The following is a 56018-nucleotide window of genomic DNA, read 5'->3' as shown; positions in this document are numbered from 1 at the left end:
AATTTTAGGAGATAGCCTTGGCTTACATCCCCTTACCGTTATTTTTTTACTCCTTTGCGGTTATAATTTAGGGGGAGTTTTGGGCATGATTTTGGCAGTACCGGTTGCTGCAGTTGTTCGCAATTTATATTTCCTCTTTCGCTGGCGGGGGAATAGCCTTGAAGTTGACAGTAAAAATTTTGGTAAAGTATAATTAGATAAAGTTAAAACCGTTTGAATGGGGGATATTTTGTGTTAGCGCGCGAAATCCGGGAAAAGTTCTTGAAATTTTTCGAAAGCAAAGGTCATAAGATTTTGCCCAGTGCTTCCCTTATTCCTGCTAATGACCCAAGTCTTTTGTGGACGGCAGCAGGGATGGTGCCTTTTAAGCCTTATTTTACCGGAGCGGCGGTACCGGAGGTAAGAAGGGTAACCACTTGCCAGAAATGTCTCAGGACTCCCGACATTGAGTCGGTAGGACGGACTGCCCGCCACCATACGTTTTTTGAAATGCTCGGTAACTTTTCCTTTGGGGATTATTTTAAGAAAGAAGCGATTACCTGGGCCTGGGAATTTGTTACCGAACATTTAGGCATCTCCAAAGATAAATTGTACATAACGATTTATTTAGACGACGATGAAGCTTTCGACATCTGGCACAATGTGGTGGGGGTTCCGGCGGAGCGGATTACCCGCCTTGGGAAAGACACCAACTTCTGGGAGATTGGGGTAGGACCCTGCGGTCCCTGTTCGGAAATTTATGTTGACTTGGGTCCGGAAAGGGGCTGTGGCAGCCCTGACTGCAGTGTGGCGTGTGACTGCGGACGCTTTTTGGAAATCTGGAACTTGGTGTTTATCCAGTTTTTCCGGGATGAACAGGGGAATTATACTCCTTTAGAGCAAAAAGGTATTGACACCGGGATGGGCTTGGAAAGGGTGGCTTCGGTTCTCCAGGGGGTACCTTCCAACTTTGATACCGATATTTTCCGGGAAATAATGGATTATGCCGCTCAAATCCTTGGAGTCAAATACGGTTATGAGGAAAAGGTAGATGTGGCTTTAAAGGTGATTGCCGACCATACCCGGGCAATTACCTTTGCCATTACCGATGGAGCCCTTCCTTCCAATGAAGGCCGGGGATATGTGATTAGACGCTTGCTTCGCCGGGCGCTGCGCTTTGGCCGGCTTTTAGACCGGGAGGAGCCGTTTTTACACCTCGTAGCTGCCAAAGTAATAGAGCAGATGGGCGATGTGTACCCCGAGTTAAAAGAAAAAGCCGAGCATACTTTAAAAATCATCAAACTTGAAGAAGAAAAATTCCGGGAAACCCTGAATCAGGGGCTAACAATGTTAGCAGAGCTGATGGAACGCCTTGTTCAGGAAGGGAAAAAGGAAATACCCGGATCATTGGCTTTTAAACTTTACGATACTTACGGCTTTCCCATTGAGTTAACCCGGGAGATCGCCGAGGAAAAAGGTTTTACGGTTGATGAGGAAGGCTTTAAACAGCATATGGAAGAACAACGCCGGCGGGCCCGGGAAGCACGGGAAGATGTGGATTATTTATCTACCAGGGATGCATTCTTAAAACAATTGAAAGAAGAGGTAGGAGAGGTAACTTTTGTCGGCTATGAGAAGCTTTCGGAAGCGACAGAGATAATTGCTATTATAAAAAATGGTGAAAAGGTGGAAAGCCTATCAGCGGGAGAGGAAGGAGAGATTATCACCCGGGTAACTCCCTTTTACCCCGAAGGGGGTGGACAGGTAGCCGATAAAGGCGAAATTTTAGGTGACGGTTTTAAACTATCGGTTTTGGATGTGGAAAAACCTTTAAGTGACTTTATCCTGCACAAGGTTAAAGTTGTTGAGGGCAGTGTAAAATTGGGAGATAAAGCCACTTTGATAGTGGATGAAACCACCCGTATGAGTACTGCCCGCAACCACACCGCCACCCACCTGCTCCACAAAGCCTTAAAAATGGTTTTGGGGGAACACGTAAATCAGGCGGGTTCGCTGGTTACTCCGGAGCGGTTGCGCTTTGACTTTACTCATTTTGAGGGAGTTAGTGATGAAGACCTCCGGAAAATTGAAAATATTGTTAATGAAGTAATTTTACAAAATCTTTTAGTGCAAATTGATTACACCACCTTAGATGAAGCGCGCAAAGCAGGAGTAATTGCCCTCTTTGATGAAAAATACGGCGACCTCGTTCGGGTTGTTAGGGTCGGTGAATTTTCCGCTGAACTTTGTGGCGGAACCCATGTGCCTTCCACTGGAGTAATTGGTTTCTTTAAAATCCTGGGTGAAAGCAGTATCGGTGCCGGGATACGGCGCATAGAAGCGCTGACTGGCCTTGGAGCTTTAGAATACGTAAGAAGCCTGGAAGATACCCTGCAAAAGGCCACGGAACCATATAAATGCACTTTTGTCGAATTACCGGAGAAAATAAGTACTACTTTAAAAACCCTGAAAGAAAAAGACCGGGAAATTGAAGCTCTTAGGCAAAAAATTGCGTCCATTGAAGTTAAAAGTTTACTTAACTCCGTGCGGGAAATAAAGGGAGTTAAGGTTCTTTCTGCCTTAATTGATGGGGCCGATATGGAGGGACTTAGAAAAGCTTACGATGTGGTGAAGGCTTCCCTGGCCAATTACGTTGTTTTATTAGCGGGGGTTAAGGATGGAAAAGTGAATTTCCTGGCGGGCGTGGATAAAAACCTCACCGATAAATATCACGCCGGTGAACTGGTGAAAGAAGCGGCAAAGATTACCGGAGGCGGCGGTGGTGGAAGACCGGATATGGCCCAGGCGGGTGGAAAGAATCCGGAAAAAGTTCAGGAAGCTTTACAGGTAATAGACGACTACGTTCAGTCCAAATAACTTTAGCGGTATAAACCCCTCTTTTTTGGGGAAAATTCCCCTAAAGGGGGGCTTTTCTTATGAAAATACGCTGTCAATCCGACTGCTGGCACCGGATAGGCGGTTACTGTAGTCGGGAGAAAGTCTGGCTGAAACAGGAAGGGCTTAGGGTAGTGTGCCGGGATTATGACAGGAAAATGCCCGAAAAAGACACTACCACCATCTTTTATTACCATTATAACGATAACCTCTGGACTTAAAGAAAATTTTTCTTGCTTACAGGAAATGTCTCTAAAGATGCCGAATAATATATATAAGATTTGGCGCATAAAAGGGGGTGCTTACCGTGGGTGAAGATATGGAAAAAACCATGCGCTTTGGTTTTGATAAAGAGAAAAATACCAAACATAAAGCCCTTTTACTTACCATTTATGAAGCGTTGCAGGAAAAAGGCTATAATCCGATAAATCAACTGGTTGGATACCTTTTATCAGGAGATCCGGCGTACATTACCAGCCATAAAAACGCCCGGAATTTAATCCGTAAAATTGAACGGGATGAATTACTGGAAGAGCTTTTAAAAGTGTACTTGGAAAGGGAATAAAAGTTGGAAAGAAGGGTTCTTGGAAGAACGGGAATAGAGGTTTCACGGCTTTGCTTTGGAGCTCTAACCATTGGACCGTTGCAAAGAAATTTGCCCTTAAAGGAAGGAGCACGGCTTATACGCCTTGCTATAGAAAACGGGGTAAATTTTATCGATACCGCAGAGCTTTATCAAACCTACCCGTATATTAGAAGGGCATTAAAAGGTTTGCCCCCGGACCGGGTGGTAATTGCCACAAAATCGTATGCGGCAACAGCCCAGGCTATGGAGAAAAGCCTTAAAGAAGCTTTAACTTCCCTGGGGCGGGATTATATAGATATCTTTCTTTTACACGAACAGGAATCGTATTTTACCTTAAAAGGGCATGAGGAGGCCCTTTTTTATCTCCAAAAGGCCAAGGAAAAAGGCTATGTTCGGGCAGCAGGTATTTCTACCCATTTTATTGCCGGGGTAAGGGCGGGAATGATGCATCCTGCTGTGGAAGTGATTCATCCCCTGATAAATTACCGCGGCATAGGTATTGCCGATGGCACGGCTGAGGAAATGCTTGCTGCCATTTCTGAAGCTTATCTCATGGGTAAAGGGCTTTATGGTATGAAGCCTTTAGGTGGCGGGCATTTGGGCGGCGATTTTAAAAAAGCTTTTGACTTCGTTCTGGGGATAAAAGAACTTTCCGCAATTGCCGTGGGGATGAAATCGGAAATTGAGGTAATTGCTAATATAAACTACTTTCAAAAAAGTGAAATTGATGGTAATATAGAAGAGAGCTTAAAAAAGATTGCCAAAAAGCTTCATATTGAAAGCTGGTGCCAGGGCTGTGGACGGTGTGTTAAAGTCTGTTCCCGGAAAGCTTTAACGCTGGGATCGACCGGTAAAGTGCTGGTAAATCAGGAGAAATGCCTCTTTTGCGGTTACTGCGGGGCTCACTGTCCGCATTTTGCCATCAAAGTAATTTAACCCGGCGGGTGAATAAATGAAAGTCTTAGGACTTGATGTTGGAGATAAAAAAATTGGGGTTGCGTTATCCGATGAACTCGGCCTTACGGCTCAAGGATTAACGGTTATTAACCGGACAAGCTTGAAAAAAGATTTGGAGGAAATAAAAAAAATCATTGAACTACATAACATTACCGAAGTTGTTATTGGTTACCCGCGCAATATGAACGGGACTGCAGGACCCCGGGCTGAGCTGGTTGAGCGGTTTGCCCGGGAGCTTTACAAATTTACAGGGATTAAACCCGTTTTTTGGGATGAACGTTTATCTACCGTGGAAGCGGAAAAGCTATTAATAAGCGGAGATATCAGCCGCCGGAAACGAAAAAAGGTGATTGATAAGCTGGCGGCAACGCTCATCCTGTCGGGTTATCTAAATTATAAAAGTAAAAATTAGAAAGAGGTGGAATTTATGGAAGTGGGCGAAGTAATTACCCTCGTTGATGAGGAAGAAAATGAATTTGAATTTGCCGTTATTGACCTTCTTGAAGTTGAGGGCAAGAAGTACGCAATCTTGGTTCCGGCAGTGGAAGAAGACGAAGATGAATTAGAAGATGAAGAAGAAGCGGTAATTCTCCGTTTAGAAGTGGATGAGGATGGCAACGAAATTTTGGTAGACCTGGAAGATGAAGAATGGGAAATGGTTGCCGATGCCTGGACCGAAAAAATGGAAGATGAAGGTTCGGATGAGTAAAAAGAAAGCTTTTAAAGCTTTCTTTTTTTGTGTTTAAAAAGGAAAAAACGAAAAAAAGTAGTATAATAATGTAGTATTATATAGTAAACTTTGCATGGATTAGGTGGGGGAAAGATGAAAAAGACCTACATTGTTTTAATTGCAACAATTGCCCTGGTGGTTATGCTTTTAGCTGGCATGGTGGGTTTTTCTTACTATACCTATATAAAGCCTTACCGGGGGAAAATCGCCTACGGCGTGACCGTGGAAGGTAAGCCGGTAGGGGGGATGACTTTTAAAGAATTTAAAAGTTACTTGGAGGAATTAAATAACGAACTTCAAAATCAACCGGTAGTGTTAACCCTTGGGAATAAAACCTGGACTTATAAAAAAGGCGACCTTGGTATATCGTTAAATACCGCCGAAATGTACCAAAAAGCTTATAAATTAGGGCGTCAAGGTTCGTTATTAAAGCAAATTAGGGAAAGACGGCAATTAAACGAAGAAGCAGTTGATATTAAATATCTTATTCAACTTGATGAAGAAAAGCTTTCTGCCAAACTTGACCAAATTAACAAAGAAATCTATGTCGAACCCAAAAACGCGGAGTTTCGCCTTTTGCCCAGTGAAACTTTTACCATAATTCCCCATAAAACAGGTATTGCGCTGGATAGTGACCAGGCTGTAAAAGATGTGCGGGCAAATTTACTGGAAAATCCTCTAAAAGTAGGTTTAAAGTTAAAAGAAGTATTGCCGGATAAAACCACCGAAGACATTAAAAAGATGCGTTTAACCGGTCTTTTAGCAAGTTTTACCACGAGCTTTGATGTCAGGAAAGTTAACCGATCTTATAATATTGGAGTAGCTGCCGGTAAGTTAAACGGAATTTTAATAGCTCCGGGGGAAGTGTTTTCTTTTAATAAAACGGTGGGCCCGAGGAGTGCCAAAGAAGGATATAAAAATGCCCCGGTGATTATACGGGACCAGTTGGTAGAAGCGTTGGGTGGTGGGGTTTGTCAGGTATCCACTACTCTTTATAATGCGGTTTTGCTGGCCGATTTAACAATTGTTGAGCGGCATAACCATTCCCTGCCGGTGGCTTATGTGCCGCCGGGTCGGGATGCGACGGTAACCGACGGGGGAAAAGACTTTAAATTTAAAAATAACCTGCCCTGTTACCTGTATATTAAATCTTACGTTAACGGCAATCGGATTACCTTTAAAATCTTTGGGGATGCCAGCTTAAAAAAACACGTGGTGATTAAAAGCTGGGTTACGAAAACTATTCCTTATAAGACAATTATCGTAAAAGACTCAAGCCTTCCCGAAGGGAAAAAGGTTGTTAAACAGGAAGGAGCCCCTGGCAAGTATGCCAAAGCCCAGCGAATAGTCTACCAAAACGGCCGGGTAGTAAAAGTGGAAAACTTGAGGGATAGTTACTATAAACCAATGAATGAAATTATCCTGGTAGGAACCAGGAAAGTTCCAAACTCTTCTGCAAAAGAAAGTTCGGTAACGGAAAATGTTTATTAATATTTAGAGGAGAGGATTGGATGATTTTAGTTACCGGTGGAGCTGGTTATATTGGTTCTCACATAGTTCGGCAGTTATGCCTGAAAAAAGAAAAAGTTTTGGTGGTGGATAATCTTTCCAAAGGGCATAAAAAAGCTGTAGATACAGGGGCAAAGCTTATTGTGGGCGATTTCGGGGATGAAAACCTCCTGAAGGAGATTTTCAAGAAATATGATATCCAAGCGGTTATTCACCTGGCGGCGCAAAGTTTAGTGGGGGAATCAATGGTTCAGCCGGAAAAATATTTTGAGGAAAATATCGGTAAAACTTTAAGTATGTTAAAAGTAATGCTTAAAGCTAATGTCAAAAAAATAGTATTTTCCAGTACGGCAGCGGTTTACGGGGAACCGGAAACCTGGCCGATTACCGAAGATTTCCCTCACAAGCCGACCAATGTTTACGGTTATTCCAAACTGGTAATTGAGCAGTGCCTTGAGTGGTATCGCCAAATTCATGGTTTTAATTACGTATCCTTACGGTATTTCAATGCTGCCGGGGCAGATCCCGCCGGGGATATTGGGGAAGACCACAACCCGGAAACCCACTTAATTCCCCTGATTTTCAAAGTAATTTTAGGTGAACAGGACGAGTTGACGGTTTTTGGGACCGATTATCCCACGCCGGATGGTACTTGCATCCGGGATTATATTCACGTAAACGACCTTGCCGAGGCCCATATTCTGGCTTTAAATAAACTCAACAAAGACGAAAGTGGCGTTTATAATCTCGGCAACCAGAAAGGTTTTTCCGTAAAAGAAATAATAAATGTCGCAGAAGAAGTTACCGGGGTAAAAGTTAAAGTTCGTTACGGCCAGCGTCGTCCCGGAGATCCGGCGGTTCTGGTGGCTTCTTCGGAAAAAATTCAGAAAGAACTCAATTTTTCTCCCCAATTTGGTGATATTAAAACCATCGTTCTAACTGCCTGGAAGTGGCACAAAAACAATCCCCGGGGGTATGACCGGTAAATGTCCAGGAAAATAGTGTTAAAAGCCACCCTTTTAATAATGGCTTTAACTTTAACCAGCAGGATTTTAGGTTTTGCCCGGGAAATGGCCATTGCTTCCGTGTTCGGGGCAAGTAAGCTTGTGGATGCTTATCTTGCAGCGCAAATTATCCCGACGTTTTTTGCCAGTTTCATAGGTGGCGGGCTAATGGTGGTAGTTGTACCGGTAATTAACGAATTTCTGGCGCAAAAAAAACATACAGAAGCAACACATGTTACCAACTCTATCCTGACGCTGTCTTTTTTGGCTCTGGGAATTATTACGGTTATAGGAATTTTTACTGCTCCTTTTTTAATAAAATTTGTTGGCTATGGATTTCAGGGGGACACTCTAAAACTTGCCCGGACCCTCTCCATCTGGCTTTTTCCTCTGGCAATTTTAATGAGTTTAACCCAAATTTTAACCGGAGTATTAAATGCTTATCAGCACTTTTTTACACCGGCCTTGGGACCGGTATTAAACAATGTGATTTTGATAGCCGCAGTTATGCTGCTTGGAAAAAGCCAGGGGATTACCGCTCTGGTAGGGGGAACGTTAGCCGGCTGGACTATTTATCTGTTAATTATGCTTCCGGCATTTAAGAAAACAGGCTTTTATTTCAGGCCGGTTTTAGATATCCACCATCCGGCAGTAATAAGGGCCTGGGAAATGTTTTTGCCGGTAATCATCGGTACTACCTTTGCCCAAATTAACTTACTGGTAGACCGGATGCTGGCGTCCTCCCTTGCTGAAGGCAGCATTTCTGCTTTAAACTATGCGGCAAAACTCTATCAGCTGCCACTGGGTTTGATTTCCCTGGCAGTATCAAGTGCCATTTTTCCAAGTCTTTCCTCGTTGGCGGCTCAGGGGGAAAAATCGAAGCTTTTAGAACTCACCCGCTTTGGCTTAAGGCTAAGCACGGTAATTTCCCTGCCGGCTCAGGTGGGACTAATGGTTTTAGCAACACCCATTGTGGCAGTGCTTTTTGAACGGGGGGCTTTTGATGCCCGGGCAACCGAGTTAACGGCTGGCGCCCTTTTCTTTTATAGCTTAGCAATCGTATTTTACGTAATCAATGCGGTGTTAACCAGGCTTTTTTATGCCCAGAATGACACCCTTACCCCTTTAAAAGTGGGAGCTTTAGCGGTTCTGGGGAATATCGGGGTGAATCTTATTTTAGTCCGTTTTCTTGCCCACCGGGGGCTTGCTTTGGGGACAAGCTTTGCGGCAATTTTAAGTAATGTTCTCTTCTTTTATTTTGCCCAAAAAAAATTTGGCAATTTGTTTGACCGGGAAATGCAAAGCTTCTTTCTTAAATCATTAATTGCCTCTCTTTTAATGGGAATAGGTGCTTACAAAATATACTACTGGTTGTTATTTGAAGGGCGGACCGTTGCTTTATTTACCGCTATTTTGTTTGGAATAACCCTGTATTTTACTTTGCTTGTGGTTTTTGGGGTGGAAGAGGTAAAATATATTAAGAAGCTTTTTTTGAAATTTAAGGCAAAGCTTTCTTTATAAACTTAAATTCTTTTTTTAATTGCTGATTGTAAAAAGAAATGATATTTCGCTGGTTTTCCAAAATTTTTACGTAGCTTACACTTGCTCTGGGAATGCAAATTCCCCTTATTAAGCGGTTTTCGTGCTCGGTGGCAAAATTTAACGTAAGGTTATAAATTTCTGTTCCAAAATTCAGGAGATGAGTTTTTAAGGTAGAGTTTTGGGTTAAGAGAAAATCTTTGAGATCTTCTTCATACTGCAAAATCATGGTAAAGATAAGCCGTAATTCCTGGGCTGCTTTTTCGCTGTAGAGAATTCCTTCGCTAATTTTTTCAAAAACGCCTAAAAATAGGTTCTGGTGGTAGAGAATAAACTCAGGACTTACCTGGTATTTTTGCAGGATTCGGGTAAAAGCTTTGGTATCGGGTAGTAAATCCAAACGATTTTTCCAGAAAGCCGAAAAGGTTTTTTGCAAAAACTCCTGGCTATTTTCCACGTAAATAGCTAACATAACAATCCCTCCTTTTTTTGATAGTATAGGTTTCGGGAAAAAGTTTTGAAAGCATAAATTTGTGAGTGGCAAAAAATTCCGGGTAAATTGTTGAGAAAAGAGTGGTAAAGGATGAAAAAACTTCTTTATAGCATAATAGCTTTAATAACAGCGGTTTTGGCAGTTTTTTTTGGCTTTTGGTACTGGTGGCAGGAAAACATGGCCCCTGTAAATCCTGACGACCATAAACTTGTGGTGGTTAATGTAAAAAAAGGTATGTCACCGGAGACAATTGCCCAAATTTTAAAGGAAAAAGAGTTAATTAAAAGTGAAACGGCTTTTCTTCTTTACCTTCGCTATCACAGGCTGAATTTAAAATTACAGGCGGGAACCTATGCGTTAACGAAAAGCATGACTACGCCGGAAATTGTTAAAACGGTAGTGGAAGGTAAAAGTTTAACTTTTAAAATTACCGTTCCTGAAGGTTACAACGTGGCCAAAATAGCAAAATTAATGGCAAGTTTTGGTTTTAATGAAAAAAAGGTTTTAGCTTTGGCTAAAAATCCTCCTTATGATTATCCTTATTTGAAAGAAATACCGGAAAATGTCCAGTATAAACTTGAAGGGTATCTTTTTCCTGCAACTTACGAAATTTCCTATACCGATACTGAAGAAAAAATTATCGGTAAGATGTTAAAAAAATTTAACAGTATTGTTGAAGCGGAAAACCTTATCAAAGAAGCCCAAAAACGGGGATTTACTTTGCATCAACTGCTAACTTTAGCGTCTCTTATCGAGCTCGAAGCCAAAAGGGCAGCAGAAAGGCCGTTGATTTCCGGGGTAATTTACAATCGTTTGCAAAAAGGGATGCTCTTGGAGCTTTGCCCCACGGTGGAATATGCGCTGGGACGCCATAAGCTACGGCTTTCAGCAGAGGATTTAAAAATAGAATCGCCCTACAATACCTATAAATACCGGGGATTACCCCCCGGGCCCATTGCTAATCCCGGACTTTCTTCCATTAAAGCGGCGTTAAATCCCGTAAAACACGACTATCTTTTTTATGTAGCCCGACCGGATGGTTATCATGCTTTTGCCAAAACTTATGAGGAGCATTTGCAAAACGTGAAAAAATATCTGCCTTAAGGGGTCATACCGTGAACTACGAAATTTTAGCTCCGGCAGGAAATTTGGAAAAACTTATCTTTGCCTTTGTCTATGGCGCCGATGCGGCTTATTTAGCCGGACCCAAATACGGGCTTCGGGCCCGAGCCGGCAATTTTTCCTGGGAAGAATTAAAAAAAGCCCGGGAAATAGCCCGGGAATTTGACCGTAAAATTTACATTACCATTAACATTTATGCTCATAATCAAGATCTTAAAGAACTACCCGCTTATCTGGAATTTTTAAACGAAATAAAACCAGATGGGGTAATTGTGGCCGATCCGGGGGTTTTTCGTCTGGTAAAAAGGTATCTTCCGGAGATACCTATCCACATCAGCACCCAGGCCAATACGACAAATATCGAAGCTGTAAAATTCTGGGAAGAGCTGGGGGCCAAAAGAGTAGTTTTAGCGCGGGAGCTAACTTTGGAGGAGATTGCCGAAATTCGTCAAAATACGGCAATGGAACTGGAGATGTTTGTTCATGGTGCCATGTGCATTTCCTACTCCGGAAGGTGTCTTTTAAGCAGTTACCTTACCGGACGGGATGCCAACCGGGGGGATTGTGCCCAGGTTTGCCGCTGGCCTTTTCATCTCTATGAAGAAAAAGCTCCCGGGCAATTTTTTCCCATTGAAGAAGACGAGCGGGGAAGCTATATCTTTAACTCTTATGACCTTTCTTTAATCGAGGACCTGCCGAAATTGGTGGAGATTGGGATAAATAGCTTTAAGATCGAAGGACGGATGAAATCGGTTCACTATGTAGCCACCACGGCGCGAATTTATAAAGAAGCTTTAACCCTGGCTTTAGAGGGAAAAACTCTATCAATGGAAAAGCAGGACGAACTTTTAAAAATAAGCCACCGGCCTTACAATAAAGGCTTTTTGTACGGAAAACCGCAGCAGGGAAGGGTGGATAATAAAAACTATACCCTGGAATACGAATTTGTGGGCATCGTTTGGGGCTTTCAAGATGGCTTAAATTATGCGGAACAACGGGGGAAAATTGATAAGGGAGATTATATAGAAATCTTTACTCCCGACGGCCTCACGGTAAGAGGAATAGCGCAAAAACTTTATGATGAAGAACAAAGGGAAATACCTTCAACTCCCCATCCGCAGATGCGCTTTTATTTTGCCGGATTTCCGCCGCTACCGAAATACAGTTTAATTCGCAAAATCCCCAGGGGGGTTAAAAATGAGTGAAAAGGAAACGGTGATCGTTGAGGTAAACCCGAGCGAAATTGTTTATTTAGACTTTCTTTTAGAAGGGTTTAACGGCCTTGGCATTGGGCATACCCTTGATCCGAAAATTGCCCGGGTTGCTATTTACGCTACTTCCTCCATGAAAGCGGAACTTATCTCAACCTTAAAAAAATTGCCTATTAAGGTAACCCTTATCGGTGAAGAATAAAGCCGGTAAGGGTTTTTACGTAAATAGCGAAATTTTCGCTAAAAATCGTTGACTATTTTAGTATAAGTAATATAAGATAATAGTATAATCAAAAAATGTAAAAAGAGGTGTGGGGAATGACGGTCAAGGGCAATAAAATACGCGAACTCAGGGAAGAGCGCGGGCTTACCTTGAATGAACTTTCCAAAAAAGCAGGTCTTTCAATTTCCTACTTGAGCGAAATTGAGAGGGGTTCCAAAAAGCCGTCCTTAAAAACCATTGACAAAATTGCCAAAGCTTTAAACGTTAATAAAGCACAAATTTTAGAAACCGAACAATTGGAAGTAAGCCTTACTTTAGGCGAGCGAATTCGCCTGATTAGGGAAGAAAAAAAGCTTACTATCAGTGAACTTGCCCAGCGGGTTGGAATATCGGTTTCTTACTTAAGTGAAATAGAAAGGGATACGGTTAACCCTTCCGTTGCCACCTTACGCCGAATTGCGGAAGAGTTGGGAGTATCGGTAGCCGATTTAATGGGCAAGGAACATTCTCTTGGTTACAAGTTAAAAAAGTTAAGGGAAGATATGGGCCTTACCCAGGCGGAATTAGCCAGTCAGGCGGGGGTTTCTCCGGGATTAATTGGGCAGATAGAACAGGGGAAAGTTCAACCTTCGCTAAAAACTATCGAGAAATTAGCGGAAGTTTTGGGAACAACCCCGTGTTACTTTATTTTAGAACAATCCTCTCCGGAGCAAATGTTAAATTTAATGAGTCCGGAATTACGGGAGCTTTTGCTAAATCCCAACGTTCAATCGCTATTGAGCAGTATTTGTACCTTGAATGAAAAGGAACTTCAGTTTATTTTAAACTTTATCCAGCTGTTTAAAAAATCAGGGGTAATGGAAGAATAATTTTACACATATATTATTGACAGCGAAAAAAATTTATACTATAATCGTAAAGTGTCGGAGGGAGGTTAAAAATGCCAAGGTACGACTTCCGTTGTGAAGAGTGTGGTGAGAGATTTACCGCCTGGGCTTCCATAAACGAACGGGATAAAGTAGTTTGCCCAAAATGTGAAAGTAACCGCGTCAAACAGCTTTTAACGGGATTTGGAATCATAGGTGGAAGCCAAAGTAGTAGTTCTTTGAGTGCGGGAAGTTCGGGCTGTACTTCTTTTGGCTGAGGAATATAAGCGGTTTAGCCCGGGAGGCTAAAAATTATGGATAAAAAAGCGAAATTAAAAGAATTGGAAAAACGTTACCAGGATCTTTTGGCCCGCTGGCCCGCTCATTCGGTAAAACCGGAGATGATTATCGAAAAAGAAGAATTAGAAGACGAAATAGCTGAATTAAAAAAGGCTATTGCCGAAGAGCAGGCTAGTCATGTTTTTGATCCAAAAAATCGGCATAAGCTAAAAGACGAAAAAAGGAAAATGCTTTTGCCACCGGATGAAACGGTAGCAAAACTTCCGGTAAATCCGGGGGATATAATTTTGGACTACGGTGCGGGAATAGGTTATTTCACCATACCCCTTGCTAAAAGAACCGGGAGCTCGGGGATGGTTTATGCCGTTGATATTTCCCCCGAAATTTTAAAAGACCTGGAAGAGGAAGTGTTAAGAGCGGGACTATCCAATGTTAAAGCTGCTTTAGTTCCCGGAGATGGAAGTTTACCGGAAGAGTTTCCGGAGTTTGATGTAATTTTTTTAGCTATGGTACTGCACGAGCTTGCGGAAAAAGAAGCGGTTTTATCCGCATTGACTAAAAAAATAAAAAAACAAGGTAAGCTAATAATTATTGACTGGGAAAAGAAAGAAACCGAATTTGGCCCTCCGGTAGCCCACAGAGTTTCTGTGGAGGAAGGAGTTTCTTATCTTGAAAAAGCTGGCTTAAAGCTACTGCAGAAGATGAACGTAAGTGCAGCTCACTGGGGTATAATAGGGATAAAAGAATAAAAGGAGGAGATCGTTATGGTTTTAAAGTTTACCGATGCCAATTTTGAAGATGAAGTGATAAATTCCGATATGCCGGTAGTGGTGGATTTTTGGGCGGAGTGGTGTGGTCCGTGCCGGATGATTGCCCCCATCATCGAAAGACTGGCGATTGATTATCTCGGTCAGGTTAAAGTTGGCAAGCTAAATGTTGATGAAAACCGGGAAACGGCTATTGCGCTTGGAATCATGAGCATTCCTACGGTAATGATTTTTAAAGATGGAAAGGTGCTTGATACCATTATCGGTTATCAGCCGGAAAATGTCTTTCGCGAGAAAATAGAAAAAGCGTTAAAAAAGTAGGTTAACAGCTTAATTGAGAAAAGGGAGAGTCCTAAGGTGTTTGCCAAAAAACAAGCGGTTATAATTTACGAGCGGTGCAAAAACTGTGAAGTCTGCGAACCCCAAAGGAATTGTCCGGCTTACGCTATAGTTAAGGAAGATGATGAGTACTATATCGCCCCTTCCTGTCAGGGTTGTGGATACTGCCGCAAGTTTTGTCCGTATAACGCAATTGAGCTTACCAATTAGGTGATTGCCTTGTTAGAAAAGATTATAGCTCGTTACGAAAAGGAATCGGGTGAAGGACTTTCCTGCGGCAATAATATAGCGATGGGAAGTTTAAAACCGGGCATGATAGTACTGGACCTGGGATGCGGCAATGGGGGAGAAACAATTAGAGCTGCCCAAATCGTTGCTCCGGGAATTGCCGTTGGCCTTGATATTACCGAAAAACTTTTAGAAAAGGGGCAAAAAAAAGCCCGGGAACAGGGAGTTAAAAACGTTGTTTTTATCAAAGGTGAAATAGAAAACTTACCTTTTGTTGGGGAAAGCTTTGATGTGGTGATTTCCAACTGTGCTTTAAATCATGCCCGGGATAAGTTAAAAGTCTACCGGGAAATTTACCGGGTTTTAAAGGAAGACGGCTATTTTGTTGTATCCGACCCGGTTAGTCTGGTGGAACTTCCACCGGAAATAAAAAACAACGAGGAACTCTGGGCCCAGTGTTTTGCCGGAGCAGAAGAAGAGTCGAAGTACTTACGCTACATTATCGACGCCGGGTTTACTCTGGAGATTTTAAAAAGAAGAGAATACGAAAAAAACGGCTATCCTTTTGCCAGTCTTACCATTAAAGGTACCAAGAAAAGGAGGTGAAATCATGAAAGCTATTACCAGAAAACAAACTGCAAAGTGTGATTACAACCTTGGTTGCGCTCAGTGCTGCTCCAAGACCTCCAAGGTGGTTGCAGGCTGCCACGACTAATTTTCACCCGGAAAAGAGGAGAGAATATGTACTTTAGTAAATATAACTTGATTTTACCCTTTGAAGATAGTTACTTGCTTTTAAATCCTCTTTCCGGAGCGGTGGATTTGCTGGAAGAAAGCGATTACCAAATCTTAGAGGAGCTAAGAAAAAGCTCCTCTAAAAATTTTGACTGGCAATTTACCGCTTACCTCCGGGAAAGAGGTTATCTATATGAGGATAAAGAGGAAGAAGAGAAAAAATTAACCGAAACCTTTAAAGAATTTTTGGAGATAAACAATACCTCCCCTACCCAGATTTTTTTTGTACCAACTTACAACTGTAATTTAGCGTGCAGTTACTGTTTTCAGCAGGGGATTAAAGATAAAAAAGATTTACCAACCAAAGAGGTTTTGGATGCCTTTTTTAATTACGTAAAGCAAAATTTTAAAAACGAGCCGGAAAAGCCGTTTTTAACTTTATTTGGCGGTGAACCGTTAATTGCTTCGGAATACCAAAAAGAAGTTATAGCTTATTTTCTCTATCAAGCGAAAATTAACGGGTATGAAGTTTCAATAGTTACCAACGGTTATGCCCTTAAGGAGTACATGCCAATTTTAATAAAGGGCGTAATTAAAGAAGTGCAAATTACCGTTGACGGGCCACCGGAAGTTCACGATCAGCGGCGGGTTACCAAAGGTGGCGGTAAAACCTTTGACCGGATTTTTGAGGGGATGCTTCTTTTAAAAGAAGCAGGGATTCCTATAAATCTGCGGGCTGTAGTGGATAAAAGCAATCTTATAACCCTGGTTGAACTGGCTAAGCTTCTTGATGAAAACGGCTTTTTGGATTTACCCAAAAGTAAGTTTAAAACCCAGATAGGAAGAAATTACGAGCTGTTCGAATGCCAGGACCAGAGTCAAAACTTGTATGACCGCCTATCTCTCTGGGCAGAATATGCCAGGCTTTCTAAACAATATCCGATTTTGCAAAAATTCCACTTGCCGGAATTTAAAGGAGTAAAGTATTTGGTGGACAACGGGGAGATGCCCTTTCCCACTTACGATAACTGCCCGGCATTTAAAAAGGAGTGGGCTTTTGACTATCAGGGAAAGATTTACGGTTGCACCGCCAATGTAGGCCGGGAAGAGTTCATGGTAGGAACCTTTTATCCGGAAGTTCGCCTTGATGAAGAAAAAATCAAACCCTGGCAAGAGCGATCAATTTTGACTATCCCAAAATGCCGGGAATGCGAAGTGGCCCTTTTGTGTGGGGGCGGTTGTGGTACCGTTGCTTACAACCGGGAAAAAACCGTTTTAGCCCCGGACTGCCGGCCAATTCGCGAGCTCTGGGAAATCGGAGTAAATTACTACAGCAAAGAAATTAAAGCTTTAGGAGAGAACTAAATATGGCGTATACCGAAGGCTGTTTGATTTGCGGTGCCGAGATTACCTACCAGGAGGAACCGGAGGAGAAAACCTGCACCATCTGCGGAAAAAAAGAATTAAGTCAGGCCGGGTGCAGTCAAGGACATTTTGTTTGCAGTGACTGCCACCGGGGGGAACATTTAAAGACTATCATAAATTTTTGTCAAAACACCGATTGGCAAAACCCGGTGGATATCTTTGATTATCTTACCCAGGTGCCGGGTTTTCCCCTGCATGGTCCAGAACACCATGCTTTAACTGCAGCAAGTTTAATTGCCGCTTATCAGAATATTACCGGGCAAAAAAATCCCAAAGCCATTCGGGATGCGGTGGTGCGGGCTAAACAGTTAGTCGGCGGTAGTTGTGGGCTCTGGGGGGCCTGCAGTGCAGCTCTGGGTGCAGGAATTGCCTTTTCGATAATTTTTGGTAATACTCCGTTGTCCCGGGAAAGATGGGGGGATGCTAACCGGGCTACCGGTAAAATCCTGGAAAAAATCGGCGCTATCGGTGGCCCAAGATGCTGCAAAAGGACTTCTTATTTAAGCTTAATAAACGGAGCTAAAATCTTAGAACAGCTTACGGGAATAAGGTTTCCGCTAACCGCACCTAAATGTATGTTTAGCCGTCGTAATAAAGAGTGCTTAAAGGAAAAATGCCCCTTTTACCCCGGATGATTGATAAATTTTCGGGAAAAATAAGAAAAAATCGTATAAGGGGGTAATTAAATGACCGAGTTAATTTTAACACCGGAAGAAAGAGAAGTTTTATTAAAAGCTATTGACCATTGTTTAGATACGTGTAAATCCGGGGGAGCAGCAAGTGGATGTCCGGACTGCGAAACCCTGGAAAAAATAAAGCAAAAGCTTTAAAAATTTTAACTCAAGGGGGAGAGGAAAATGAGCGAAAAAGTTATATATTTAAGTCAAGAACAGTTTGACGAAGTGGTTTTAAAAAGTGATGTTCCGGTAATTGTGGATTTTTATTCCGAAGATTGTCCGCCCTGCGAGGCCTTAGCGCCGGCTTATGAAAAGCTTGCTCACCAGTACGGGGATAAGTTTAAGTTTGTTAAAATTTACCGGCAACAAAACCGACCTTTGGCTGAAAAGCTGGGAGTGAAGGGTAGCCCCACTGTCCTGTTTTATGTTAACGGCCAGGAAGTGGGTGAGCGGCTTACCGGGTATATCTCCAAGCGTCAGCTAAGGGAAGCCATGGAAAAAGCCTTTGGCCAGAAACTTTTGCCGGAAGTTCCGGAAACGGTTAAATATGATGTTATTGTTCTTGGGGGAGGTCCGGCCGGTTTAAGTGCTGCCCTGTATACTGCCCGGGCCAAGTTAAGAACCATTGTGGTGGATGAAAGTGTTCCCGGAGGCCAGGCGGCTACCACATACCATATTGCCAACTATCCCGGAACTTCCGGAACGGTCAGAGGTAAGGAACTTACTCAAAATATGCTGAATCAAGCCTTGTCTTTTGGTGCAGAGGTTGATGATTTAAAAGAAGTACTGAAAGTAGAATTAACCGGTGATGTTAAGAGAGTAGTGACTGAAGATAAAATTTATGAAGCTCCGGCCATCATTTTAGCCACCGGAGCGGAACCGAGAAAACTTCCGGCGGAAGGGGAAGACCTTTTCCGGGGCCGCGGCGTTCACTACTGTGCTACCTGTGACGGGGCTATGTACCAGGGCATGAAGGTGGTTGTGGTTGGCGGTGGCAACTCGGCGGTAGAAGAAGCGGTATTTTTGACCCGTTTTGCCACCGAAGTTACAATTATTCATCAGTTTGACCACTTCCAGGCTTCCAAAGTTGCCCAGGAAGAAGCTTTTGCCAATCCCAAAATAAAAGTTATCTGGGATTCGGAAGTACGTAAGGTTGTTGGGGATAAACATGTAACCGGCGTGGTGATTGAAAATCTGAAAACCAAAGAACTTTCTACCGTGCCTACCGATGGGGTGTTTGTTTACATCGGAACTCAACCTAAAACCAATTTGTTTGCCGGACAGGTAGAGATGAACGAATGGGGTTATATTATTACCGATGAAGAAATGCGGACCAATATACCGGGAGTTTTTGCGGCAGGAGATTTACGGCAGAAGTCAGTACGGCAGGCGGTAACCGCTGCGGCGGATGGGGTAATTGCGGCGGTGAATGTGGAGAGATATCTTGCCAGTAAAAAGTAAATTTAGTATTATTGAAAAGGGGCACCCCCGCGGGTGCCCCTTAAAATAATTTAAAATAATTTATAGGTATAACAAGATTGAATACCCCCCGTTAAACTTAGATATGTTATAAGTTATAAAGAGACTTAAAGAAAGGGAGATGCGGAGATGAATATAACATTTACCGAGGAAGCTAAAAAATACCTGGAAGGAAAAGATGACACCATTAGAATTGAGTTTATGGCCTACGGAGGTGGGTGATGCCCGGTACAGCAACTACCCACCGTGTTTGTGGGAAAACCGCAGGATGAAAGATTTTTTAATCTTTATGAAGTAGAAGGAATTAAGGTTTATGTGCCGAAAAATACAATAGCGGTTAAAGATCCGGTTAAAATCTACCTTGAAGGCAAGTGGATGTTTCAACGCTTAGAGGTTGATGGCCTTGATCTTGCTTAATATTTTTTAGGGGGGTATTATCTTGCCTTTAAAAACGATTGTCATCTTGACAGCAGTAATTTTACTGGTGTTGAGTGGTTTTCCAACCCTGGGAGAAGTAAACCAAGACGTTTTAAATGATGTAATTCATAGTTTTTGGGCTCCGGACTTTTGTGGTATGAACCTTGCTGACTGCCCTGCTGATTCCGCTGAAGAAATGCGGAATCAAATCAAAGAAATGCTGGAACAGGGAAAAACCAAACAGGAAATTATAAATTACTACACAAACCTTTACGGTACCAAAATTTTAGCGGAGCCCCCCAAAACGGGTGTATTTGCGGCAGTTTGGATTATGCCTGCAATTGCAATAGTTGCCGGCGGTGTATTAGTTTACACCGTGGTCAGAAAACGCCGGAAGGAAGAAAAGGTGGAGGAGAAAAAAGAGCTGCCGGTGGACGATGACCTTAGTATGGAAGTGGAAAAGGAGCTGAAGAAATATTTATAAGTGGCTAACAATTGGCATTTCTCCAGTTGCTTTAAAGATTGGCTCGCTGGAAATTCGCTGGTACGGAGTTCTGATGGCGATAAGTGTTTTAATTGGTACTTATCTTGCTTTAAAAGAAGCCAAGCGGAAAAATATCCATGAGGATCACATTTACAACTTGGTTTTACTCGGAGCTCCAATAGGGTGGATTGGGGCCCGGATCTGGTACGTCCTCTGGAACTGGGATTATTACAGCAAGTATCCGGCCGAGATTCCGGCTATCTGGCATGGCGGGCTTGCCTTTCACGGTGGTATTTTAGCGGCAATCCTGGTGGGGGTTGTTTACGCCCGGATAAAAAAGCATTCTTTTTGGCAACTGGCGGACCTTTTTGCTCCCAGCATAATTTTAGGGCAGGCAATTGGCCGCTGGGGGAATTATTTTAACCAGGAAGCTTATGGCTATCCTACCGATCTTCCCTGGGCTATGTATATTGACGGTGCCTGGCGCCATCCCACCTTTTTATACGAATCCATCTGGGATCTGGGGGTGTTTTTATATCTCTGGCTAACCCGTAAAAAACAAAGATATAGTGGCGAAATCTTTTTGAAATATCTTCTCTGGTATTCGGTAGGAAGGTTTATTGTGGAAGGTTTTCGGATGGATAGCTTCTGGGTTGGCCCCTTTCGCTTAGAACAGCTTTTAAGCGCAGGTTTAATCTTCTTTAGCCTTATCATGATGAAGGTGTTGGGGAGAAATGAGGGAGAGAATTAGCAGTATTCTTTCGGTTATTACTGCGGTTTTGGGGTGCATTACCTGAGTGGGACCGGTAATATTGGCCTCCCTGGGTCTGGGAGGAGCGTCTTTTTCGTTTTTTGCGCCGTTGGCCCCTTACCGGAGTTTCTTTTTGGTTATTACCTTTGTTTTCTTAGGTTACGCCTTTTATGAAACATATTTTAAAGGCAAAAGTTCAAAATTAAACAAAATAGTCCTCTGGTCGGCAACCGTTCTGGTTGTGATAGTATTAACTTATACTTATCGCTATACCTTACTAAATTTATTCACCTTTTAAGGGGAGGGGTTTTGTTGCCAAAGAGCAAATATGTATTTTGGACAATAATAGTTTTGCTATTATTTGCTTTGACGGGATGCTTAAAAGCAGGTTATAAGGATTTAGAGCCCGGTGAAGCCAAAAAACTGATTGATGAAAATCCAATGCTTTTTATTATGGATGTTAGAGAACCTTATGAATACGCCGAAGTGCGTATCCCCGGTTCCCATAATATTCCTATGGGAGAAGTGGAACAGCAGTTACCAAACATTGATAAGGAACAAGAGATTTTGGTGGTTTGTGAAACCGGAAGCCGTTCGGCAAGTATTGCCCAGATGCTGGTGAGTAAAGGTTACAAGCATGTTTACAATTTAAAAGGGGGCATTGCTAACTGGCCCTATGAATTGGAAAAGTAAAAAACACACCCGCGCCAAAAAAGGTGCGAGTGTGTTTTTTTGTCAGTTAGAGCGTGTTTACCGCTTTTAAAATTCTTTCTTCATCCAAACCGATAATAACTTCTTTATCGTTAATAATCAATGTAGGTACCGTGGTATAGCCGGTAGTTTTAAACATCCGCTCAAAGGCATCAAGGTCTTTTGTAATATCGTAATCGGTAAAATTTAACCCTTTTGCCTGCAGGAAATTTCGCACTGCGCGGCAATACGGACAGGTAGGGGTACTGAATAACTCAATTTTTGCCATGTCTATGACCTCCTTTACTCATAGTATAACTTGCAGAAGGGAAAAATGATACCGAAAAAAATTTTACCACAGGGCTATTGACAGAAGTGAGATGGTTTTTTAAAATAGTAAATGTAAATAGTAATTATTATTAATAATAAATCGATGGAGGGATGGTTAATGGATTTACAGCTTATTAATGAAAACCAAATCGGGGTTGCAAAAGACTCTGAGGTTTTAGCGGCGGTTGAAGGTGAGTTTAAAGGTGAAACCTATGAAGTAGGAGTATATCTGGCAATGGCCCGGCAGGCGGAAAGGGAAGGACTGCCGGAAGTAGCGCGGGTTCTCGAAAAAATTGCCTTGGAAGAAGCCTGGCATGCTGCCCGTTTTGCCGAACTTGCCGGCAAAATTTCTTCCAGTACCAAAGAAAATATCGAAAAAATGCTGAAAGGTGAAATGGAAGCCAATAAAGGTAAAAAAGAAGCAGCTAAAAAAGCCAAAGAATTAGGTTTGGATGAAGTACATGATGCATTGGACGAATCTTCCCGGGATGAAGCAAGACATGCCCGGGCATTGAAAGGCTTACTGGATAGGTACTTTAAATAAAAAAGGTCCGGGTAACCCCGGGCTTTTTTCTTTCTTGACAATTTCAGGAAGTGTTAATATAAACTTAGTTATAGATAAAAAATTACTTCCGTGGATGGGGGACTGCAGTGTTTGGAAGTTATTTTGGGAAAATTATCTTAAGCTTTTTTTCCTTTTTTTTCTTAACGGTTATTTTACACGGGGGATTTAGAGGGTATCTGAAAAGCCTTTTTGTTTCCCTGAAACGCTTATTAACTACCAGGGAGTATTTATTATATTTCCTGGGGATTCTTCTTCTCTTGCTTTTGGATGTGCTGGAATTAAAAGGGGAGAGTGGTTTTCCTTCTTCTTACCTTTATTCGTACTTTATTGCCAAAATTGAAGCTCCCTTGATTATTAAGTTACAGAGCTTTCAGCCCGCCTGGTTAGTATTTTTGTTGAGCTATGTCTACGTTTTTCTTTTTCCGGTTTTGTTTGTAGCTATCCTTTATTACGGTTTAATAAAAGATAACAAAACGATAATTGCCGGACTTTTTTATATTTATCTTATCAACTATTTAGTGGCGATGCCTTTTTATGTTAACCTGCCGGTATATGAAGCCTGGTCGATTCACCCGGGAATTAAACTTTTAATAGAGAAATACTACCCCCAATTTAATGTGGAGTACCGCTCCTTTTCCGGAATTAATAACAATTTTCCCAGTCTCCACACTGCCCTTTCGGTTAGCTTTTTCTATTTAGCTTTTAAACTTCGAGATAAAAGGCTTACGGGTGTACTGGGGGTTTCCACGGGCTTGATAGTGATTTCCACCATTTACCTGGGAATTCACTGGATAATTGACATTATCGCAGGCATCTTTTTGGGAGTTGGGGTGGTTTATTTTTACACCTACCAAATAGAAGAGCGGGAAATTATGGTAAATTTTTACAAAAAATTAGCTTTTGCTTTTTTAGCAATAGTCTTTTTTCTTGGCGGACTGATTAATGGGGCACCCCATGCGGAAAAATATTATGCTTACTTGAAACAGCAGGTGAGTTACATGGAGCTTCAGGAAAAAGCAGCAACCAAGCTGAAAAGTTTGTATGATGTTTTTAAAAATGAGTTCAAGGAATTTACCGACCGGCTATAATTAAGCCGGAATTTTCTTTTAAAGGCAGGAATTTAAAAAAAAATAGCGAAAGCATATAGTATTTTAAGAAAAGTCAAAATATTAAAATATTATTGAAAGCAGGGTGAGGAGATGGAACTACTAAAACAGTACTGGAAAAAAGAAAAAAGGGCCCTTGCCCGGATAATTTCTTTGGTGGAAAATAACGGGCCGGAAAAAGAAGAAGTTTTAGCTGAAATTTATCCCCATACCGGTAGAGCGCAGATCATTGGGATTACCGGGGCTCCGGGGGCGGGAAAAAGTTCGTTAACCGATAGTTTAATCGAACTTCTGCGGCGGGAAGGGAAAACGGTAGCGGTGGTAGCGGTAGATCCTTCAAGCCCGTTTACCGGCGGAGCTCTTTTAGGGGATAGAATTCGCATGCAAAACCATGCGCTGGATGAAGGGGTATTTATTCGCAGTCTGGGAAGTAGAGGAAGCCTTGGTGGAATTTCAGCAGCCACCAAAGATGTTGTGAAAGTTTTGGACGCCTTTGGTTTTGATTATATAATTGTGGAAACTGTTGGCGTGGGTCAGGGCGAACTGGATGTTATGCATGTGGCGGACACCGTTTTGGTGGTTTTAACTCCTGCTGCCGGCGATAGTATTCAAACCATAAAGGCGGGTATTATGGAGATTGCCGATATTTTTGTGGTTAATAAAGCGGACTTACCCGGTGCCGGGAAAATGGTAACGGATGTAAATGCTATGTTAGACTTAAAAGGTGAGCAACTGGTCTGGCGTCCTCCGGTAATTAAAACGTCTACCACTACCGGCGAAGGTCTGGAAGAGCTTTTAAAACTTATAAAAAAACACTTTGCCTTTTTGGCGGAAAGCTCTGAGTTGGAAAAGCGGCGCCAGGAACGACGGGAGCGGGAAATTATCGAAATAGCCATGAACACCCTTTACCAGAAACTTAAGGTTTTATTAGCGGAAGAAGATATTAAACTTTTAATTGACAGGGTAAACCGCAAGGAAATTCCGCCGCAGGCGGCTTCTGAAGAGCTCTTAAAACGGCTGGGGGTAAGAAGGTAATGCTCCATCTTTATTATGGGCCGGGAAAAGGAAAAAGTACCGCGGCACTGGGAATGCTTTTAAGGGCTTACGGCCATGGATTTAAGGTAGCTTACTTTGGTTTTCTAAAAGGAGAAGGGTTTTACGGGGAATTTGAAGCGCTGAAAAAACTGGACATTGAAAAATATTGCCTTGGGAAAAGCTGCCCTTATGCCTCGTTAATTAAAACGGGAATAAAATCCTGTCCGGTAATGGATAACTGTAACCTTTGCCACGTAAACCTTAAAAATCCGGACCAGGAAGATAAAAAGCTTTTTCGGGAAGGATTTTTCTGGGCCAAAGCTCAAATTAATGCTTCTTCCTACCGGTTGGTTGTGATGGATGAATTAGCATTAGCGGCAAAGATTGATTTAATTGCTGAAGAGAGTTTAACATCTTTTCTTAAAGAGATAAAAAGAAAAGAAAATCTTGAAATGATAATTACCGGACGGGAAGCGCCGCTTTACCTTAAGTCTTATGCCGACTATATTACTTATTTTGCAGAAGAGAAGCATCCTTTTACTGAGCTTGGTCTTACTTCCCGAAAGGGGGTTGAGTTTTAACGGGAAAATCAACCGTTTAACCCCTAAAAATTGCAGTTCACGGTAAGTTTATTGGAATCAGCGACGTTTTGGATTATAACTAAAAGTAGTAATACTTTTAGAGGAGGGGTTTTTTATGCCAAACATGGTAGACTATGAAAAAACTTACCGTGAATTTCGGCACCAGGTGCCCGAGTATTTCAATTTTGCCCGGGATACTTTTGATGTCTGGGCTCAAGATCCAAATAAACTTGCTATGCTCTGGGTCGACGATTTGGGCAATGAACGACGTTTTACATTTAAACAATTTTCAGAATTATCAAAACAGACAGCCAATTTCTTTAATTCACTCGGGGTTAAGCAGGGGGACCGAATTTTAGTTATTTTGCCGCGATTACCGGAATGGTGGGTAATTTACCTGGCGGCAATTCGGGCTGGAATAGTTTTTATTCCGGGGACTACTCAGCTGACCTCGAAGGATATTAAATACCGGGTGGAAACAGCGGAAACGGTTATGTTAATTACCGATGAGGATAATGCTCCCAAGGTGGAAGAAATTAAAGGAGAGTTACCGGTATTAAAACATCTCGTAATCGTGGGCAAGAGAGACGGCTGGCTTTCCTTTAACGAGGAGATTGCTAAATTTAGTCCGGAGTATGAAACTGTAAACACAAGAAGCGATGACCCGGCGATTATCTTTTTCACATCGGGAACTACCGGCTATCCCAAAATGGCTGTGCACACTCATGCCAGTTACCCGATAGGCCATTATACTACCGGAAAGTACTGGCTGGATTTAACTCCCGATGACCTGCACTGGAATATATCAGACACCGGATGGGCAAAAGCGGCCTGGTCCAGCTTCTTTGGACCGTGGATTTGCGGTGCAGCAATTTTTGTCCACCATTCGGTAGGTAAATTTGACGCTAAAAAAACTTTGGAACTTTTAGCGAAATATCCTATAACGACTTTCTGTGGTCCTCCTACCGCCTACAGGGTTTTTGTTCTGGAAGATTTAAAACAGTATAAGTTCCCTCATTTACGCCATTGCGTTGCTGCTGGCGAACCTTTAAACCCCGAGGTAATCAAAGTGTGGAAGGAAGCAACGGGGCTAACCATCCGGGATGGTTACGGACAAACGGAAACCTGCATCTTAGTGGCGAACTTCCCCTGCTTTGAGGTAAAACCTGGCTCAATGGGGAAACCGGCGCCCGGTTATTATGTTTCTATAATTGACGATGAAGGGAACGAACTGCCGCCCGGTAAGGAAGGTAATATTGCCATTAAAGTTAAACCGGAGCGGCCGGTGGGACTGTTTAAAGAGTACTGGAAAAATCCCGATAAAACCGCCGAGGTGTTCCGGGGCGATTGGTATTTAACCGGCGACCGGGCTATTAAAGATGAGGATGGTTACTTCTGGTTTGTGGGCCGGGCCGATGATGTTATCCTGGCTGCCGGCTACCGGATAGGACCGTTTGAGGTGGAAAGTGCTTTGGTAGAGCATCCGGCGGTGGCCGAGGCGGCGGTTGTGGCAAGCCCCGATGAAATACGGGGAGAAATTGTCAAGGCGTTTGTGGTACTGGCTCCGGGATATTCTCCGTCGGAGGAACTGGTTAAAGAACTGCAGGAGCATGTGAAGAAAGTTACCGCCCCTTACAAGTATCCGCGGGAGATTGAATTTATCGATGCATTACCCAAAACCGTTTCCGGTAAGATCCGGCGGGTGGAGTTGAGGGAAAGGGAGTGGGCCAAAAAGCTCGGTAAAAAGAAATAATTTTCCGTAGAAAAGGGAGGGAGATTTATGGATGATTTAAAAAAAGCTTATGAAGAGTGGCAGAAGAAGTACCAGGAAAAATGCCCCGATAAAGATGAAGATTTTGTTACCATTTCCGGTGAACCGATAAAAAGCCTTTATACACCACTGGATTTGGAGGGGCACAATTACCTGGAAAAATTAGGATTCCCCGGGGAATATCCCTTTACCCGGGGAATCCACTACAACATGTACCGGGGGAAGGTCTGGACTTTCCGTCAGTTTTCCGGCTTTGCCACTGCCAAGGAAACCAATGAACGGTACAAAATGCTTTTGGCCAAAGGGCAGACCGGTTTATCGGTAGCTTTTGATATGCCCACTATTATGGGTTATGACTCGGATCACCCGCGGGCCGAAGGAGAAGTGGGACGCTGCGGCGTAGCGATTGACTCCCTGGCAGATATGGAGGAGCTTTTTGACGGTATTCCCCTTGACAAGGTGAGCACCTCGATGACCATCAATGGTCCGGCAGCGGTTCTCTGGGCAATGTATATTGCCTGTGCCGAAAAACAGGGGGTACCTTCGGAAAAGCTTTCCGGCACCATCCAAAACGATATTTTAAAAGAGTATATAGCGCAGAAATCCTGGATTTTCCCGCCGGAGCCGTCCATGCGGATTATCACCGATATCTTTGCTTACGGTGCCAAGCACGTGCCCAGGTGGAACACGATCAGCATTTCCGGTTACCATATTCGAGAAGCGGGAGCCACGGCAGTTCAGGAATTAGCTTTTACCTTGGCCGATGGTTTTGCTTATGTGGAGGCGGGAATTAAAGCCGGCCTTGATGTAGATGAGTTTGCTCCGAGACTTTCCTTCTTCTTTAATTCGCACATGGATTTCTTTGAAGAAATAGCTAAGTTTAGAGCGGCCCGGCGCATCTGGGCCCGACGGATGAAAGAAAAGTATGGAGCTAAGAATCCGCGGTCCTGGTTGTTAAGATTTCACACCCAGACGGCGGGATGCAGCTTAACCGCCCAGCAGCCGGAAAATAATATCGTTCGTACTGCCTTTGAAGCTTTGGCGGCGGTTTTGGGAGGTACCCAGTCCCTCCATACCAACTCCATGGATGAAGTTTTAGCTCTGCCTACGGAAAAAGCGGTAACCATTGCTTTAAGAACGCAGCAAATAATTGCCCACGAAACCGGTGTCATTAACACCATTGATCCCCTGGGCGGTTCGTATTATGTGGAAGCGTTAACCGATAAAATGGAAGAGGAAGCGGAAAAATACTTCAAGAAAATTGAAGAACTGGGAGGAGTTATTGAAGCCATCAACAAAGGTTTCTTCCAGCAGGAAATTGCCGATGCGGCTTATCGTTACCAGCAGGCGGTGGAGCGGAAAAAACGGATTATCGTGGGAGTCAATGAATACGTAGAAGAAGATGAAAAGATCGACATTCCGATCTTGAAAATTGATCCCGAGGTGGAAGAGCGGCAAAAACGGAAGTTAAAATCCTTAAGGGCTACCCGGGATAATGAAAAAGTGGAAATTGCCCTGCGGGAATTAAAAGATGCGGCGCGGGGAACGGATAATTTAATGCCGTATATTTTAAATGCGGTTCGGGTTTATGCCACCGAAGGGGAAATTATTCAAAGCTTAAAAGAAGTATTTGGGGAATACAAAGAAAAGCCGATTTTCTAAGGGAGGGGAGAAAATGGCACGGAAAATAAGAGTACTGGTAGCTAAACCCGGACTGGATGGTCACGATCGCGGCGCCAAAGTGGTGGCCCGGGCGCTTCGGGATGCGGGTATGGAGGTCATCTATACCGGATTGCACCAGACCCCCGAACAAATCGTCCAGGCAGCCATTCAGGAAGATGTTGATGTGGTGGGTATCAGCATTTTATCCGGTGCCCATATGACCGTTTTTCCCAAAGTAAAAAAACTTTTGGAGGAAAAGGGAGCGGGAGATATCATCGTCATGGGGGGCGGAATAATACCGGACGATGATAAAAAGGAACTGATAGAAAAAGGGTACGCTGCCGAGCTCTTTACCCCGGGAACCCCTTTAGAGGAGATTATTGAATGGGTGCGGAAAAATGTAAAACCGAAAGAATATTAAAGAGTAAATTAAAAGCCCCCGGTTTTAGCCGGGGGTTTTTTTAGATTACTGCTGTTTTTACCTTGTTTTCTTTTAAACTTTGAAAGCCAATTTTCAGGGCTTTTTCGTTTACGGCAAGCACTTCCGGTTTATTTTTAAAAATATAGTTTAAATTAAGAAGAGCGGTTTCCAAGGAAATCAGGTTGGTTACGGCTAAAACTGCACCTAACATCACCATATTGGAAGCCCGGGATTCGCCGATTTTAAGAGCAAGTTCGTTGGCTGGTATTTTATGGATATGGATATCACTTTTTATTGTCGGGATGGAGGCGATAAGAGAGCTATTAATAAAAAGATGTCCACCTTTTTTTACCGTATCTTTAAACTTTAATAACGAAGGGGAGTTCATTGCCACCAGTACATCGGGCTCGGTAACTATCGGTGAGGCAATGAACCCTTTTTCTATCACTACACTGCAGTTGGCAGTACCCCCTCGCATTTCCGGGCCATAAGAAGGGATAAACGAACTATTAAAACCTTCTTTAATGGCAGCATGGGCTAACAGCATGCCCATGGCCATAATGCCCTGACCTCCAAAGCCTGCAAAGATAAACTCCATTTTACCATTCCCCTTCCGGTTTTTTAAATTCCCCCGGAGGATAATACCGGGTCATCGTTTCTTTGACATATTTTAAAGCGTTTACCGGACTTAAGCCCCAGTTGGTCGGACAGGTGGAGAGGATTTCAACCATGGAAAAGCCCAGCCCTTTTTCTTGCACGGTAAAGGCGGTTTTAATCGCTTTTTTAGCTTTTATAACCTGACCGGGGTCAGAGAGCGCTACCCGGGCGATATAAGCTACCCCATCTAAAGTGGCCAGCATTTCCGAGACTTTGAGGGGAAAGCCGTTATCTTTGGTGCGCCCTTCGGGGGTGGTAGTGGTTTTTTGGCCCATTAAAGTAGTGGGGGCCATTTGCCCACCGGTCATGCCGTAAATGGAGTTATTAATAAAGATTACCGTTATATTTTCTCCCCTTCCGGCGGCGTGAACGATTTCTCCCATGCCAATAGAAGCCAGGTCACCGTCTCCCTGATAAGTAAAGACAATTCTATCCGGCAGTGCCCTTTTAATTCCGGTAGCTACCGCCGGGGCTCGCCCGTGGGCAGCTTGCTGCATGTCAAGGTTAAAGTAGTCGTAGGCTAAAACCGAGCAGCCTACGGAGGCAACGCCAATGGTCTTTTCCGCCAATCCAAGTTCGTCAATGACTTCCGCTACTAAACGGTGGGCGATACCGTGGGTACAGCCCGGGCAATAATGAAAGGGTACCTTGGTTAAGCTTTCCGGCCGGGCTAAAATTTCTGCCATTATTCCTGCCCCCCTTCAAGGATTTCTAAGGTTCTTTGAAAAATTTTCTGGGGTGAGGGGACAATACCGCCGGCGGTGCCGTAAAAATAAACCGGTTTTTGGCCCTTTACTGCCCGTTCGACATCTTCGACCATTTGCCCCATACTCATTTCCACTACCATAAATCCTTTACTCTGGTTAACTTTTTCGGCAATTACGGTATAAGGGAAAGGCCACAGGGTTATCGGCCTGATTAACCCGGCATTGATACCTTTTTCCTTTAAAAGTTCAATTACTTTTAAAGAAATCCGGGCTGAGGAGCCATAGGCTACAAAGAAAAATTCAGCCTCTTCATTAATTACTTCTACCCGGACTTCTTTTTCGGCAATTTCTTGGTATTTTTTAAAGAGTTTTTGGTTGTGACTGAATAATCTTTCCGGATCAAGGTACAGGGAGTTTATAATGTTGGGTTCCCGGTTCTTTCGTCCACGGGTGGCCCAGGTTTTTTCTTCCAAGGGAAAAGCAGGGATATAAGGTTTTAACGTAACCGACTCCATCATTTGTCCCAGTAAACCGTCGCCCAGGACCATAACCGGATTTCGGTAGTGGTCGGCTAAATCAAAGGCTAACATGGTAAGGTCGTATAATTCTTGAACCGAAGAAGGAGCTAAGACAATTAAACGGTAGTCGCCGTGACCGCCGCCTTTGGTGGCCTGAAAATAATCCGATTGCGAAGGCTGGATGCCGCCAAGGCCGGGACCTCCCCGCATCATATTGACAATTACAGCGGGGAGTTCTGCTGCAGCAAGGTAGGAAATTCCCTCCTGCATTAGACTAATTCCCGGGCCGGAAGAGGAAGTCATGGTTCTAACGCCGGCGCCGGCTGCTCCGTAAACCATATTAATAGCCGCAACTTCACTTTCGGCTTGCAAAAAGGTGCCACCGGCCGGAGGAAGATGTTTGGCTAAATATTCACCAACTTCGTTTTGGGGGGTGATGGGATAGCCAAAATAAACTTTTAATCCGGCTCTAATTGCTGCTTCGGCCAGCGCTTCATTGCCTTTCATTAATACCGTTTCCATCGTTTATTTTCCCTCCCTCTGGACCGTGATAGCAAGGTCCGGGCACATGCGATAGCAGGTACCGCAGGCGGTGCAAACTTCCTGGTCAAAGCTTAAGACGCGGTAGCCCTTTTCATTTAAATTAGCGGTAAAGGTTATGGCTTTAACCGGACAAAATTCCACACAAAGACCGCAGGCTTTGCAGAGATTTTGATCGTAAATTATTTTTGGCAAGTTAAGCCCTCCTTTGTAAAAGCCGCTTTTTAGCATACAGGATGGCAGCTTCCTGAGGAGTTATCTTTTGTTCCCGGGAAAGAGTTAAGACTTCTTTAACTTTAGTGTAAATTGTGGCAACCTTAGCTTTTGCCCGGTTCTGATCATAGCCTTCCGGGTTTAATTCTTCGGCTACGTTAATTACTCCGCCGCCGTTTATGATGAAGTCCGGGACATAAACTATTCCGCGCTCCGCTAAAAGTTTACCGTCTTCCAGCTTGGCCAGCTGGTTATTGGCAGCACCGGCAACTATTTTTACTTTAAGCCGGGGAATGGTGTTTTCGTTTAAAATTCCTCCTAAAGCACAGGGAGCAAAGATATCGGCGTCGACATCATAAATTTGCTCTGGTTTAACAAAACGGGCGTTAAAACGCTTTACAGCTTCATTTACCCTATCTTCAAAGATATCAGTGACAATTAGTTCCGCCCCTTCCTGATGAAGGTGTTCTAAAAGATACATTCCCACATGGCCCAAACCTTGGACGGCAACTTTTTTGCCCTTAAGGGAAGGTTCGCCAAAAACATATTCTAAAGCTGCTTTCATCCCCATGTAGACACCAAGAGCGGTAAAGGGAGAGGGGTCGCCGCTTTTGGCGGGAAGCCCGGCAACATAAGGGGTGTGTTTGGATACTTCCAGCATATCCTGCGGGGTTATTCCTACGTCTTCAGCGGTATAGTATTTGCCCCCCAAGGCGTTTACTGCTTCGGCAAAGCGGGCAAAAAGTTCCGGTGTTTTGTCACTTCTCGGATCTCCTATAATTACCGCTTTACCGCCGCCAAGGTTTAAACCCATGGCGGAGTTTTTATAAGTCATTCCTTCGGCAAGACGCAGGACGTCGGTTAAGGCTTCTTCTTCACTTTTATAAAACCACATTCTGCATCCGCCAAGAGCAGGACCTAAAACCGTACTGTGGACGGCAATTATGGCTTTAAAGTTAGTCTTTTCATCGGTAGCAAAAAGTACGGTTTCATAACCTTGATAATTTTCCTTTTTAACAATTTCCATCCCCGTAACCCTCCAGAGAGTTTTTATTTTAAAAATTTTCAATAAAAAAGACACGCAAAAAGCGTGCCATTTATTAATAAAAGGGATTTAACCAATTGTTGAAATAAAATTCAGATAATGTGAAAAAAAATTCCGGAAAAAAGATACTTATAAAAGGTCAAACTCTTTTAGCTTGTTATACAAACTGCGGGGAGTTATTCCGAGAAGCTGGGCTGCTCTGGTTTTGTTATATTTAGCTCTTTCGAGAGCTTCCTTAACCACCGATTTTTCAAATTCCCGGGTAAGTTTCTTTAAGTTTAACTCTGAGCTCTGGGTTTTAGAAAAAGAAGTTTGGTGAGTTTCTTCAAAAAGCTTGGGCAGATGTTCGGGGCCTAAGCGGTCTTCAGCCAGGGATACTTTTAACATCGCCCGGCCTAAATAATTTTCAAGTTCCCGGATATTTCCCGGCCAGGAATAACTCATTAAATAGGGAAAAACTTCCGGATCGATAAATTTAATATTGCGGCCGTATTCCCGGTTGAGTTTTTGGACAATAGCCCGGGCTAAAGCGGGAATATCGGTTTTACGTTCTCGTAAAGCCGGTAAATTAATGGGGATTACGTTTATCCGGTAATAAAGGTCTTCCCGGAAGGTTTTATTTTTTACCGCTTCTTCCAGGTTTAAGTTGGTAGCAGCGATAATCCGCACATCCACTGGGACGGGTTGATTACCTCCTACCCGAACAATTTCCTTTTCCTGAAGAACTCGCAAGAGTTTAGCCTGCAAATTGGGAGAGAGTGTGGTGATTTCATCTAAAAATAGAGTTCCGCCGTTGGCTTCTTCAAAAACACCTTTTTTACCGCCTTTTTTAGCCCCGGTAAAAGCACCTTCTTCGTAGCCAAAAAGTTCACTTTCTAAAAGGCTTTCGGTTAAGGCCGCACAATTAATCCGGATAAAAGGTTTTTTTGCTCTGGGACTATGGTTATGAATAGCGTGGGCAAATAGTTCCTTACCGGTTCCGGACTCACCGCGCAGCAACACGGTAGCGGAAGTTTGGGCCGCTAACTTGGCAAGCTCCAAAGCTTCGATTAATAAAGGATGTTCTCCTACTATATCATCAAAGGTGTAGCGGGCACTCGAAGAAAGGGAACGCTTTAACCGATCGATTTCTTCGGTAAGTCTTTTTAATTCCGAGACATCGTGAATAACGGCAACACTTCCTTTTAGGGTGCCGTCGACAATTAGGGGTGCGGCGTTAACCACCACTTCCTTTTTTAAGGGACCAACTTTCATCGGGATATTTTTTATCGGCCGTTTTTCCTGTAGTACACGAAAATGCACACTTTCCCCTTCGGCAATATCAACCGTTGCCGGTTTACCGATGACATCCTTTTCGGTAAGTCCGGTAAGTTCGGTGTAGGCTTTATTGATTAAAAGCCCGTACCCCTGTTCATCAACCACCGAGATAGCGTCTTGCGTACAATCAATAATCGAAGTTAATAAGGTTTTAATTTCCTGAAGGTTGGTTAATTCCTCGGCTAACTTTTGCATATCAGTAATATCTTTAAAAATAGCAAAGGCACCGATTACGTCTCCAAACTCATTGATCAGAGGAATCCGGCTGGTAATAATTTTTGCCCGTCCTAAATCTTGAAACTGGTTAATTTCGGCTTTGCCGGTTTTAAGGATAATATGTAGCCGGGTATTAGGAATGGCTTCAACGACGTATTTTCCCAGTACCTGGTGGCGGTTTATCCCGGTAATTTTTTCGGCAGCATTATTAAACCAGGTAATAATTCCTTCACGGTTTACCGCAATTAAACCGTCGTGGGCGGAGTTAATTATGGCTTCAAGCTCTTGCTCCTGGTAAAAAAGTTCATCAGCTAAAGATATGAAAAGTTTAGCGATATAGCCGCTAAGATAAGGGATATTTTCCTTTAAGTTTTTTAAAGTTTTTTCTACTTGTGGGTCGCCGGTGGTGTCGATAATAAGGTTGGGAGCTTTCTCTAACCCTTCCTCAAGGGTTAAAAAAACCGGGATATTTAAGTCCTTAGCAATTTTGACTCCTAAAGCATCCGGGTTTTTTTCCACTGCCATAAGCTTTAAATTACTTTTTTTGCCAAGAATTTTTAAAAATCTTGTACCGCCCTGTCCTAAACCTAAAAGAAGGACCTTAATTTCTTCCATCGTCTCACCCTGTAGAATAAATTGTTATTTCTTAATATATTCGCCGAAAAAATCTTTAAACCTCTATTTTTCGTCAAACTCTTGCATAGGGATTTGGGGTGGGGGTAAGATGTTTTTAGAAGCAATTCTGGAGGGAGATAAAAGTGAAAATTATCGATGCTCTTTTTGCGCCAGGACTTACCGGCTTTTATTTTGATGATCAAGAGGCCATTAAAAAAGGTGCCGTACATAACGGGTTCTGGTACGAGGGAAAACCCCAAACTCCCGGTTTCAAAAGGATTCGCCAGAAGGGTGAAGCGATTCTGGTTATGCTTGTTTTGGAGAATGGGGAAGTGGCGTACGGCGATTGTGCAGCGGTGCAGTATTCCGGAGCGGGAGGTCGGGACCCTCTTTTTACTGCTGAAGATTTTTTGCCGTTCCTGGAAAAAGAAATCCGCCCGAAGTTAATCGGGCTTGAGGTAGATAGCTTTAGAAACCTTGCTTATATTTTTGACCGGGAGCTAACGGTTAATGGAAAACCTTTACATACCGCTTTAAGATACGGACTAACCCAGGCGCTTTTAGATGGCGTAGCCCGGGCGCAAAAAAAGCTAATGGCGGAAGTGATAGCGGAAGAATATCAGTTACCGCTGATACCCGAGCCGGTTCCTATTTTTGTTCAAACAGGCGATGACTTATACACCAATGCCGATAAGGCAATTATTAAAAGAGCCGACGTTTTACCCCATGCCCTCATTAATAATGTGGAGGAAAAATTAGGGCGGCAGGGGGAAAAGCTTTTAGCTTACCTGAAGTGGTTGAAAAAAAGGATATTTGAGCTGGCCGGCGAAGAATATCGTCCGGTTATTCATATTGACGTTTATGGTACCATCGGGTTAATTTTTGCCAATGACCTTGAGAAAATTGCCGACTACCTTTCGATTTTAGGGCAGGAGGCATCTCCTTTTAAACTGCGAATTGAAGGACCGGTAGATATGGGAAGCCTCTGGGGGCAAATCGAGGCTTTATCTAAGCTAAGGGAAATAATTGACCAAAGAGGTATTCCGGTGGAAATAGTGGCCGATGAATGGTGTAATACTTTAGAAGATATTAAACTTTTTGCGGATTATAGGGCAGGGCACATGGTACAGATAAAAACTCCCGATTTAGGGGGTATTAATAACGTTGTGGAGGCGGTGCTTTACGCTAAAAAGAAAGGTATAGGTGCATATTTAGGCGGTACTTGCAACGAAACCGACCGTTCAGCGCAAATTTCGGTGCATTTGGCTCTGGCAACCCGCCCGGACCAGATGTTAGCCAAACCCGGGATGGGATTAGATGAAGGGTTAATGATTGTTTATAATGAAATGCAGCGGACAATTGCCCTGTTAAAAAGGCGAGGAGGTTAATACGTGGAAAAAATTAAAATTCTATCACCAACGGCCATATTAGGTTACGGCTTTCCGGTAAAATCTTTTGAAGCTGGCTTGGAAAAAAAGCCAGATGTCATTGCTGTTGATGCGGGCTCGGTAGACCCCGGGCCGTACTACTTAGGCGCCGGCAAATCGTTCACCCAGCGGGCTGCGGTCAAAAGGGACCTTTATTACATGCTTAAAGCTTGTGGGGAACTAAATATTCCGCTGTTAATTGGGACTGCCGGGGGAGCCGGCGGCAGGGTTCATTTAATGGAAGCAGTAGAAATTATCAAAGAACTGGCTTCTGAAAATAAACTTTCCTTTAAAATGGCGGTTATCGATACTGAAATAAATAAAGAATGGTTAAAAGAGAAAGTAAGTCACGGTAAAACTAAACCTTTAGGCAACCTTCCGGACTTAACCCTTCAGGAAGTAGAGGAAGCGGTGCGGATAGTTGCCCAGGCAGGAATGGAGCCGTTTATCAAAGCGTTAAAAGCCGGTGCTCAGGTAATCGTGGCGGGAAGGACTTTTGATCCGGCGGTATTTGCTGCCTATCCGGTGGCCCACGGCTTTGATGTGGGATTATCCCTGCATTTGGGTAAAATATTGGAATGTGCGGCTATTGCTACAGAGCCGGGCAGCGGCAGCGACTGTCTGATGGGGGAACTCGACCGGGAAGGATTTGTAGTTTACCCTTTAAATCCCGAACGGCGGGCAACTCCCCTTTCGGTCTCGGCCCATTCCCTTTATGAAAAGACCAGCCCTTTTGAGTTACACGGGCCGGGAGGTAAGCTTGACCTCTCACAGGTGAAATTTCAAGCGGTAGATGACCGAACGGTGAGGGTTACCGGTACTAAATTTATTAAAACCACCATTTACTACCTGAAAATTGAAGGAGTAAAAAGAGTAGGATTCCGGGCTATTAGCATTGCCGGCAGCAGGGACCCGAAATTTATTGCAAATTTCCGGTCAATAGCATCAGGGGTAAAAAAACGGGTGGAAGATAATTTTCCGGAACTAAAGGGGAAGTATTATCTAAACTTTATTGTTTACGGGATAAACGGTGTTATGGGGGCGTTGGAGCCGGAAAACAAGCTTTCCCATGAAATTGGCATTGTTATGGATGTGGTGGCGGAAGATAAAAATACTGCCGAACAGATATTAGGCTTTACCCGCAGTACCATGCTCCATTTTGGTTTTCCCGGGAGAATTTCCACCGCCGGAAATCTGGCGTTCCCCTTTTCTCCTTCCGACATTCCGGTAGGCGATGTTTATAATTTCTCCATCCACCATTTGGTGGAAGTGGAAGATCCGGAAAACCTTTTTCCCATCGAATACCTTGAAATAGGGGGGTAGTGGGCGGTGGTAAAACTTATTGATATTGCCAGAGTAATCCGCAGTAAAAATTCCGGACCTTTTGAGCTAACATTTGACATTATTTTTAAAGATAAGGAAATTTACGAAATGGTTAAAGGGAAAAAAGCTATTAATAGCGAATTAATAAAAAAGCTTTATAAAATTTCCGAAGATAAAATTATCGGTATATATTATTTTGATCCGGCACTGGCGGTGAAGTTTACTATAGTTCGTCCCCTGCCAGCAGGACACCTGGGGGAAACCGATATTTACGGGGCCCAGCAGCATGCACCGCTTTTAATTGCAGAAATTGACCTGTAAAGGAGAGGCAAAATGGGAAGAATTGAGGTCATTACCGGGCCAATGTTTTCAGGGAAATCGGAGGAATTAGTGCGCCGGGCTTTACGGCTTATGTATGCCAGGAAAAAAGTAATAGCTTTTCACCATGCTTTAGACAACCGCTTTGGACACAAAAAAATAGCCAGTAGAAGTGGTTTTGAACTGGAATCGTATCCGGTAAGCAGTTTTGATTTTGAGATAATCTGGGACTTAGCTAAAGATTACGATGCAGTACTGGTGGATGAAGCCCAATTCTTTAGCGATGAACTGGTGGACACCTGTTTAAATTTGCGCCGGCGTTCGAAAATTGTGGTGGTTTCCGGTTTGGATTTGGATGTTTACGAAAATCCTTTTGGCCCAATGCCCAAACTGTTAGCTCTGGCTGACCGGGTAGATAAATTAAAAGCAGTTTGCTTTGAGTGCGGAGAGGAAGCTACGATATCATACCGTTTATCGGGGGAAAAGGAACAAATAGTGGTTGGTGACAAAAATTATATCGCCCTGTGTTATCGCTGTTATTATGCCAGAAAAAAAGAAGAGCGGTAGAACGCTACCGCTCGTAATAACGGCACTTTTCCCGGGAACAACTGCGGGGATGCTTAAGGTGCTCGCTGCATGATACTTTATAATTAAGGGGTAGATATATTTCATATATATCTCGCAGAAAATTTACTCCTACTTCAATACCAATAAAGACAAACTGCCGGCAGCACGATGGTCCCGAAGCTTCGGCTATAGCCCAGGCTGTTCGAGCAGCAACCTGCATGGCAAGAGAATTTTCCCGGTTTTTGGGACAGCTTGCTTTTAAAAGGATGCTCATCACCGCGCCAACGGCTACGGTAACTCCGCAGATGCCGGTTAAACCGCAGTAGCCGCCAAAAGCCTGCTTCTGGATTCTATGGAAAGCTTCATCAAAGGTGGCTTCGGTTATCTTAAACCGGCGGTATTTTTTTAAACTTCCCAGGAGAGCGGCGGCAACAACATAGGCGTTTTCGCACCCCAAGAAGGGAAGATTTTCTTCGGATAAAATTACACTGGCAATTTGGCGTGGATCTTCTAAATGGGTTAAAAGCGCAAATTCTTTAATTGGTTCAAGACAGTTTTGGCCGTGACAATCGTTGCATATATAATGACCGTTTATACAAATGATATTGCCCCAATCGATTCTCTGACAAAGGGCGCATACCATCTCTCTTCCCCGTTCATGATAAATCAGTGGCGAGCCGCAGATCGAGCAGTTATTTTCTTTTAAAAAGCCGACCTCGGCTTGGGGTGCAGGGCTTCAACAGGGAGAATATTTTTGCGCCATTTAATTCACCTCAGGAAAATAAATTCGGTAAGTATAGGAAAAATCCTGTTTAAAAATCTTTGTTTGCTATAAAAATAAATTATGGTTATTTTAAGAAAGGAGGTATAGTATGGACATAAGGGAAATTTTGACCCGTTTTAAAAATATTGCGGTAGTGGGGGTTTCCGATAAGCCGGAACGGCCAAGTTATCAGGTAGCAAAGTTTTTAATGGAAAAAGGATATAAAGTTTTTCCGGTTAATCCTAATTTGGATAGCTTTCTTGGCCAAAAAGCTTATAAGTCTTTGGAAGAAATTCCGGAAAAGGTGGAAATTGTGGATGTTTTTCGCAAGACTGAAGAAGTACCGGCAGTAGCTAAGTCTTCCGTGGCTATTGGTGCTAAGGTTTTATGGCAGCAGGAGGGAGTAAATAGTCCGGAAGCCAGGGAAATTGCCGAAGCTGCCGGTTTAGTTGTTATTGCCGATCGCTGTATTAAAAAGGAATATCTTAAAAATTTCCCTTAAAAAAGGGGGGCTGGTTAGATGGCTAATTGCACCGAGGTAATGGTTAAAGAACACGAGCTTATTTTGCGAATGTTAAATATCTTAGAAACCGGAGCGGATAAGCTTTCCCGGGGAGAGTTTGTGCCGCCGGAAGTGTTTACCGGAGCGGTTATTTTTATCCGGGAGTTTGCTGACCGCTTTCATCACGGCAAAGAAGAAGAGGTGTTTTTTCCTGCCCTTTATGAAGCGGGAATGCCAGAAGAAAACAGTCCCCAGGAGCTTTTAAATTTAGAGCACAAACTCGGGCGAAGGTTTGTGGGACGCCTGGATGAAGCAGCGGAACAGTACATGGAGGGAGATGACGGGGCAATACCGGCAGTGGTGGAAGCGGCCCGGGATTATGTAAAGCTTTTACGGCAGCATATCTTAAAGGAAAATGAGGGACTTTTTCCCGTGGCAGAACGCCTTATGAGCGATAGTTTAAAGGAAAAGGTAAACCAGAACTATGCGGAAGTAGAAAGGGAAAGATTTCCCGCAGATACGGTGCTAAGGTTTACGCAGTTAGTGGAACGTTTTGAGCATTTGTTAGATATAGATATAAAACATAATTAAACCGGGGGATGATATGGAGTACCGGTGGAGAGTAATGTGGGTAGTGGCTCTTGGGACTTTTATGGCGCCACTGGATGCCAGCGTTGTTAATATTGCCCTTCTTTCCATAATTAAAGATTTTAAGGCAAGTTTAGCAACCGGGGAGTGGGTAATTTTAATTTACCTTCTTTTCATCAGCACTCTTTTGCTGACTTACGGACGCCTGGGGGATTTGTACGGTAAAAAATTGGTTTACGTTACGGGATTTGTGGTTTTCACTGTTGGTTCTTTATTATGCGGTCTTTCCCCTACCCTTGGTTTTTTGATAGGAGCAAGGGTTATCCAATCCCTTGGTGCAGGGATGATGATGGCCATGGCACCGGCAATTGTTACCGAAGTTTTTCCACCGCAGGAACGGGGAAAGGCTTTGGGGATAAATGGCATGATGGTGGCTGCAGCTTTGGCTTTTGGGCCTTCTGCCGGGGGATTTTTAACACACTTTTTCGGGTGGCGTTCCGTGTTTTTTATTAATCTTCCTGTTGGAGTAATTGGCAGTATTTTGGCCTTTAAAATAATAAAGCCCGATTTATCCCGGGAAAAACATTCTTTTGATTTTGCCGGGGCTTTTTTAAGCTTTCTTGGCCTTGGAAGCCTTTTAATCCTTCTTACCTTTTTTGAAAAGTACGGCTTTACCCATCCCTTAATGATTGGTGCCTCAGTTATTTCACTCCTGGCTTTTCTTTTGTTTTTATACACCGAAAAAAAGGTTTCCGAACCTATGGTGGATTTGAGCTTATTTAAAAACCGTGATTTTTCTTTTAGCAATTTAAGTGCTTTTTTAAGTTATGTTGCCCTATATCAAGTGGTGTTTTTAATGCCGATATATCTGCAGCAGTTGCGACATTTTACACCTGAAAAAGCAGGAATGGTAATGTCGGTGCATCCGTTACTAACAATGATTGTAGCCCCTTTAAGCGGAAGCCTATCCGACAAAATTGGTTCGATGATTTTAGCACCCTTAGGAATGACAGTAATGGCTTTAGGATTATTTGCCCTTTCCCGTTTAAATAACGAGACAACAGTTGGCATAATCATCTTGTCTTTAATGTTAATTGGTCTTGGCAGTGCTATTTTTCAGTCGCCCAACAACAGCACCATAATGGGGAGTGTTCCTAAAAATCGCCTGGGAACCGCTTCCGGATTTCTGGCTACCATGCGCAATGTTGGGATGGTAATGGGGGTAGCCGTTGCCGGGGCCGTGTTTACCGGCCGGCGTACTCATTATTTAACTTATTATTTGCAAAACCACTATCCTGAAGAACTTGCAGCCACAAAAGCCTTTGTTTTAGCATTTAGGGAAGCATTTTTAGTGGGAGCTTTTATTGCATTATTGTCGGCTGTTGCTTCACTGGTAAGAACCCGGGAGCGAAAAGAAAAATTTTTGCCAAAATAGTTTTGGAGTGTTTTCTATGGCCTTAAAAGAGCTGGCGAAAAACTTCTGGCGGAAAAACTTTAATTTAAAACCCTTTGAAAAGGTAATAATTGTTTTTGATAACAAACGGGAAGAGCTGGCGCGAGCTCTTTCCGAAACTGCCGTCATGTTTAAAGCCGATTTGGGCCTGGTAAAAATTTATGATGCGGATCTTCCTCCGGATATCGAAGACCGTCTGGTCGGGGCGGACATTGTTGTTTTTTTGACCGAAAAATCTTATTCCCACCACCCCTTAAGGGTAAAGGCTTGTGAGGCAGGAGCGCGAATTGCCAGTCTTCCCAAAATAACTTCGGAAATTTTTAAAAGAGCTGCTCAGGCGGATTACGAAAAATTGGAGGCCAGAACGAAAATTTTGGCGGACCTTTTAACCGCTGCTTCCGAAGTCAAAATAACTTCTGCCCTTGGAACCAATTTTACGGTAAATATTCGCGGGAAAAGCGGTTTGCTGGACATTGGCAACTTTACCGAGCCCGGTAATTTTGGCAATTTTCCCGCTGGGGAAGCGTCTTTAGCACCGGTCTTAGAGGGGACTTCCGGGGTTTTGGTGGTGGATGGCCGAAAAAAGCTTTTTGGGCCCCACCCTTTGATTGTTCGGGTGGAAGACGGCCGGGTGGTGAATGTTGAGGGGCCCGGAAGTACGGTGCTGGAGGAGTATTTTAATGTCTACGGTGAAAAAGCCCGGATAATTGGGGAGTTTGGGATTGGCAGTAACGAGCATGCTCACTTAGAAAGTATTCCCCTGGAGGCGGAAAAAGCAATGGGAACGGTTCACTTAGCTCTGGGTAATAATTTGTCCTTTGGCGGGGATAACGATGTTCGCTTTCACCTGGATTTAATCATTACTCAGCCTACGGTAGCGTTAGATGGGAATGTAATTATCAAGAAAGGTAAGCTTTTAATTTGACCGTTTAGGGGCAAAAAACGACCGTTTACCCCAAAAAAGATGAATATTGACATTAAATCCCCTAAAATTTATACAGGGGGTTTTTTTATGCGAACGGTTAATCAGGTTAAAGGTTTTGTCTACTTTGTGGAAGATGACTGTTTAAAGACCGGCTTTAATTATCTCATTCGCTACCCGCAGTTAATTTATCCCCTGGTGGGTTATAAGGGGAGGCTTTTAGGAGCAGTTGAGCTTTCTTCGCTGCTCTATGCTATATCCACCCTGCAAAGCCACGCCACGCCAATAAAAATGTACGTTCGGGGAGATTGTCCCTTGCTTCCCGCCGGTTTAAGGAAAGAAAAACTTTTAGAGGTTTTTGTTCGGGAACCTTTTTTGTGGTATTTGCTGGAAAATGAAAGCAAAGGTTTTGCCGGTCTGGCTCTGGGATATAAACTGCTGCAGGATGGAGTAGGTGAAGGAAAAATAGAAGCGGCTACGGTTAGAAAATTCAGTGAGCTTTTTGGAGAAGAATTTTATAAAATCTTAAAAATTTTGGATGCGGGACAGATATCGTTTTTGTTTAAAAAATTTTTAATGATTGCGATTTATAAAGCTTTTAATTTTAAAGCGGTGTATCCCTACCTTGATTTATCTTCTCTGGAAGAAAAAATTATAGAATTAAGTCTTAAACTTAATAACGGCCAGAAAGCTGAACTGGCTAAAATTGCCGGATTTAAAAGATCGGCTTTGTATCAGCAACTTAAAGGTCAAGTAAGGGAGGGGAAAAAAGCGTGAATTTACTTCAGGACCAGCCGCTAATTTTGGACTTAACCCGTCTTTTACCCGGTCCCTATGGTACTTTTCTCCTGGCGGCGTACGGAGCGAAGGTGATAAAAATTGAAGAACCGGTGGTCGGTGACTACTTAAAAAGTATGTTTAGTTCTGATGGTGGAGATTCGTTTATTTACAGGGTTTTAAACAATAATAAAGAAAAAATTTATTTAAACCTGAAAGACGCCAGTGACCGGGAAAAATTTTTAAATTTGGTTAAAGAGGCTACTGTTTTGGTAGAAAGCTTTCGTCCCAAGGTTATGGATCGCTTGGGCATAGGTTATAAGAGGCTTAAAGAAATAAATCCAAAGCTTATTTACATTAACCTGGGTGGCTATCTGGAAGGGTCCGAGCAGGCAGAGAAAGCGGGACATGACATAAATTATCTTGCTCAAAGCGGAATCCTGGGAGATACCTATAAAGATGGACCGGTGGTCTTTGGAGCACCAATTGCTGATTTTGCCGGAGGACTTGCCTTGAGCTCGCTGGTGATGGGTAGTTTATATTATCAAAAAGTTACGGGGCAGGGTATGTATATCCAAATTGGAATTGCGGAGCTTATGAAAAGCTGGGGTGTACTGACGGCAGCCTTTTATGGTGAAAAAGATAAAGTACCGCCTCCGGGTAAGGGAATCTTAAAAGGTGGAGTAGTTTGCTATAATATCTATCGGGCTAAAGATGGCTATATTTCTCTGGGAGCTTTGGAAGAAAAGTTCTGGTTAAATTTTATAAAGGCTCTCGGGCGGGAGGATTTAAAACCGGGGCAATTTACTCCGGCGGTCAAGGGGAACCGGTATTATGACGAAATTTGTACCATCTTTGCTAATTTGACATTAACTGAGGTGGAGAAACTTTTTAAGGATGTTGATTGTTGTCTAGCTCCTGTGAAAGAGCTAAAGGATATTGCGACCGCTGATGTGGTTGAAGGTAGCGGGAAAGCTCTGGGATTTTTCCGGATAGAAAGGTAAGTGGGCGGGCTTAAGATATTTTTCTTTTGGGAAAAGGGATGATTTTTGTGGTAATGTTTAACTCTTCCATAAGCCTTTTTCTTTCTAAAAAGAGGTTTTTATTTAACTTGTAAAAGGTTTCCCAGTATTCGTTTAACCAGGACACGGGAATATAAGCCTTTTGATTTATTTTAAATACCGGAAAATTGCCGTGAAGGAGACGGTATAAATTTTCTTGCCGCTTGATTTCTTTCTCAATTTTTTTTAATTTGATACTTAATAACATTTTTTTATCCATTTTAACACCCCCAAGGAAATTATAACATAAATTTACAAAAATTACAATATTATAAATGAAAGGTTATGATTGTTATGAAATTTCAATTAAATTTGGGAAAGATTTTAAAGCGTGCAGCCAACTACTTTGGGGAAAAAACCATCGTATCTTATGAGTCTCTGGAGCGAAAGGAGATAACCTATAGAGAGTTTTACTCCCGGGTCTTAGCTTTAATTGGGTATTTAAAAGCCCTGGGGGTTAAAAGAGGAAGTCGGGTTGGGGTTTTTGCCTGGAACAATTTAGCCCACTTAATCCTTTATTTTGCGGTGCCCTGCTCCGAAGCCGTTTTACACCCGGTAAATTTACGGTACAGCAAAGAACAAATGCTTTATACCATAAATCACGCTGAAGATGAAGTTTTATTTGTGAAAAAAGAATTTTTGCCTTTAGTGGCGGAAATAAAAAGCGAACTTCAGAGGGTGCGCCAGATATTACCTTTAGACGCGGTTTTCACCAATTTTGCTTCTTTTGCCGAAAATTTTGACCAAATCTCCGAAGACCTTCCGGCAAAATTATGTTATACCACCGCAACCACCGGTACTCCCAAAGGCGTAATGTATTCTCACCGGGACCTGTATCTGCAAAGCATGGCTCTTTGTATGACCGATACCTTTGGCATATCGGAAAAAGATCGAATATTGCTCATGGTTCCGATGTTTCATGTAAATTCCTGGGGAATTCCTTATGCTGCGGCAATGGTAGGTGCTACGATGGTCTTGCCCGGGGAAAATTTTAAAGGGCAATTTTTAGCTAAAATAATTTTTGAAGAAAAAGTAAGTTTAGCTGCAGGAGTACCCACCGTTTTTCAGGAAATTTTAAAAGCAGCGCAAAGCGAAAATATTGATTTGGGAAGTCTAAGGACAGTTCTGGTGGGAGGCGCTCCCCTTACCAGAGAAATTATTGAGGGATTTGCCCGGTATGGTGTTGAAGTTCGTCAGGTTTACGGACTTACCGAAACAGCACCTTTTGTAGCAAGTAATTACCGGAAATCAACTCTTGTCCATCTTACCGAAGAAGAAAAGAAAAAACAGCAGTTAAAAATCGGCCTTCCCGCACCGGGAGTTGAGGTCCGGGTGGTGGGTAAAGACGGTAAGGATGTGCCCTGGGATGGGAAATCCATTGGTGAGCTCTGGTTAAAAGGCCCCTGGATTGCCAGAGAATATTACAATGATGAAAAGCATACCAGAGAAGCTTTTGTGGATGGCTGGTTTAGAACTTTTGATTTAGTTAAGATTGATGAGTTGGGTTATATCGAGTTTTGCGACCGGGAAAAAGATGTAATAAAAAGCGGTGGGGAATGGATTTCCACGGTGGCGGTGGAGAAATATCTTTTGTCCCACCCCGATGTAAAAGAAGCTGCGGTGGTAGGTTTACCCCATCCTCTCTGGCAGGAGCGACCGGTAGCTTTTGTTACTCTGTGGGAGCAGGCAAGGGTAAGCGAAGAAGAACTTTTAAATTATTTGCGGGGAAAGCTCCTTCCCTACTGGATTCCCGACCGCATACTTTTTTTACGGGAGTTGCCCCATAATTCGGTAGGTAAAGTAGCTAAAAAATTACTGCGGGAAAAATATCATGATTTACTGCTTAAAGATACGAACGAAAAAGGAGAGGTATAACTCTAAATCACCGGTTTTTACCGGTGATTTAATTTTTTATCAAGCTTTAGAGAAAGGAATTTTTTTGAAGAATGACGAATTAAAAATAGAGGTGAGAATATGGTGAAAAAAGTTGGCAATTCGAAACTTATTTTAAAACTTGGTGATATTACCGAAGAAAAGGTTGATGCTATTGTTAATGCTGCTAATTCAAGGCTTGCCGGGGGAGGTGGGGTAGACGGTGCTATTCACCGGGCCGGTGGGCCGAAAATTATGGAAGAATGCCGGAAAATTATTAATAAAATAGGTTTTTTACCTCCCGGAGAAGCGGTAGCCACCACCGCCGGAAATTTACCGGCAAAGTACGTGATTCATACCGTAGGGCCCATTTACCGTGGTGGCCAAAAGGGTGAGGAGAGTACTTTACGGAACGCCTATTTAAATTCCCTGAAATTAGCAAAACAGTTAGGGGTTAAGTCGATTGCCTTTCCTTCGATAAGCACGGGGGCTTACGGTTACCCCGTTAAGGAAGCGGCGATGGTAGCTTTAAAAGCGGTGAGCGAGTTTTTAGAAAGGGAACCCGAAAACTTTACCGTGGTTTTTGTGCTGTTTGACGAACTTACTTATGCTGCCTATGAAGAGACTTTAGCAACTTATTTAAAGTAAAGAAGGGAGAAGGAAGATGAAAGTTTTTGCTTTAATGGGAAGCCCGAGGGAAGGTAGTAATACCGATATTTTAATAGAGGAAGCACTAAAACCTGCCAGGATTGCCGGCTGGGAAGTGGAGAAGTTTAATATTGATCAGCTCTACATCAATCCGTGTCGGGGATGTATGGAGTGCCGGGGTACCGGTGATTGCAGCTTAGAGGAAGATGATATCCTGGTGGTGGCCAGGGCAATGGCCGAAGCCGATGCCTACATTATTGGAGCGCCGGTTTACGGTAACCATCTCCCCGGTCAGGTAAAGGTTTTGTTTGACCGACTGTCAGGTTTAATTCATAAAGTCAGTTATGATGGGGAAAGTTTGCGTTCCCAGAGCCGCTTACCCCATAAAAAGCGGCAGGCTTTTATCTTTGCCGTAGCAGCGGCAAGTAGACCGGAAGCGTGTGATGGAGTTCTTAGGTACTTAAAGTTTTTTGTAAGACCGGAACTAAACGGTGGAGAGGTGTTTGAGCTGGCAGTTACCGGAGTTGGGGCTAAAGGGCAGATAGGCTTTGGAGCCGAAGAGTTAGAAAAGATGCTAATTAAATATAATTACGATAACCCTGAAGAAAAAATTAAGGAATATCTTGATTTGCACAAAAAATACCTGAACCTTGCCCGGGAGTTTGGAGAAAAGATTTTGGACCTGTGAGTGAAATATAAAAAAGGAAGGGTTTTTCGCCCTTCCTTTTTTACTTTAACAAGGAAATTAGCTGGTACATGAGAGCAGCCATCAATCCTGCCGCCGGTATCGTTAACACCCAGGCCGTTACGATGTTTTTACCCACTTCCCAGTTGACCCCGCTAAATCTTTTGGCCGAGCCCACTCCTAAAATCGAAGAAGCCACCACATGGGTGGTGCTAACCGGAGCTCCCAGGAGGGAAGAACCGTAAATAGTAATTGATGAAGAAAGGTCTGCAGCAAAACCGTTTACCGGTTCGATGCGGAAGATTTTACTGCCCATAGTCTTAATGATCCGCCATCCGCCGGAATAGGTCCCAAGACCCATAGCTAAAGCACAGGCGAGTTTTACCCAGAGGGGAATTTCAAAAGTTGTAAGATATCCTGCACTAAAAAGAGCTAAAGTGATAATTCCCATCGACTTTTGGGCATCGTTGGAACCGTGGGAAAAGGAAGCCATAGCGGCGGATAACACCTGGAGTTTTCTAAACTTCATGTTCAGGGGAAAAGGTGCCGCTTTATCAAAAATCCAGAAAAAAGAAGTCATAATAATAAAGCCTATGGAAAAACCGATAATTGGAGATAAAACCAATGGTAGCAGGACTTTTTCTAATATTCCTTTAATAAGTAAGGCTTTGACACCGGTACCGGCAATGGTGGCCCCGATTAATCCCCCGATTAAAGCGTGGGAAGAACTGCTGGGTAGTCCGTAATACCAGGTGATAAGGTTCCAGGTTATTGCTCCCACTAAAGCGGCAATAATAACGTACTGGTTAATGGTGTGAGGCTGAACTATACCTTTACCGATGGTTTTGGCTACTGCGGTGCCGGATACCGCACCGACAAAATTTAAGATTCCGGCTAATAGAACCGCCTGTTTTGGGGATAGGGCCCGGGTGGTGACCGAAGTTGCTACGGCATTGGCGGTATCGTGAAAACCATTGACAAAGTCAAAGGTTAGCGCCAGGATGGTTACGATAACCACTAAGGTAAGCGTGCTAAGCATACTTTAAAACTACCCCTTTAATTAAGTCTCCTAAATCTTCGCATAAATCTAAAAGTTCTTCGATATGTTCGTATATTTCCTTCCACTTAATCAATTCAATGGGGTCTTTCACATGTTTAAACAAATAAGAAGTTCCTTCCTGGAAAATTTCATCACCAACACTTTCCAAACGGTTTATTTCCATGCAAAGTTCAATTAGTTTTTCATGGTGAGCGGGCACGTTGTCCAAGAGCTTTACCGCATCAAAAACTTGGTGGGCAACTTTATTAATTACCTCGACCATTTTTAGTGCTGTCGAAGTGGGATTTATGGCATCGTATAATACCATTTTAAGATAGGTCGCATAAATGAAGTCTAAAATATCATCCAGGTTTGTAGCAATTTTCATAATATCTTCCCGGTCCATCGGAGTGGAAAAGCTTTTGTCGAGCTTATCTAATAAGTTACGGGTAACTTCGTCTCCTTTACTTTCTATTACTTTTAATTCCTGCAAATTTTCCTGGGCGGAATAGGGAGAATTTACTGCCCGGGATAGGACTTCTGCTCCGTCTAAAAGATATTTGGCACTTTCGTTAAAAAGCTCGAAGAAAATGGGTTTTTTTGGCTTCAAGGAAATCATGGGCTCCCCTTTCTCCTTCCTTACCTTATTGTATTTAAAGTTAAGATTCCGTTGTTATTTTACTTTCTTTTCCCGGGAATGTTAAAGTTGCTTTACAATCTATTAACATAAAATTAACTCCTCAATAATTATGTTGTATAATATTGTCAAACTGGCAAAAGGGGAATATTACGATGTTAAAAACAAAGGTATTTCAGGAAGTATTGGCAATTAAAATGGGAAGAACCATCTTTGGCAAGTTATTGTATCCCGTTCATGCTTTTTATTTTGATGGGGTATTAATCGATACCGGCTGCTGGCACTGCCGCTTTGAATTTGTTTCTTTTCTCAAGGAATTAAATATTGATAAAGTTATTTTAACCCACGCTCATGAAGACCATTTTGGTAATGTCTGGGCTGCTGAAAAATGGCAAATTCCAGTATATGTGGAGGAAAAGGGTTTACCTTTTTTACAGGAACCGCAAAGATTAAAGATGGAGCTCTACCGGAAGATAACCTGGGGGGAACCGGCAAAAGCCAAAGCCCTACCTTTACCCCAATTGGTAAAAACGCGGCATTTTACTCTGGAAGTTATTAAAACCCCCGGGCACAGTCCGGACCATGTCTGTTTTTATGAACCGGAAAACGGCTACTTATTTTCCGGAGATTTGTATTTAGGGGAACGTCAGAACTTATTAATGGCGACTGAAAATTTCTGGGAAATCAGAAATTCTTTAAAAAAGGTGTTAGCCTTAAAGCCGCAAATTATTTTTTGCGGTTTAAACGGGTATGTACCCGGGGCTTCAGAAAAATTAAGAGCAAAACTTAATTACTGGGATGATTTAGCCGGTCGGGTTTTGGATTTAGCAGCCAGAGGACTTAGTCTAAGGGAAATTGACCGGGTAATATTTAAAAAGAAACATTTTATTTCCATAGTTTCCGGCGGTTCTTTTTCTTCTTTAAACCTTATCCGGTCAATAATAAGAGACCGGCAGGAGTAGGGAAAAATTTAAGAAAAATTTACTTTGGACCCAGCTCAGGGTCCTTTTAATTTTTATTTTCCGTGTAAGAAATTTGTAAGAAATGAAAGTTATTATTATAACAAACATGTTTAAAAAGGGGGTAGGTCAGCGTGGCTCAAAAATTTACACGGCGTAAATTTTTAAAGGGCGCTGGTGCCGGGGCAGCGCTTATGGGTTTAAAGGCCGTCGAGAAAAGCCGCTGGATTGAGAATTTTAGCCGGGATATAGCTGAAGCTGCCAATCTTCCGGCGGAAAAGTGGGTAAACAGCGTCTGCCCTTATTGCGCTTGCGGTTGTTCAATCCTTTACGGGGTAAGGCAGGGAAAAGTGGTAAGTGTTCGGGGTAATCCCGAGGCCTGGAACCGGGGCGGTGTTTGTATAAAAGGGGCAACCCTGGCGGATTTGTACCTTTTCAATTCTCCCGGGGTCAAAGACCGGCTGAAAAAGCCGCTTTTGCGGGACCCGGAGAAAAGGGGTAGTTTGGACAATTTCCGGGAAGTTTCCTGGGACGAAGCGTTAGATTATATGGTTAAGAAAGTAAAAGAATACACTAAGACAAAGTTTGGGGATAAGCACCCCTTTGCCATGTACGGTAGCGGTCAGGCATCTCTTGAATTTAATTATCTGGCGGCAAAATTCAATGTCATAGGCATGAATATTCATAACGACAACAACGGCCGGTTATGCCAGGCAACGCAAGCCAACGCTATGGTGATTTCCTTTGGTATCGATGGCCCACCGATGAGCTTTGACGATGTTTTTGAGGCGGATAACCTGTTTCTCTTTGGTTTTAGCATAGCTGACACCTTACCGGGTTGGTTTGGCAAATTGGTGGAAGCCAAAGTTCAAAAAGGTGATAACTTAAAAATTGCCGTGATAGATCCCGTGAAGATTTCCGCCACCCAGATTTTAAATTATAAAGCGGGGGATTTATATCTTCCGATTATTCCTACCACCGATGTGGCCTTTATTAACAGTATGGCCCATGTCATAATTTATGAACTTGAGGGAGTAAACCGGGATTATGCCGGTGATGCGAGCAGGTGGGCCGATGACGTAATAAGCGGTAAAGTAAAACCCAAACATATCGACACCGAATTTATCGCCAAATATGTGAATTTCTATCGGGGTGATTATCAAGTTTTAGCCCGGCTGGGTAAAGAAGGCCCTAAAATTTTCGATGAAATTAAGCTTCCTTCCGGACTGGAAGGGTTTAAGGAATACGCCAAATTTTTAGCCGCATACAAACCGGAAAATGTAGCCCAAACTACTGGATTAACCCCGGCTGATATCCGCAAAGCGGCTCAAATGTTTGTCCGAAATAAAAATACCATGTCGATGTACCTGCAGGGTTTTGGCCAGCAGTCAAATGGGGTTTCCAAGCACTTAGCTCTGGTTACCCTGCACGCGGTGACCGGCCGGCTTGGCAGAGCTGGAGCAGGAGTAATGCCGTCGGTAGGTCAGCCTAACGGACTTGGGCAAAGGGTTGGGGGTGCGGTGGTAGGCAGACTTCCGGGCAACCGGAATCACGCTTTGGCTGCCCATCGGGCATCACTGGCCAAGGCTTTGGCCCGGGGGAACCAGGAAATGGAAGCCAAAATTTTGGAACGGCTTGAAGACCCGGTAACAAAGAATTCCCGACTTTCCCTGACCTCCGTTGATATCTTTAAAAACCTCAAAAATGGCAACATAAAAGGGGTCTGGACGGTTTGTAACAACCCGATGGTGGCTTTTCCCAATCTTAACATGGTTCATGAGGCTTTACGGAAAGCCGATTTAGTGGTGGTTCAGGACATCTACCCAACCGAAACTATGGCTTTTGCCGATGTGGTGCTGCCAGCGGCAGCGCTCTCCGGAGAAGCGTGCGGGACATATTTAAATTCGGAGCGACGGGTACAGATGTTAGAAAAAGCGGTGGAACCGCCCGGGGACGCTTTACCCGATGGAATTATTCTCCTTGCTTTTGTTTACAAGTACCAGAAGGCTTTGGCTGCGGAAGGGCGGCAGGAAGAAGCGGATTTTCTGAAGTTTTTATTAGAGCCTATAATCCAGGGTTACGAGCCGTTATTTGAAAATGTCCAGGCCAATATCCGGGAATTAAGGGAAGCTAATCAGGAAATTCAAAAACGGCTGTTTAGCGAACTTGCATATGTTTCGAAGGGCATACCGGGCAATGATTTTAGTGGCTTATCCTATGAACGGTTAAGGACGGAAAAAGATGCTAAAGGGTACGTGGGCTTTAAACTTCCCGTATTGGACAGCAGTCACAAAGGCCTTGAACGGCTTTACGATGAAAACTACGAAGCAGTATATCAAAAACGTTTTGCTACTCCGGACGGAAAACTTCGTTGTTTCTTATTTGAGCAAGTTCACCCCGCAGAGGAATGGATTGATGCCGAGTATCCGTTTATGCTCACTCTACCCAGAATTTATGAACACTGGCATACCAGGACCCGGACGGGACGCTGCGCAATGCCCCACCGGCTGCGCCCCGAAGCCTGGCTGTCCATAAATCCCAACGATGCGAAGAAACTCGGTATCAAGGATGGGGACTGGGTAGAAGTGGAAAGCCGTAGGGGTAAGGTTACGGTGAAAGCCAAAATCGATACTGTAAAAACACCGCGGGAAGGGGTGGTTTGGATGCCCTGGGCTTATGGCTTTTTAGGGAATTTGTTTACCGGCCAAAAAGAGGCGCCTCCCGGAAAATCCGCCGGAAATGTCTTAAGTACCGATGCTTACGATCCCGTTTCCAAACATCCAGAACTAAAATTTACCGCGGTGAAAATAAGAAAGGTGTGATGACGGATGGCTCGTTACGGAATGGTTATAGACCTGCGTAAATGCCGGGGGTGCCGCGGTTGTACCGCGGTTTGTGCCGTGGAAAATAATGTTCCGGTAGATAGAACCGGTGAAGAGGCCGGTGAGCAGTTAGCCCGGTGGGCCGCCGGGGAGCTTGATTACTACAACATGCGGGTTTTAACCGCAACGGTATATGGTCAAATTCGCTCCATACCCATGCCGTGCATGCATTGCGACAACGCACCCTGTATCACCGTTTGTCCCGTAAAAGCAAGTTACAAAAGAAAAGACGGCATAGTAGCCATCGATAAAGATAAATGCATCGGTTGCCGGCTTTGTTTAAAGGCCTGTCCCTATCAGGCCCGCTATATCCGCAAAGTTCCGGTAAAGGGTGAACCCAAGGGAGTAGCTGGAAAATGCGAGTTTTGCGCTCACCTTGTAGATAAAGGGGAAAAAACCATGTGCAGTAGAAGTTGTCACTCCGGGGCGATAAAATTTGGCGACTTGGATGATCCCAATAGTGAAGTAAGCCAGCTTTTAAAGCAAAACGCTAAAAAGGTAAAAAGGCTCAAACCAGAATATAAAACGTCACCCAGAGTTTATTACATTACCTTTTAGGGGGGAGAGCGGTGAAAAAAAAGCTCCGGCTTTTTATTCTGTTAATTTTTGTAATGCTTATGGCAACTCCCGTAATGGCCAAATCCGATGGGAGTTACGGGAGTAATTGCCTTAGCTGTCATACAAGGTATGAATTTCCGGAAATTAAGCCCCGGACGGGGAGCACCATTACCGAAGCCCAGTTTGTAAATTTGCTCTTAGAAAAAATTTTGCAGCAAAAGGTGCAGGTGTTTGACCGGGAAGCAGCAGGAAATGTTACCGATTTAAAGTATTTGGCCGATACCGGCCTTGTAGCTGGCATGGAAGTGAATATCAAAAATCCCAATAAAGGCCTTACCAGGCTTGAAGCGGCGTGGTACCTGGCTCAGGTGCTAAAACCTTCCCTATCATCCAAAGAAACCGCGGCTATTTTAAGCCGCCTGGCCGACCGGAATAAAATCCCTTCTTCCTACCATAAAGGGGTTGCCTATATGCTGAAATATAAGCTACTAACTCCGGAAGCAAAAGTAGTTAAGGTTCGGAAAAAAGTTAACGGAAAATGGGTTTACCAAAAAGAAACCAGGTATTATTTAAACCCGGGCAAAATTGTTACCAATACCGAAGCGATTAACTGGATAAATAAAATAAAAATTTAAATAATTTGGGGGTGCAAAGTTGAAGAAAAAATTACTGTTAACTCTGGTGATAGCAGGTATTATTTTGGCAACGGCTCTGGGAATTGGGATTCACGAGACCAGCAAGCCAACCTTTTGTAATACGTGCCATTCCATGGAGCCTTACGTGGCTGCCTGGAAAACATCAACCCATGCCAGTACTGATTGTATGGCCTGCCACAGGGACCCGGGGCTTGTAGGACTTGTAAAAGTTAAACTTGGTGGTCTTAAACAAGTGGCGGTAGAGCTTACCAGTAAGCCTGAACCGGAAGAAATTAAAGGGAAGGCAAAAGTACCTAACCGCCGCTGTCAGTCCTGCCATGAATTAAATAAACTTTCCGGGCCTACGGCTATAAATTTTAGTCACGAACTGCATGCGGGTAAAAAAGGATTGGAATGCGTAACCTGTCACGGGGATCTGGTTCATGGCGAGCCTAAAACTTTAAAAATGCAGGACTGCCTCGACTGTCATAAAGCGAAAAGCGGGCCGGTAAAATGTGAAAGCTGTCATCAGAGTAAAGCGACCATGAAACCTCAGAATCACGATGCCAAATGGCTTGCAGCTCACGGTGAGGCAGCCAAAAAAGATCTAAAATCCTGTACCACCTGCCACACCGGGGAATTGGGGGTAGAAAAATACTGTAACACCTGCCATAACGGGGTACAAATGCCCCATCCGGAAGGGTGGCTCCAAAATCACAAGGTTTCCGATGTAAAAGTATGCAACACCTGCCATGAAAAGCCCGTAGAAAATGGAAAGGCCCAAACCTGTATTAGCTGTCACCAGGTTGAGATACCCCATCCGGCGAATTGGAGTAAAGAGCATGGAAGGTTTACTTTGCAAAATAAAAACGTCAACTGCTACTCTTGCCATACAAAAGCTGAGTGCAGTAGCTGTCACAAAGTAGACATGCCCCATCCGAACGGGTGGCTTAGAACTCACGGAGCTACGGCTTTAGCCAAGGGAAGCAGCACCTGCTATACCTGCCATAGCAAAACTACCTGTACCAGCTGTCATACAAGTAAATCGCCCCATAATAGCACCTTTTTAACGGTTCACAGCAAGGAATATGGGAAAAATCCGGCAAAATGCAACACCTGTCATACCGATAAAACTAACTGCAATACCTGTCATCAGAAGCTTGGTCACGATAGTAGCTGGATAATACGCCACGGGCAAGTAGCGCAAACCCAAACCTCATGTGCTCCTTGCCACCGGCAGCCGGATTACTGCAGTACCTGCCATCCTAAAACCGGTCACGATGAACGCTGGATACAAAACCATGGTATTACGGCCAAACTTCGTCCCGAAAGCTGTAAACCCTGTCATGATTTTAAAAGTTTTTGTAAAAAATGCCATAATTAAGGAAATCTAAATGTTCCGGGCACTGCCCGGATTTTTTTTACGAATATTGTAGAAAAATTGTTATAATTATCGTAGAAAGTAAAAAGGGGCAGTAGATATGATGCGGGAAATCAAATTAAGCCACAAGCTTATGCTTGGCATGGGTGTTGTCATTGGTTTTTTTTCCCTCTTGGCTTTTATCTGGAACGTTGCCGAAACCCGCTATAGTTATCAAAAAGAGCTTTTAGAAAAGGCCCGGGTTATTACTTCCGGTCTGGTGGCAACGCGCCGGGTGATTGCCGAAAATCAAGATAGAATAAATTACGACAGCCGG

The 56018-nt window shown here is 43.3% G+C and carries 66 protein-coding genes (1 of these 66 cut by a window edge); 54 read left to right on the top strand and 12 right to left on the bottom strand.

Annotated features, from left to right (window positions below; genetic code table 11):
• The 10 genes from ciss_RS02060 to murJ all read left to right on the top strand — a co-directional run.
• Positions 1-193 carry the end of an AI-2E family transporter gene (locus tag ciss_RS02060; protein WP_166503966.1) on the top strand. The gene continues 863 nt to the left of window position 1, outside the view, so the window shows 193 of its 1056 coding nt (coding positions 864-1056); the start codon falls outside the window, past its left edge; the stop codon is at positions 191-193.
• Positions 194-231: 38 nt separating this feature from the next.
• Positions 232-2856: an alanine--tRNA ligase gene (gene alaS / locus ciss_RS02055; RefSeq protein ID WP_075864655.1), complete on the top strand. Its 2625-nt coding sequence runs from the start codon at positions 232-234 to the stop codon at positions 2854-2856.
• Positions 2857-2915: 59 nt separating this feature from the next.
• Positions 2916-3095, top strand: coding sequence for a hypothetical protein (locus ciss_RS02050; protein WP_075864654.1), 180 nt, complete (start codon positions 2916-2918; stop codon positions 3093-3095).
• 110 nt (positions 3096-3205) lie between these two features.
• Positions 3206-3439: an IreB family regulatory phosphoprotein gene (locus tag ciss_RS02045; RefSeq protein ID WP_226986733.1), complete on the top strand. Its 234-nt coding sequence runs from the start codon at positions 3206-3208 to the stop codon at positions 3437-3439.
• Positions 3440-3442: 3 nt separating this feature from the next.
• Positions 3443-4396: an aldo/keto reductase gene (locus ciss_RS02040; RefSeq protein WP_075864653.1), complete on the top strand. Its 954-nt coding sequence runs from the start codon at positions 3443-3445 to the stop codon at positions 4394-4396.
• Between the two features lie 16 nt (positions 4397-4412).
• Entirely contained in the window at positions 4413-4829 is a 417-nt protein-coding gene (gene ruvX / locus ciss_RS02035) for a Holliday junction resolvase RuvX (RefSeq protein ID WP_075864652.1), read from the top strand.
• Positions 4830-4844: 15 nt separating this feature from the next.
• Positions 4845-5126: a DUF1292 domain-containing protein gene (locus tag ciss_RS02030; protein ID WP_075864651.1), complete on the top strand. Its 282-nt coding sequence runs from the start codon at positions 4845-4847 to the stop codon at positions 5124-5126.
• Positions 5127-5240: 114 nt separating this feature from the next.
• Positions 5241-6638: a VanW family protein gene (locus ciss_RS02025; protein WP_075864650.1), complete on the top strand. Its 1398-nt coding sequence runs from the start codon at positions 5241-5243 to the stop codon at positions 6636-6638.
• 20 nt (positions 6639-6658) lie between these two features.
• Complete coding sequence (gene galE, locus ciss_RS02020) at positions 6659-7642, top strand: UDP-glucose 4-epimerase GalE (protein ID WP_075864649.1); 984 nt, start codon at positions 6659-6661, stop codon at positions 7640-7642.
• On the top strand, positions 7643-9181 hold the full coding sequence (murJ, locus tag ciss_RS02015; RefSeq protein ID WP_075864648.1) for a murein biosynthesis integral membrane protein MurJ: 1539 nt from the start codon (positions 7643-7645) through the stop codon (positions 9179-9181).
• On the opposite strand, the gene ciss_RS02010 is transcribed toward murJ, so the two are convergent.
• A complete protein-coding gene (locus ciss_RS02010; protein ID WP_075864647.1) occupies positions 9159-9671 on the bottom strand; it encodes a hypothetical protein in 513 nt (170 codons plus the stop codon). The two genes, murJ and ciss_RS02010, sit on opposite strands and share 23 nt — an antisense overlap.
• A 111-nt stretch (positions 9672-9782) precedes the next feature.
• On the opposite strand from ciss_RS02010, the gene mltG reads away from it, so the two are divergent.
• From mltG to ciss_RS01930, 18 genes are all read left to right on the top strand, one after another.
• Positions 9783-10796 carry an endolytic transglycosylase MltG gene (gene mltG, locus ciss_RS02005; protein WP_075864646.1) on the top strand — a complete coding sequence of 338 codons (1014 nt, stop codon included), beginning with the start codon at positions 9783-9785 and terminating at the stop codon, positions 10794-10796.
• 11 nt (positions 10797-10807) lie between these two features.
• Positions 10808-12019 (top strand): peptidase U32 family protein, encoded by a 1212-nt coding sequence (locus ciss_RS02000; RefSeq protein WP_075864645.1) that lies wholly within the window; start codon positions 10808-10810, stop codon positions 12017-12019.
• On the top strand, positions 12012-12227 hold the full coding sequence (locus tag ciss_RS01995; RefSeq protein WP_075864644.1) for a DUF4911 domain-containing protein: 216 nt from the start codon (positions 12012-12014) through the stop codon (positions 12225-12227). The genes ciss_RS02000 and ciss_RS01995 overlap by 8 nt, the downstream gene beginning before the upstream one ends.
• 116 nt (positions 12228-12343) lie before the next feature.
• Positions 12344-13117 (top strand): helix-turn-helix domain-containing protein, encoded by a 774-nt coding sequence (locus tag ciss_RS01990; RefSeq protein ID WP_075864643.1) that lies wholly within the window; start codon positions 12344-12346, stop codon positions 13115-13117.
• A gap of 71 nt (positions 13118-13188) precedes the next feature.
• Positions 13189-13392 (top strand): FmdB family zinc ribbon protein, encoded by a 204-nt coding sequence (locus tag ciss_RS01985; protein ID WP_075864642.1) that lies wholly within the window; start codon positions 13189-13191, stop codon positions 13390-13392.
• A gap of 36 nt (positions 13393-13428) precedes the next feature.
• A complete protein-coding gene (locus tag ciss_RS01980) occupies positions 13429-14163 on the top strand; it encodes a class I SAM-dependent methyltransferase (RefSeq protein ID WP_075864641.1) in 735 nt (244 codons plus the stop codon).
• A gap of 15 nt (positions 14164-14178) precedes the next feature.
• On the top strand, positions 14179-14502 hold the full coding sequence (trxA, locus tag ciss_RS01975; protein ID WP_075864640.1) for a thioredoxin: 324 nt from the start codon (positions 14179-14181) through the stop codon (positions 14500-14502).
• Positions 14503-14538: 36 nt separating this feature from the next.
• Positions 14539-14730 carry a 4Fe-4S binding protein gene (locus tag ciss_RS01970; RefSeq protein WP_075864639.1) on the top strand — a complete coding sequence of 64 codons (192 nt, stop codon included), beginning with the start codon at positions 14539-14541 and terminating at the stop codon, positions 14728-14730.
• Entirely contained in the window at positions 14731-15354 is a 624-nt protein-coding gene (locus ciss_RS01965; RefSeq protein WP_235837225.1) for a methyltransferase domain-containing protein, read from the top strand.
• A gap of 135 nt (positions 15355-15489) precedes the next feature.
• Positions 15490-16848 (top strand): radical SAM/SPASM domain-containing protein, encoded by a 1359-nt coding sequence (locus ciss_RS01960; protein WP_075864637.1) that lies wholly within the window; start codon positions 15490-15492, stop codon positions 16846-16848.
• 2 nt (positions 16849-16850) lie between these two features.
• On the top strand, positions 16851-17543 hold the full coding sequence (locus ciss_RS01955) for a DUF5714 domain-containing protein (protein ID WP_075864636.1): 693 nt from the start codon (positions 16851-16853) through the stop codon (positions 17541-17543).
• Positions 17544-17594: 51 nt separating this feature from the next.
• Positions 17595-17738, top strand: coding sequence for a hypothetical protein (locus tag ciss_RS13220; RefSeq protein WP_166503965.1), 144 nt, complete (start codon positions 17595-17597; stop codon positions 17736-17738).
• Between the two features lie 27 nt (positions 17739-17765).
• Positions 17766-19046, top strand: coding sequence for a thioredoxin-disulfide reductase (gene trxB / locus ciss_RS01950; protein WP_075864635.1), 1281 nt, complete (start codon positions 17766-17768; stop codon positions 19044-19046).
• A 147-nt stretch (positions 19047-19193) separates the two neighbouring features.
• Positions 19194-19481, top strand: coding sequence for a CC/Se motif family (seleno)protein (locus ciss_RS13655; protein WP_268874187.1), 288 nt, complete (start codon positions 19194-19196; stop codon positions 19479-19481).
• Between the two features lie 22 nt (positions 19482-19503).
• Positions 19504-19965, top strand: a complete 462-nt coding sequence (locus tag ciss_RS01945) for a cytochrome c-type biogenesis protein (RefSeq protein ID WP_075864634.1) — start codon at positions 19504-19506, stop codon at positions 19963-19965.
• Positions 19958-20716 carry a prolipoprotein diacylglyceryl transferase gene (gene lgt, locus ciss_RS01940; protein ID WP_369689001.1) on the top strand — a complete coding sequence of 253 codons (759 nt, stop codon included), beginning with the start codon at positions 19958-19960 and terminating at the stop codon, positions 20714-20716. Before ciss_RS01945 ends, lgt begins: the two co-directional genes overlap by 8 nt.
• Entirely contained in the window at positions 20700-21014 is a 315-nt protein-coding gene (locus ciss_RS13935; protein ID WP_501161874.1) for a mercuric transport selenoprotein, read from the top strand. The genes lgt and ciss_RS13935 overlap by 17 nt, the downstream gene beginning before the upstream one ends.
• A 14-nt stretch (positions 21015-21028) precedes the next feature.
• Entirely contained in the window at positions 21029-21409 is a 381-nt protein-coding gene (locus ciss_RS01930) for a rhodanese-like domain-containing protein (protein WP_077177391.1), read from the top strand.
• 46 nt (positions 21410-21455) lie between these two features.
• Here the strand turns inward: ciss_RS01930 and ciss_RS01925 are convergent, their stop codons facing one another.
• The gene (locus ciss_RS01925; protein ID WP_075864631.1) at positions 21456-21695 is read right to left on the bottom strand and encodes a glutaredoxin family protein; all 240 of its coding nucleotides are present in this window, start codon (positions 21693-21695) and stop codon (positions 21456-21458) included.
• A 159-nt stretch (positions 21696-21854) separates the two neighbouring features.
• Between ciss_RS01925 and ciss_RS01920 the strand changes: the two genes are divergently transcribed.
• The 7 genes from ciss_RS01920 to ciss_RS01890 all read left to right on the top strand — a co-directional run bounded on the left by ciss_RS01920 (position 21855) and on the right by ciss_RS01890 (position 28877).
• The gene (locus ciss_RS01920) at positions 21855-22280 is read left to right on the top strand and encodes a ferritin-like domain-containing protein (protein ID WP_075864630.1); all 426 of its coding nucleotides are present in this window, start codon (positions 21855-21857) and stop codon (positions 22278-22280) included.
• 107 nt (positions 22281-22387) lie between these two features.
• The gene (locus ciss_RS01915; RefSeq protein ID WP_075864629.1) at positions 22388-23389 is read left to right on the top strand and encodes a phosphatase PAP2 family protein; all 1002 of its coding nucleotides are present in this window, start codon (positions 22388-22390) and stop codon (positions 23387-23389) included.
• 111 nt (positions 23390-23500) lie between these two features.
• A complete protein-coding gene (meaB, locus tag ciss_RS01910) occupies positions 23501-24442 on the top strand; it encodes a methylmalonyl Co-A mutase-associated GTPase MeaB (protein WP_075864628.1) in 942 nt (313 codons plus the stop codon).
• Entirely contained in the window at positions 24442-25023 is a 582-nt protein-coding gene (locus ciss_RS01905; protein ID WP_075864627.1) for a cob(I)yrinic acid a,c-diamide adenosyltransferase, read from the top strand. The genes meaB and ciss_RS01905 overlap by 1 nt, the downstream gene beginning before the upstream one ends.
• A gap of 115 nt (positions 25024-25138) precedes the next feature.
• A complete protein-coding gene (locus ciss_RS01900; protein ID WP_075864626.1) occupies positions 25139-26776 on the top strand; it encodes an AMP-binding protein in 1638 nt (545 codons plus the stop codon).
• Between the two features lie 27 nt (positions 26777-26803).
• Positions 26804-28456 (top strand): acyl-CoA mutase large subunit family protein, encoded by a 1653-nt coding sequence (locus tag ciss_RS01895; protein ID WP_075864625.1) that lies wholly within the window; start codon positions 26804-26806, stop codon positions 28454-28456.
• A 13-nt stretch (positions 28457-28469) separates the two neighbouring features.
• Positions 28470-28877 (top strand): cobalamin B12-binding domain-containing protein, encoded by a 408-nt coding sequence (locus ciss_RS01890; protein ID WP_028051350.1) that lies wholly within the window; start codon positions 28470-28472, stop codon positions 28875-28877.
• 40 nt (positions 28878-28917) lie between these two features.
• Here the strand turns inward: ciss_RS01890 and ciss_RS01885 are convergent, their stop codons facing one another.
• The 6 genes from ciss_RS01885 to ciss_RS01860 all read right to left on the bottom strand — a co-directional run bounded on the left by ciss_RS01885 (position 28918) and on the right by ciss_RS01860 (position 34705).
• The gene (locus tag ciss_RS01885) at positions 28918-29475 is read right to left on the bottom strand and encodes a 2-oxoacid:ferredoxin oxidoreductase subunit gamma family protein (protein WP_075864624.1); all 558 of its coding nucleotides are present in this window, start codon (positions 29473-29475) and stop codon (positions 28918-28920) included.
• 1 nt (position 29476) lies between these two features.
• Positions 29477-30220: a thiamine pyrophosphate-dependent enzyme gene (locus tag ciss_RS01880; RefSeq protein WP_075864623.1), complete on the bottom strand. Its 744-nt coding sequence runs from the start codon at positions 30218-30220 to the stop codon at positions 29477-29479.
• Positions 30220-31281 carry a 3-methyl-2-oxobutanoate dehydrogenase subunit VorB gene (locus ciss_RS01875; RefSeq protein WP_075864622.1) on the bottom strand — a complete coding sequence of 354 codons (1062 nt, stop codon included), beginning with the start codon at positions 31279-31281 and terminating at the stop codon, positions 30220-30222. Before ciss_RS01875 ends, ciss_RS01880 begins: the two co-directional genes overlap by 1 nt.
• A gap of 3 nt (positions 31282-31284) precedes the next feature.
• Complete coding sequence (locus tag ciss_RS01870) at positions 31285-31494, bottom strand: 4Fe-4S binding protein (RefSeq protein WP_077177389.1); 210 nt, start codon at positions 31492-31494, stop codon at positions 31285-31287.
• Position 31495: 1 nt separating this feature from the next.
• Positions 31496-32539 (bottom strand): Glu/Leu/Phe/Val family dehydrogenase, encoded by a 1044-nt coding sequence (locus tag ciss_RS01865; protein WP_075864620.1) that lies wholly within the window; start codon positions 32537-32539, stop codon positions 31496-31498.
• A 147-nt stretch (positions 32540-32686) separates the two neighbouring features.
• Complete coding sequence (locus ciss_RS01860) at positions 32687-34705, bottom strand: sigma-54 interaction domain-containing protein (protein WP_075864619.1); 2019 nt, start codon at positions 34703-34705, stop codon at positions 32687-32689.
• Between the two features lie 143 nt (positions 34706-34848).
• Here ciss_RS01860 and ciss_RS01855 point away from each other — a divergent pair, with 143 nt between their 5' ends.
• The 4 genes from ciss_RS01855 to ciss_RS01840 are packed head-to-tail and all read left to right on the top strand — an operon-like array spanning position 34849 to position 38340.
• Complete coding sequence (locus tag ciss_RS01855) at positions 34849-36093, top strand: methylaspartate ammonia-lyase (RefSeq protein ID WP_075864618.1); 1245 nt, start codon at positions 34849-34851, stop codon at positions 36091-36093.
• Positions 36094-36096: 3 nt separating this feature from the next.
• Positions 36097-37455: an acyclic terpene utilization AtuA family protein gene (locus ciss_RS01850; RefSeq protein WP_075864617.1), complete on the top strand. Its 1359-nt coding sequence runs from the start codon at positions 36097-36099 to the stop codon at positions 37453-37455.
• Between the two features lie 6 nt (positions 37456-37461).
• Positions 37462-37776, top strand: a complete 315-nt coding sequence (locus ciss_RS01845) for a DUF4387 domain-containing protein (RefSeq protein WP_075864616.1) — start codon at positions 37462-37464, stop codon at positions 37774-37776.
• 12 nt (positions 37777-37788) lie between these two features.
• A complete protein-coding gene (locus tag ciss_RS01840; RefSeq protein ID WP_075864615.1) occupies positions 37789-38340 on the top strand; it encodes a thymidine kinase in 552 nt (183 codons plus the stop codon).
• 4 nt (positions 38341-38344) lie between these two features.
• Here ciss_RS01840 and ciss_RS01835 read toward each other — a convergent pair whose 3' ends face one another.
• Complete coding sequence (locus ciss_RS01835; protein ID WP_075864614.1) at positions 38345-38983, bottom strand: DUF5714 domain-containing protein; 639 nt, start codon at positions 38981-38983, stop codon at positions 38345-38347.
• 229 nt (positions 38984-39212) lie between these two features.
• Between ciss_RS01835 and ciss_RS01830 the strand changes: the two genes are divergently transcribed.
• From ciss_RS01830 to ciss_RS01805, 6 genes are all read left to right on the top strand, one after another.
• The gene (locus ciss_RS01830; RefSeq protein ID WP_075864613.1) at positions 39213-39605 is read left to right on the top strand and encodes a CoA-binding protein; all 393 of its coding nucleotides are present in this window, start codon (positions 39213-39215) and stop codon (positions 39603-39605) included.
• Positions 39606-39623: 18 nt separating this feature from the next.
• Positions 39624-40196 (top strand): hemerythrin domain-containing protein, encoded by a 573-nt coding sequence (locus ciss_RS01825; RefSeq protein WP_075864612.1) that lies wholly within the window; start codon positions 39624-39626, stop codon positions 40194-40196.
• 13 nt (positions 40197-40209) lie between these two features.
• Positions 40210-41628, top strand: a complete 1419-nt coding sequence (locus ciss_RS01820; RefSeq protein ID WP_075864611.1) for an MFS transporter — start codon at positions 40210-40212, stop codon at positions 41626-41628.
• A gap of 16 nt (positions 41629-41644) precedes the next feature.
• Positions 41645-42571 carry an aminopeptidase gene (locus ciss_RS01815; protein ID WP_075864610.1) on the top strand — a complete coding sequence of 309 codons (927 nt, stop codon included), beginning with the start codon at positions 41645-41647 and terminating at the stop codon, positions 42569-42571.
• 87 nt (positions 42572-42658) lie between these two features.
• Positions 42659-43345 (top strand): hypothetical protein, encoded by a 687-nt coding sequence (locus tag ciss_RS01810; protein WP_075864609.1) that lies wholly within the window; start codon positions 42659-42661, stop codon positions 43343-43345.
• Positions 43342-44349, top strand: coding sequence for a CaiB/BaiF CoA transferase family protein (locus tag ciss_RS01805; RefSeq protein ID WP_075864608.1), 1008 nt, complete (start codon positions 43342-43344; stop codon positions 44347-44349). Before ciss_RS01810 ends, ciss_RS01805 begins: the two co-directional genes overlap by 4 nt.
• Positions 44350-44359: 10 nt before the next feature.
• Here ciss_RS01805 and ciss_RS01800 read toward each other — a convergent pair whose 3' ends face one another.
• Complete coding sequence (locus ciss_RS01800; protein WP_075864607.1) at positions 44360-44626, bottom strand: hypothetical protein; 267 nt, start codon at positions 44624-44626, stop codon at positions 44360-44362.
• Between the two features lie 74 nt (positions 44627-44700).
• On the opposite strand from ciss_RS01800, the gene ciss_RS01795 reads away from it, so the two are divergent.
• From ciss_RS01795 to ciss_RS01785, 3 genes are all read left to right on the top strand, one after another.
• A complete protein-coding gene (locus tag ciss_RS01795) occupies positions 44701-46281 on the top strand; it encodes a long-chain-fatty-acid--CoA ligase (protein ID WP_201787759.1) in 1581 nt (526 codons plus the stop codon).
• Positions 46282-46380: 99 nt separating this feature from the next.
• Positions 46381-46926, top strand: coding sequence for an O-acetyl-ADP-ribose deacetylase (locus tag ciss_RS01790; protein ID WP_075864606.1), 546 nt, complete (start codon positions 46381-46383; stop codon positions 46924-46926).
• 16 nt (positions 46927-46942) lie between these two features.
• Positions 46943-47614, top strand: coding sequence for a flavodoxin family protein (locus ciss_RS01785; protein ID WP_075864605.1), 672 nt, complete (start codon positions 46943-46945; stop codon positions 47612-47614).
• A gap of 40 nt (positions 47615-47654) precedes the next feature.
• Here the strand turns inward: ciss_RS01785 and ciss_RS01780 are convergent, their stop codons facing one another.
• Both ciss_RS01780 and ciss_RS01775 read right to left on the bottom strand, forming a co-directional pair.
• Entirely contained in the window at positions 47655-48650 is a 996-nt protein-coding gene (locus ciss_RS01780) for an inorganic phosphate transporter (RefSeq protein ID WP_075864604.1), read from the bottom strand.
• Positions 48643-49269 (bottom strand): DUF47 domain-containing protein, encoded by a 627-nt coding sequence (locus ciss_RS01775; protein WP_075864603.1) that lies wholly within the window; start codon positions 49267-49269, stop codon positions 48643-48645. Before ciss_RS01775 ends, ciss_RS01780 begins: the two co-directional genes overlap by 8 nt.
• Positions 49270-49442: 173 nt before the next feature.
• On the opposite strand from ciss_RS01775, the gene ciss_RS01770 reads away from it, so the two are divergent.
• The 6 genes from ciss_RS01770 to ciss_RS13210 form a co-directional block, all read left to right on the top strand.
• Positions 49443-50249 (top strand): MBL fold metallo-hydrolase, encoded by an 807-nt coding sequence (locus ciss_RS01770; RefSeq protein ID WP_075864602.1) that lies wholly within the window; start codon positions 49443-49445, stop codon positions 50247-50249.
• A 131-nt stretch (positions 50250-50380) separates the two neighbouring features.
• Positions 50381-53068 carry a molybdopterin oxidoreductase family protein gene (locus ciss_RS01765; protein ID WP_075864601.1) on the top strand — a complete coding sequence of 896 codons (2688 nt, stop codon included), beginning with the start codon at positions 50381-50383 and terminating at the stop codon, positions 53066-53068.
• 6 nt (positions 53069-53074) lie between these two features.
• A complete protein-coding gene (locus tag ciss_RS01760; RefSeq protein WP_075864600.1) occupies positions 53075-53686 on the top strand; it encodes a 4Fe-4S dicluster domain-containing protein in 612 nt (203 codons plus the stop codon).
• 11 nt (positions 53687-53697) lie between these two features.
• Complete coding sequence (locus ciss_RS01755) at positions 53698-54321, top strand: hypothetical protein (protein ID WP_075864599.1); 624 nt, start codon at positions 53698-53700, stop codon at positions 54319-54321.
• A gap of 19 nt (positions 54322-54340) precedes the next feature.
• Positions 54341-55705, top strand: a complete 1365-nt coding sequence (locus ciss_RS01750) for a cytochrome c3 family protein (protein WP_075864598.1) — start codon at positions 54341-54343, stop codon at positions 55703-55705.
• A 97-nt stretch (positions 55706-55802) separates the two neighbouring features.
• Positions 55803-56018: DUF3365 domain-containing protein (locus tag ciss_RS13210; RefSeq protein WP_166503963.1), on the top strand; the 216-nt coding region annotated here is incomplete at its 3' end.

It is taken from the genome of Carboxydothermus islandicus (genome assembly GCF_001950325.1).
Lineage (GTDB): Bacteria > Bacillota > Z-2901 > Carboxydothermales > Carboxydothermaceae > Carboxydothermus > Carboxydothermus islandicus.
Note: the sequence above shows the minus strand (reverse complement) of the source record. Positions and strands in the feature narration are given on the sequence as shown.

Bases quoted from the DNA above. Each gene is read 5' to 3' on its own strand.
- trxA (WP_075864640.1), top strand. From the start codon at position 14,179: ATGGTTTTAAAGTTTACCGATGCCAATTTTGAAGATGAAGTGATAAAT.
- meaB (WP_075864628.1), top strand. From the start codon at position 23,501: ATGGAACTACTAAAACAGTACTGGAAAAAAGAAAAAAGGGCCCTTGCC.
- ciss_RS01960 (WP_075864637.1), top strand. From the start codon at position 15,490: ATGTACTTTAGTAAATATAACTTGATTTTACCCTTTGAAGATAGTTAC.
- ciss_RS01810 (WP_075864609.1), top strand. From the start codon at position 42,659: ATGCGAACGGTTAATCAGGTTAAAGGTTTTGTCTACTTTGTGGAAGAT.
- ciss_RS01770 (WP_075864602.1), top strand. From the start codon at position 49,443: ATGTTAAAAACAAAGGTATTTCAGGAAGTATTGGCAATTAAAATGGGA.
- trxB (WP_075864635.1), top strand. From the start codon at position 17,766: ATGAGCGAAAAAGTTATATATTTAAGTCAAGAACAGTTTGACGAAGTG.
- ciss_RS01925 (WP_075864631.1), bottom strand. From the start codon at position 21,695: ATGGCAAAAATTGAGTTATTCAGTACCCCTACCTGTCCGTATTGCCGC.
- ciss_RS01905 (WP_075864627.1), top strand. From the start codon at position 24,442: ATGCTCCATCTTTATTATGGGCCGGGAAAAGGAAAAAGTACCGCGGCA.
- ciss_RS01880 (WP_075864623.1), bottom strand. From the start codon at position 30,220: ATGGCAGAAATTTTAGCCCGGCCGGAAAGCTTAACCAAGGTACCCTTT.
- ciss_RS01800 (WP_075864607.1), bottom strand. From the start codon at position 44,626: ATGGATAAAAAAATGTTATTAAGTATCAAATTAAAAAAAATTGAGAAA.
- ciss_RS02030 (WP_075864651.1), top strand. From the start codon at position 4,845: ATGGAAGTGGGCGAAGTAATTACCCTCGTTGATGAGGAAGAAAATGAA.
- ciss_RS01760 (WP_075864600.1), top strand. From the start codon at position 53,075: ATGGCTCGTTACGGAATGGTTATAGACCTGCGTAAATGCCGGGGGTGC.
- ciss_RS01815 (WP_075864610.1), top strand. From the start codon at position 41,645: ATGGCCTTAAAAGAGCTGGCGAAAAACTTCTGGCGGAAAAACTTTAAT.
- ciss_RS01955 (WP_075864636.1), top strand. From the start codon at position 16,851: ATGGCGTATACCGAAGGCTGTTTGATTTGCGGTGCCGAGATTACCTAC.
- ciss_RS01895 (WP_075864625.1), top strand. From the start codon at position 26,804: ATGGATGATTTAAAAAAAGCTTATGAAGAGTGGCAGAAGAAGTACCAG.
- ciss_RS01875 (WP_075864622.1), bottom strand. From the start codon at position 31,281: ATGGAAACGGTATTAATGAAAGGCAATGAAGCGCTGGCCGAAGCAGCA.
- ciss_RS01835 (WP_075864614.1), bottom strand. From the start codon at position 38,983: ATGGTATGCGCCCTTTGTCAGAGAATCGATTGGGGCAATATCATTTGT.
- ciss_RS02045 (WP_226986733.1), top strand. From the start codon at position 3,206: ATGCGCTTTGGTTTTGATAAAGAGAAAAATACCAAACATAAAGCCCTT.
- galE (WP_075864649.1), top strand. From the start codon at position 6,659: ATGATTTTAGTTACCGGTGGAGCTGGTTATATTGGTTCTCACATAGTT.
- ciss_RS01900 (WP_075864626.1), top strand. From the start codon at position 25,139: ATGCCAAACATGGTAGACTATGAAAAAACTTACCGTGAATTTCGGCAC.
- ciss_RS01860 (WP_075864619.1), bottom strand. From the start codon at position 34,705: ATGGAAGAAATTAAGGTCCTTCTTTTAGGTTTAGGACAGGGCGGTACA.
- ciss_RS01920 (WP_075864630.1), top strand. From the start codon at position 21,855: ATGGATTTACAGCTTATTAATGAAAACCAAATCGGGGTTGCAAAAGAC.
- ciss_RS01890 (WP_028051350.1), top strand. From the start codon at position 28,470: ATGGCACGGAAAATAAGAGTACTGGTAGCTAAACCCGGACTGGATGGT.
- ciss_RS01980 (WP_075864641.1), top strand. From the start codon at position 13,429: ATGGATAAAAAAGCGAAATTAAAAGAATTGGAAAAACGTTACCAGGAT.
- ciss_RS01865 (WP_075864620.1), bottom strand. From the start codon at position 32,539: ATGGAAATTGTTAAAAAGGAAAATTATCAAGGTTATGAAACCGTACTT.
- ciss_RS01985 (WP_075864642.1), top strand. From the start codon at position 13,189: ATGCCAAGGTACGACTTCCGTTGTGAAGAGTGTGGTGAGAGATTTACC.
- ciss_RS01795 (WP_201787759.1), top strand. From the start codon at position 44,701: ATGAAATTTCAATTAAATTTGGGAAAGATTTTAAAGCGTGCAGCCAAC.
- ciss_RS01990 (WP_075864643.1), top strand. From the start codon at position 12,344: ATGACGGTCAAGGGCAATAAAATACGCGAACTCAGGGAAGAGCGCGGG.
- ciss_RS01790 (WP_075864606.1), top strand. From the start codon at position 46,381: ATGGTGAAAAAAGTTGGCAATTCGAAACTTATTTTAAAACTTGGTGAT.
- murJ (WP_075864648.1), top strand. From the start codon at position 7,643: ATGTCCAGGAAAATAGTGTTAAAAGCCACCCTTTTAATAATGGCTTTA.
- ruvX (WP_075864652.1), top strand. From the start codon at position 4,413: ATGAAAGTCTTAGGACTTGATGTTGGAGATAAAAAAATTGGGGTTGCG.
- ciss_RS01775 (WP_075864603.1), bottom strand. From the start codon at position 49,269: ATGATTTCCTTGAAGCCAAAAAAACCCATTTTCTTCGAGCTTTTTAAC.
- mltG (WP_075864646.1), top strand. From the start codon at position 9,783: ATGAAAAAACTTCTTTATAGCATAATAGCTTTAATAACAGCGGTTTTG.
- ciss_RS02025 (WP_075864650.1), top strand. From the start codon at position 5,241: ATGAAAAAGACCTACATTGTTTTAATTGCAACAATTGCCCTGGTGGTT.
- ciss_RS01785 (WP_075864605.1), top strand. From the start codon at position 46,943: ATGAAAGTTTTTGCTTTAATGGGAAGCCCGAGGGAAGGTAGTAATACC.
- ciss_RS01995 (WP_075864644.1), top strand. From the start codon at position 12,012: ATGAGTGAAAAGGAAACGGTGATCGTTGAGGTAAACCCGAGCGAAATT.
- ciss_RS01840 (WP_075864615.1), top strand. From the start codon at position 37,789: ATGGGAAGAATTGAGGTCATTACCGGGCCAATGTTTTCAGGGAAATCG.
- ciss_RS02010 (WP_075864647.1), bottom strand. From the start codon at position 9,671: ATGTTAGCTATTTACGTGGAAAATAGCCAGGAGTTTTTGCAAAAAACC.
- ciss_RS01825 (WP_075864612.1), top strand. From the start codon at position 39,624: ATGGCTAATTGCACCGAGGTAATGGTTAAAGAACACGAGCTTATTTTG.
- ciss_RS02050 (WP_075864654.1), top strand. From the start codon at position 2,916: ATGAAAATACGCTGTCAATCCGACTGCTGGCACCGGATAGGCGGTTAC.
- ciss_RS01780 (WP_075864604.1), bottom strand. From the start codon at position 48,650: ATGCTTAGCACGCTTACCTTAGTGGTTATCGTAACCATCCTGGCGCTA.
- ciss_RS01885 (WP_075864624.1), bottom strand. From the start codon at position 29,475: ATGGAGTTTATCTTTGCAGGCTTTGGAGGTCAGGGCATTATGGCCATG.
- ciss_RS13220 (WP_166503965.1), top strand. From the start codon at position 17,595: ATGACCGAGTTAATTTTAACACCGGAAGAAAGAGAAGTTTTATTAAAA.
- ciss_RS01830 (WP_075864613.1), top strand. From the start codon at position 39,213: ATGGACATAAGGGAAATTTTGACCCGTTTTAAAAATATTGCGGTAGTG.
- ciss_RS01820 (WP_075864611.1), top strand. From the start codon at position 40,210: ATGGAGTACCGGTGGAGAGTAATGTGGGTAGTGGCTCTTGGGACTTTT.